The following is a 57671-nucleotide window of genomic DNA, read 5'->3' as shown; positions in this document are numbered from 1 at the left end:
TGGATGGAGAGACCTATGAATATATAAAAAAATCTCAAAGTCTTAGTGGGGCTGAAAGTTCTAACTTTGCCAAAATCTTTGACAGACTTTTAGCTAAAAATAGTTATGCTCAAAATCAAATAGATTATGACAAGGTAGAGGCCCTAAACATGACCTTGCCAAGTCCTAAGCTAGTATCTTTAGAGGCTGATGCAGACAAGCTTGCCTTTGGGCTTATAGCTTCTTATTTTCTATCATTTGTTGTATACTTTATAATAATTACTTTCGGCTCTATTGCGGCAACCAATATAGCTAAAGAAAAGGTCAATAGAGCTATGGAATTATTAGTAGTAACAGTTAAGCCATTAGTATTAATAACAGGAAAAGTTTTTGCCGTGGTAGCTGTAGCTTTTCTTCAAGTTACTATGACTATAGGGGCTATACTTCTAGGTTTAGCTGTCAATAAGTCATCTTATGTGGATATGTATAAGAGCTTATTTGATAATATAGATTATTCAATATTTGCTGTTTGGATATTATTTACCGTAACAGCTGTTGTAATGTTTATGTTCCTATTTTCAGCCTTCGCTTCTCTAGTTAGTAAGCTAGAAGAAGTAAATACGGTAATAACTTTACCTATGATGATCTTTATTGCAGCCTTTCTTGTTAATTTCTATACGATGGGAGGAAAGTTTAGTAAGCTTACTGATTTCCTTGCCTATTTCCCACTGACATCCTACTTTAGCATGTTTACTAGATATGCTCAAGGAGGAGCAAGTTTTGGGCAAGTAGCCATATCTTATGGCCTACTATTAGTTACAACTATTATTATAGCTTTAATCTGTGTTAAGGTTTACAGAAGAGCTACACTAAGTTATGGAAAAAAATTGAATTTCTTTAAACTATTATTAGGAAAATAAGTAGATTAGACTGGGGATTTATTCCCTGGTCTTTTTTATGTTATAATAGGATATTGAGGTGAATTTTATGGAAAAGAAAAGAATGGTTGCTAGTCTTTATGCTTCGAGGATGACTTACCAAATAGAGGCTATGAGATTGCTAAAAAATAACAAAAAAGTGATTAGAGACTATGTAAATGGAAATAAACAATTAGGCTTATTTCCAGCAGAATTAGAATATGTAAGTTCCTTTTATGACTCAAATACAGGTTCATCAGGAAGTCTGTTTAAAAATATAGAAGAAGATAATTATATATTAGCTTATACAGGAACAAATCCAGTTACAGACCTAAGAAAAGATATAGAAACTGATATTTATAGTGTATGTATGGGGCTGGGTTACCACTATAAATCTTGCTTTAATTTTTACAAAAAGGTTAGAGAAAAATATGGAGATAATATAATCCTGACAGGACATTCTCTAGGAGGAAATATAGCTCAGAGGGTAGCTATAGAATTTAATGTTGCCAAGACTATTATTTATAATTCAGCTTTTTTATATATAGAAAATGGTGTAGATTTGTTTATGACGGTCACGGAAACTAATAGAGAATTATATACTAAAAGACTGAGAAGATATAATAGACAAGTAAAACTTATTAAGGAAAGACTTTCTAACTTTACAGGTGAAATCATACATTTTTCATCGGAGGGAGATTTTATTGGAAGACTCTCTGCGCTTGCTAAGGAAGAAGTTTTTATCCTAGGTAAAAATTATATAGTAAAAAATGGTGGCGGCCATTCTCTAAGTTCCTTAGAACAAAGTGCTGGTCAGGAGATAGACCAGATTATAAAAGGGAAAATAAGTTATAGTGATAAATTCACGCTAAATTACCGTCCTATAAGTAAAATTGAAGCTTTATTTTTAGAGAATTTATCAAATAGTTCAAAGTCTACTTATGAAACTATAGTAAGAATGTTTGTAGGTAATGAACTGTCTATAAATGTAGATGATCATAATTTACAGGAAGTAGATGTAAATAAATTTATAAGATATATTGTAGCTAAAGTTCATTAATTGAGGCTGACTTTTTTAGAAAAATAATAGTCAAATGGCTATCAATGAAAACGCTGGCTGATATATAATATTATTATTAAAAAAAAGAGAGGTTATATTATGACAAGTGTAAAGATTTATTCAACAGACCCGTGCGCTAACTGTCAAGCGACAAAAGAAATGATGCAATTTCATGATATAGAATTTGAAGAGCTGGCAACACATAAACTACCAGCTACTGAACAAGAAGAAGTATTAAATATGCTACGTGAAAAAGGCTTTACGCAATTTCCGGTGATTAATATAAATGATTGGGAAGATTCATGGTCTGGCTTCCACCCGGATAAGGTAGAAAAATATTCTGAGAAATATTAGTAAAATAAAAAACAGGGTAACCTGTTTTTTATTTTACTAAGTAAAGCTAAGAAATTAGCTCAGCATATCTTATTAAAAAGCATTCCAAAACAATGAAAACGTTCGACAAAGGTCGAAGAGAATGTTATAATTAAATTGAAAATAAGTTAATAGTTGGTATGGTAATTGCTGCTTCCGCATTGTTGATGGGAAATTTATCTGAAGTTAAAGCCTAAGAAAGAGGGATACAAGATCGTTCAGCATATTATTTCCATAATTATTATAAAAATCATCCAAATGCATCCAAACCTATAAGGTATACGCCGGCATCTATTTATAACCAAATAGAATATATAGGAGGATGGTTGGTAGGTAATAGCGGTACCTATTATAATTTAATAGTTGGAAGGTATGGTTGGGTCAATAGATCTAAGGTATACACATTTAAATTTGACAGTATATGGTATCCACTAACAAATAATGTAAATTATCAAAAAAAGATTAATATAAGGCTGGTAGCTTAAGTATATTTTTAACATATAAAAATGGAGAATATAGGGAGGATAATTTTATGTGGAAATTAATTGAAATAGTCTGGCCATTTATTGCTCTTGTGCTTGTTATCAAATACTGGAGCCAAATAAAAGAAACTTCTGATAAGCTAGATGAAGAATTTATTAATAAGAATAAAATAAATACTAATAAGATAAAAGATAAGAGCCATTCTAAAGATATACCTATATATGCAAGTTACTGGGATTGGTTGGATTTATGGCTAGACTATAGAAGTATAGATGACAAGGAAGACGAAGAAAATAAAGAAAATTAATTTTTAATCAAAGAAAGGAGCTTGAATTAACAAGCTCCTTTTTAGTTGTCTCTTTTTTTGATTTGGGATACTAGGATTCCTATAAAGAGTATTAACATACCTGTAATTTCTCTAATAGACAAGCTTTCTCCTAGAATAAATATAGCTCCTAGGGTGGCGAATACAGCTTCTAGACTTAGTATTAGGGAGGCTGTGTTTGCGGGCACATTTCTCTGGGCAATTATTTGTAAGGTGTAGGCTATCCCACTTGATAGAAGTCCTAAGGCTAGTAATTCCTTAAGTATGGATACAATATCAGACAATACAAAGCCCTCAGTGAAAAAAGCAAAAGTTAGGGAGAAAATAGCTACTGTGATCAATTGTCCTATTGATAAATACATGGAATTTACTCTAGTTGCAGAGTAGCCTATTATTAATATATGGGCAGCGAATAGGAATGTTGATAGCAAAATTAGGAAATCTCCGTATTCTAGAGTAAAATCTTCTTTTATTGATAATAAATATAGACCTATAATTGATAAGATTAGTCCCCAAAGAAAATTTCTATCTATCTTATGACCTAGAAAAAGTCCGATAATAGGAACTATGCAGATATACATAACGGAGATAAAACCTGCTTTACTTGCACTAGTGTAGGCCACTCCTGCTTGTTGGATATACATTCCTAAGAAGAGTGTTAGGCCACAGACAAAGGATAAGACTATATTTTGATTTTTAAAAGTCTGGATTTTAATTTTTGCTTCTTGTGACTTATATAAAGTTGGAAAAAGTTTTACTATTACTAATAGTAGAATGGAGGCGATGAGTGCTCTAAAACCCACCACGCTAAATGAACCTAGTAATTTGCTGGCTAAGTTTTGCCAAACAAAGGACAGGCCCCAAATTAGAGTTGTGATTACTAATAATATTTCGGATATAAATTTTCTCATATTAACTCCTAAAATTTTTATCAATTCATTATAGCATTAAGTCAAGAAATTATCTATAAGACGAAAAACCAAGTATAATTCGTGAAAGATAGATAAAAACTATTTTTATCTTTGTAAATGTATGATTTATATGTTAAAATATTTATTAGTTAGTATTTTAATTGTATATTTAGTAATAAAATGCAAATTATTTATGAAATTAGGAGATTTTTTTATGACAAAAAGACGTGCTTTACTTAGTGTTTCTGATAAAAGAGGATTAATCGAATTTACTAAAGGATTGGTGGATAGAAACTTTGAGCTTATTTCTACAGGGGGAACATACTCTACTCTTAAGAATGCAGGAATTGAAGTTAAACAAGTTTCTGAAATTACTGGTTTTCCAGAGATTATGGATGGTCGTGTGAAGACACTGCACCCAGCTGTACATGGTGGTATTTTGGCTAATCGTTCTATTCCTGCTCACTTAGAGGCTCTAGAGGAGCACAAGATTAAGCCTATAGACTTAGTCTGTGTAAATCTTTACCCTTTTAAAGAGACTATTGCTAAACCTGATTGTACGGAAGCTTTAGCTATTGAAAATATCGATATTGGTGGACCAACAATGCTACGTTCATCTGCTAAAAACTTTAAGGATGTTATTGTAACTGTTGATCCAGCAGACTATCCGGCAATCTTAGAAAAACTTTCTGAGGGGACTGATGATTATGAATACCGTAAAGAATTAGCAGTTAAGGTATTTGACCATACAGCTACTTATGATAGACAAATCGTAAACTACTTTGTAGATGAAAATATTGAGCTATCGTATACATCAAAAGAAACTTTACGTTATGGAGAGAATCCTCAACAAAAAGCTTACTTTTATAAAGAATTAAATCCGGCTGATAACACAATCGCAGGAGCAAAACAATTACATGGGAAAGAATTATCTTACAATAATATACGTGACGCAGATGCAGCTTTGGAAGTTGTTAAAGAATTTACAGAGCCAGCAGTAGTTGCTGTTAAGCACATGAACCCTTGTGGAGTTGGGATTGGTCAAGATGTATTTGAGGCATATAGTAATGCCTATGAAGCGGACCCAGTTTCAATTTTTGGTGGAATTATAGCCTTAAACCGTGAAGTAACTAAGCAGGTAGCGGAAGAAATGTCTAAAATTTTCTTAGAAGTAATTATAGCTCCATCTTTTACAGAAGAGGCATTAGAAGTACTTACTAAGAAAGCTAACTTAAGATTATTAACTTGCCGACCAGAAAAATCAGAAGAAGAAACTATGCAATATGTATCAGTATCAGGTGGACTATTGGCACAGACGGTAGATTCACTAGGTTTAGGAGATGCTGATCTAAAAGTAGTAACAGAAAAGCAAGCTAGTGCAGAAGAAGAGAAAGCATTTGCTTTAGGTTGGAAAGTAGTTAAGCACGTTAAATCAAATGCAATCGTCTTAGCGACGGCAACAAGAACAATTGGAATTGGTGCTGGCCAAATGAACCGTGTAGGTTCGGCTAAGATTGCCTTAGAAAAATTAGAAGGTCAAGAAGGAGTTATTCTAGCTTCTGATGGATTCTTCCCTATGGGAGATACGGTAGAATTGGCTGCTAAATATGGAATAAAAGCAATTATTCAACCAGGTGGTTCTATCAAGGATCAAGAGTCAATTGATGAGGCTAATAAAGCGGGAATTGCAATGGTCTTAACAGGAATTAGACACTTTAAACATTAGGTCTTAGTAGATTTATAGCTAGTGAGAATTTCTATTATATAAATAGTAGTCAAAAATTGGGATTTCCCGGGAAATATTCGAAGGAGATAAGATGAAAGTATTAGTAGTAGGTCGTGGTGGAAGGGAACACGCCTTATGTAAAAAAATCAGTCAGAGTAAAAAAGTTAGTCAGGTATTCGTAGCACCTGGTAATGATGGAATGAAGAATGTAGCAAACTTAGTAAATATAAACGAATTAGATTTTGCTGCTTTAAAAGAATTTGTATTAAAAGAAAATATTGAATGGCTAATAGTAGGGCCAGAAGAACCACTTGTAAAAGGAATTTATGACGAATTAGCAGATGTGGTAAAAGTCTTTGGACCAGACAAGTATACTGCCCAAATGGAGGGTTCAAAAGCCTTTGCTAAGGAGGTTATGGCACGTTTTAATGTTCCTACGGCTGCCTATGAAGAATTTACATCATTTGATAAGGCACATGAATATGTGAAAAAATCAGCCTACCCTCTAGTTCTAAAAAAAGATGGTTTAGCTGCTGGTAAAGGGGTAGTTATACCAGAAACTTATGAGGAAGCAGTGGAATTTTTAAAAGAATTTTATGAAGAAGATGCTACTTGCAAGTTAGTAATTGAAGATTTCTTAGAAGGAGAAGAATTCTCTCTAATGTCATTCGTTAATGGTTCAACAGTAATTCCATTTGATGAAATTGCCCAAGATCATAAGAGAGCTTATGACAATGATGAGGGTGCCAATACTGGAGGAATGGGTGCATATACACCTGTACTTCAAATTTCTAAAGAGGCGCGTAGACAAGCGGTTGAAGAAGTTCTTATTCCGGTCTGTGAAGGACTTGCTAAAGAAGGAACTCCTTACCACGGTTTTCTATATGCAGGTCTTATCTCAACTAGAGATGGAGTAAAGGTTATTGAATTTAACGCCCGTCTTGGAGACCCAGAAACTCAAGTTTTATTAGAGAAAATGGACTCAGATATTATGGAAGTAATAGAGGCCGTTTACAATAATGAAAAGATTGAACTGGCTTGGTCTAAAGATAGTGTCTTAGGTGTAGTTTTAGCGGCGGAAGGTTACCCAGCAGACTATGTAAAAAATGCTCAAGTAGATAATTTTAATTTAGATGGAAATTACTATGTAGCAGCTCTTAAAGAAGATGAAGGAAAATGGTATTCAAATGGAGGAAGAGTTTTACTAGCCTACGGTCGTGGCCAAGATTTGGCTAAAGCTAAAGAGAATGCCTATAAAGAAGTAGAAAAATTAAAAGCAGATCAATTATTCTATCGCAAGGATATAGGGAATAAGGGATTAAAATAAATAGATTTTAAAAGAAGTTGATTGTTATCAACTTCTTTTTGATTATCAAAGACTTAAACAAAAGAGATAGATAGGTATTCTTGGAAATTATGTTGACCAATTCTTTTAGTAATTGCTAGTAGAGTCTAGTTTGAAAACTGCACTTTTTTTATTTCATTAAAAACAAGAGCACAAGAAAACTCTTGTGCTTAATTTGTCTTATCCTTTTAATTTTGAATATTGTGAGAAGTCCCAAACATCAGTTACTAAACCGTCATAAAATTCAGGTTCATGACATACCATTAAGATGGAACCCTTATATTCTTTAAGAGCACGTTTCAATTCATCTTTTGCATCTACATCAAGGTGGTTGGTAGGTTCGTCAAGGATTAGGATATTAGACTCAGCATTTTGTAATTTACATAGTCTAACCTTAGCTTGCTCTCCTCCGGAAAGAACCTTAATTTGACTTTCGATGTGCTTAGTAGTTAATCCACACTTAGCAAGAGCTGCACGAGCCTCTGCTTGGTTTAGATAAGGGAATGTATCCCAAATTTCGTTAAGGCAGGTCTTAGACATATCTCCGCTCATTTCTTGTTCAAAGTAGCCAATCTCCAAGAAGTCTCCTTTTTCAACACTTCCGGAAATTGCTGGAATTAGACCTAGTAGAGATTTTAGAAGAGTTGTTTTACCAATACCATTAGAACCGGTAATAACAATTTTTTGACCACGTTCCATACTCAAGTTAAGGGGTTTAGTAAGTGCTGAATCATAACCAATCTCTAAGTTTTCTGCTTGGAAGATATATCTTGATGGAGTTCTAGCTGTTTTGAAATCAAATTCTGGCTTTGGTTTTTCTTGGGCTAGTTCAATCATATCCATCTTATCAAGTTTCTTCTGTCTAGACATGGCCATATTTCTTGTAGAAACACGGGCCTTATTTCTAGCTACGAAGTCTTTTAGGTCAGCAATTTCTTTTTGTTGCTTGTTGTAAGCAGCCTCAAGTTGTGATTTTTTCATTTCATAAACTTCTTTAAATTTGTAGTAATCACCGACATATCTAGTTAATTGTTGATTATCCATGTGGTAGATTAGGTTAATTACAGAGTTTAAGAATGGAATATCGTGGGAGATTAGGATAAAGGCATTCTCGTATTCTTGTAAATAACGTTTTAGCCATTCAATGTGTTCAACATCAAGATAGTTAGTAGGTTCATCTAATAATAGGATATCTGGTTTTTCTAATAGCAGCTTAGCTAATAAAATCTTAGTTCTCTGCCCTCCAGAAAGTTCGGTAACATCAGAATCTAAACCAAAGGCAGTGATACCTAAGGCACGAGCAACTTCCTCTACTTTAGAGTCAATGATATAGAAGTCACGGCTATCTAAAATTTCTTGTAATTCTCCAAGTTCTTCCATCAGACTGTCCATATCAGCATTTTCATCAGACATTTCCATATAAATATCGTTAATTCTTGCTTCAATTTCGTATAAATGTTCAAAAGCAGCTTGTAAAACCTGACGAATAGTCATTCCTTTTTCAAGCACAGTGTGCTGGTCTAGGTAACCAACACGAACACGGTTACTCCATTCAATCTTTCCTTCGTCTGGCTGAAGTTTACCAGTAATAATGTTCATGAAGGTAGATTTCCCCTCACCATTAGCACCGATTAATCCAATATGTTCTCCTTTTAAAAGTCGGAAGGACACATTGTCAAAAATTGCACGTTCACCAAAACCGTGCGTAAGTTTTTCTACGTTTAATATACTCATTCATATCTCCTTACTTAAATTAATAAAAAGTCTTTTATATTATACTATAAATAATCATTTATGGCGAAGAAAGTTGATAAAAGATCTATATTAAGTTAAAATAAATTGTAGTGAAAAAAGTAGGGGAATTAAAGATGGATTTTCAAAAATTAAAAAAATTTCCAGTTAAGATATATGAAGATTGGATAGAAGATCTTAGGGATCTTAAAAGACCCTTTGTTTTAACGGAATTATTCTTACGCAATGCTAATGAAAATAAAGAAGATATGGTCTTGCATATTTGGCCTATGACCAAGTGTGTAATTTTAGGTATGCTTGATAGGGAGTTGCCAGAGATTGAAAAAGCCAAGGATTATTTAAGAAGTCAAGGTTATGAAGTAGTAGTTAGAAATCAAGGTGGCTTGGCAGTAGTTGCTGATGAAGGAGTTCTTAATTTTTCTTTTATAGTAGCCAATGCTTTAGAAGAAAATATTTCTATGCCTCATGCCTACTTGATGATGGTGGATTTGGTAAGAGAGATGTTTTCGGATTTTTTTGGAAGAATAGATTATTTTGAAATGGAGGAATCTTATTGTCCGGGTGCTTATGACCTAAGTATAGCTGGTAAGAAATTTGCAGGAATTGCCCAAAGAAGAATTAAGGATGGGATAGCAGTATCTATCTATATAAGTGTCAATGGAAATCAGCAAACTAGGTCTAATCTTTTAAAAGAATTTTATAAGATTGGTAAGAATGGGCAGGAAACTATTATAAAATATCCAAATATAGATCCGGATTGCATGGAATCTTTAGATATTCTTTTAGGGGAAGAACTTACCATGGAAAAGATGATAGAGATTATTTATAATAAGTTAGAATTGTTAGGCTTTAAGGTCGATAAAATGTCCTTTGATGGAAGTTTACAGGAAAAATATGATATACTATATAAAAAATATAAATAGTTAGGAAGAAAAGATGGAAAAAATAATTAATGATATTTTAGTAAGTGAAGAAAATGGTGTTTATACTTTATCGATGACTGCTAAATTGCAAGACGATATGGGAGAGTTAGCATTTGTAGCTTTCACTAAAGAAGAAGTTGTAGAGAAAGATGATATTTTAGTAGATGTAGAAGCATCTAAAACAACAATGCCAATTTTAAGTCCGGTTTCTGGTAAGGTTTTAGAAGTAAACAAGGCTGCTGAAACTAATCCAAAGTTATTAGATTCAACAAACCCAGCAGATAACTGGTTGGCTAAATTAAGCGATGTAGAATTTTAAGTGAATAAAATCTCCAAAAGCTTGCATGCTTTTGGGGAGTATTTTTTATTTTATTCACTAAATGAGAAGAATAGTTACTTATTATAAAAATTTTCTATCTTGTAAATTTTAATTAAAATTGTAAAGATAGCTCAATTTTTGACGGCAGAGAGCTGTAAATGTTAAATATCATAAAAAAGACTTCTGGAAAATTTCCAAAAGTCTTTTTATATTTGCTTTCTTTTTGGATTGGTTAGGTAGTAGTAGGCAATTATTAGAGCTATACCTGTTACTATCCAAGTTAGTAAATCTGCCAGTGCTATAGTAAAGAATCCTAGTGAAGATGTTAGGCTTACTACAACTAAAACACGCATAGTAAGTTCGATAATTCCTGCAAACATAGCAGATATTGGGAAGCCGAAACCTTGAAGGGCTGAACGGTAAACAATTAGTAAGGCTAGGATTGGATAGCCCCAAATGACAGTATCAAAGTAGATATTTGCTACTTGGATAATTAAAGGATCTGGACTTTTTGTAAAAATTCCTACCATGGATGGGGCAAATAATTTTATGATAATAGCACAAAGAATGCTTAAAACAATAGCAAGAGATGAAACTATCCTAACCCCTCGATCAATTCTTTGTCTATTTTTTGCACCGTAGTTCTGGCCTATAAATGTAGCGATAGAGCTTGCTAGGGCTACAAATACAAAAATAAATATGTTTTGTATTCGGATAGCAATAGAAAAACCTGCTATATGCTCTGTTGAGAAGTCATTAAGAAAAGTTTGAAGAACTATAACTCCGATTCCTGTAAATGAGAATTGTAATCCCATAGGAATAGCTTGAGTTATAAGTCTTTTCATAAGTTTTTTATCGGCTACTTTTTCCTCTTTTTTTATTCTAAGGTCGGGATATTTTTTATTTATATAAATATAGGAAGCTATTGAAGCTATACTTTGACTGATTATGGTAGCCAAAGATGCTGACCAAATTCCTCCAGACAGTATGACAACGAATATATAAACCAATATAATGTTAATGACAACTGAAAGCGCTAGGAAAAGGATAGGGGAAAAACTGTTACCTACACTTCTAAGCACAGCTGAAAATAGGTTATAAAATAGTAATGCCAAAATTCCTGAATATAGTACGATTAAGAAAATATTTGCCATATGGAAAAGATGATCAGGAGTATTCATTAGCTTTAAAACATATCCATTGATAAGGCTTAAAAGTAGGCTGATTATAAGTCCTAGTCCTATAGATAAGAGAATAGAATTGTAGTAATACTTTCTAAATTTAAGCATATCCCTAGCTCCGTAAGCCTGGGAAAGGCTAATAGAAAAACCCTGAGTCATCCCCTGTATGAATCCTATAACTACAAAATTTATTGTCATAGCAATACCCATTGCTGCTATGGATTCTTTTCCTAGGTATTGACCTAGGATAATTGAGTTTACGATTAGGTATAAGTTTTGCAAAAGACCGGCTATAAAAATGAAAACTGCAAATTTTAATATATGTGGGAGTATGGCCCCCTTGGTCATATCGTTCATAAATTCCTCCTCTCATTAATATTCTATTTAAATATTATACACTAAAAACAGGAGAAAACAATGTTTACATGAAAATAAACTAAAATTAATTAAATAATTATTTAATTATCTAGGGGATTTAATTTTAGATGGATTGCTTGACAGTAAAAGTAGCAACTCGTCCGAATTATGACAATAAAAAAGAAGATTTTTCAATCTTCTTTTTGAGGGAATTATGAAATTTTATATAATTTAATTTACTAGTTAAATACTAGCTAGAATTATAGAAATATAATAATAGTTCATAGCTTGCATCATTAATTCTAAATCCCTTTAGACTCTAATTTCTTATTAATCAGACTTCTTACCACTTCTAACTGCTATATATACCACAGTTACTATATAATTTAGAATTTGTAAGTTGTTAGCTATCTTAGAACTGTCTGGATTATCAGAAATATAGGCATATAGATGCAGGATTATAGCTACAAAAATAATCCAGGCTAAAGGTAGAAATTTTTTCATAATGAGAGCCTCCTATGAAATACTATAAATAATAAGAATTATATATGAACGTATGTAGAAAGAATGGCAAGAAAAATATTTTCTTTATTCTTCTTGTTACTCATAATATAACATAAAAAATATAAAATAAACAGTCTTAAATTTTTAAAAAATATATGATATAATAAAAAGATAAGGGCTTTCAAATAACTGGATAGTCTAATAGTAATTTAGATAAGGCAAAAGTACGGAATTTTATATATTTAAAAGTTTGTTTCTTATTAGGATATTTATAAAATTTTTTATTTAATATAATTAGGAATTTACTTAAAAGTTTTTATCTTATAATAGCCTAGAAAAAATGTGAATAAGGGAGAGAAACCGAATCTTTAATAAGATATTGAAGAAGATTCAAAACAAGGATTTGCCATTAAAAAATATAGCTTTGGTTTAGCCTCAGTTTTAGTAGGATTATTCTTCTTAGTAGGAGTTTCAGCTTAGGCAGAAGAACTTGTTAATAAAAAAGTGAGTCAGTAAGTAGCTATTAATATAGTTATAGCTAAAATTATTAATCCGGGCCTCCCAGCAGGGCTAGCCATAGTTCTAGAAGGTGCAGGCTTACTATCTACAAGAAGAAAAGATAATAAATAATTATAAATACATCTCTAAAACTATTTTTGAGATGTATTTATATTTTTATAAAAATTTTTTTCTTGCTATAATAGAAAGTAATTAAAATTTAAGGAGAAAATTAATGAAACTTATATCATGGAATATTGATTCACTAAATGCAGCCCTAACAGCTGAATCTGCACGTGCTGTATTATCTAGAGATGTAATTGATGCACTAGTAAAAGAAGATGCTGATATTATCGCAATTCAAGAAACAAAACTGTCAGCAAAGGGACCAAGCAAAAAGCATTTGGAAATTTTAGCAGATTATTTCCCGAATCATAAAATAGTATGGCGTTCATCTATAGAACCAGCACGTAAGGGATATGCAGGGACTATGTTTTTATATAGAGATAGTCTAGCAGAGCCTGAAGTAACTTATCCAGAAATTGAAGCACCCTCAACTATGGATTCAGAAGGGCGTATAATTACTCTTGAGTTTGCTGATTTTTATGTAACTCAGGTTTATACTCCAAATGCTGGAGATGGACTTAAACGTCTAGCAGAGCGTGAAGAATGGGATAAGAAGTATGCTGAATATCTAGCAGAGCTAGACAGCAAGAAAGCAGTATTGGCGACAGGTGACTACAATGTTGCTCATAAGGAAATTGATCTTGCCAATCCAGCATCAAATCGTCGTTCAGCAGGTTTTACTGATGAAGAGAGAAGTGGTTTCACTAATTTATTGGCAAAAGGATTTACTGATACATTCCGTTATGTACATGGAGATGTGGAAGGAGTTTACACTTGGTGGGGACAAAGGGTTAAGACCAGCAAGATTAACAATACAGGTTGGAGAATTGATTACTGGTTAGTATCTAATCGACTAGCTGACAAGGTTACAAAATCAGAAATGATTGATTCAGGAGCAAGACAAGATCATACACCAATAGTCCTTGAAATTGAAATGTAAGTTATTGTAAAAAAATCGACTTTTCATTTTTATAGAAAATGTTATAATTGAACTATAAAAAATTAGGAGGAATAACTATGAACAGAACATGGGAGAAAGTATTGGCTTGGATTGCCAATGTAATATTAATTTTTGCGACAGGAGCTTTATCTCTTGTGGCATTTAGGAGCTCAACTAAAGAATTCTTAGTTAGGATGGGAGTTAAGGAAGAACTTGAATTAATTATGAAAGAAAATCCAAAATTAGTAGAGAGTGCAGCTATAACAGATTCTGATGTCTTCTTTGATCTTGTTGTTGGAGGTATTAGAGTATATTCCACAATTGCTATTTTAGTATTAGTCCTTGCTATAATTGCAAGTTTCTTGATGAAAAGAAGAATTTTATCAGGAATTTTATTCCTATTAGTAGCTTTATTAGTGACTTTAGGCTCATTTACAATCTTATATTATGTAGGATTCATCTATCTAGTCGTAGCTATTATGTTACTTGTTAGAAAAGAACCTAAAAATCAAGATCCTTTCGATCCAAATAATCCAGAAAACAAGCTGGATGGAATCAAATATGTTTAAAAATGAACTCGGGTAGAATCCGAGTTTATTTTTTATCATAAATATGATAGTATATAGTAAGAAATTAAATAATAGGAGGTATTTATTATGAAAAAATTTTCAAGAAAATGGGAAAAAATTATTGCCTGGACGGCAAATATATTAATGGCTATATTAGCTTTATTAGTGTGGGGATTATATACAATAGGAATTGATAGTTTAAAAAATGATAGAGCATTTAAAGAAAGTTTAGATGCTACTATCAGACAGGGTTCTTTTGATAGCCAAGGAATGAGAATGCTTTTGAGAACAGATAATGTAACAGCTGATTCATTTATATTCGCTATGGAATTTCTTCTTAAAGGATCTTTAGGATTTATGGTTGCAGCTTTAGTTATTGCCTTGATAGCAAGTTTAGTTATGAAGGCAAGAATATTCTCAGCAGTATTATTTATCTTAGCGGGAGTTTTATCGTTACCTACGTTCGGTTTCTTTTTAGCGGTATTATACTGGATAGTAGCTATAATCTTGTTTATCAGAAAAGAAAAAACAGTTCAAGCTACAAGTGAGCCAATAGATCAACCTTTAAATTAAGCAGTTTGAAAATAAGGGATTTTTTATTATGAGTGTGTTATCATAGTAAAGAGAGGATTTAAGGAGTGGTATTGTGAGAAAATTTTCTAGAAAATGGGAGAAGATGATAGCATATTTTGCTAATGCTATCTTGACTTTATTAACATCTATAGCTCTTTTCTTTGGATATTTTGGAGATACTAAAGTTTTAGTAGATTTACCGGGAGTGCAGGATGGAGTATCCAATATTTCAAGATACTTCTATCAAGTAAAACCAGACTTAGTTGATATTAGCTTTAATATAGATCAAGTAGCAGAATTACTACAATTATTTTTAAAGTTTTATAGTGTATTTTTATTGCTTATGTTATTATTAGCAGTAGTTGCATCTGTAACAATAGAGACAAGGGTGTCCTCGATTACTTTATTTATAAGTGTAGCAATAAGCATATCTGCCATATCATTGGGGAAACTATGGTTTATATCTCTAGCTTATCTAGTTGTAGCATTTTTACTTATAGTTAGAAAAAATAAGAGAAGAGTAATTAGAAATTTGTATGTAAAGCAGACGTCAAGTAGAACTCAGGCATAGGCCTGAGTTCTTTTTTTAGGCTCATAGTTATAGAAGTAAAAGCTTGATTCATAATAAATTAATTTGTGAAATTAGGGAAGATTTAGATTTATTTTAATAAAAAATCCTTAGGAAAGTCCTAAGGATTTTGTTTTTTAAACTTAACTAATAGAGAATTAGGTAGGTTTTGATATACTTTTTTACTTATGAAGAATAGTAGAATTAAGAAGGCTCCCTTGATTAAATTGAAAGGAATAATTCCATAGGCTACTATGGTTTTTACATTGTTGACTATATCTGCAAGGTTAACTATATAACCATACATTGGAAGAAGAACAAAGTAATTCATAAGTGACATTACTAAAGTTATTGCTAAAGTTCCAATAAGACCACCGATAAGGAATTTTTTAGTGGAAGCCTTGTAAACTTTTACTATACATGTAATAAATACAAACTCAACTATAAGTAAAGCTAGTGAGCCAGTTGGTTCATGAGATATTAATGCAAAGTGTAGCAGGTTCTTTAATAAGGCTACTACTAAAGTATGTTTATAACCCATTATTAGCAGTGCTAAAAATAGGGGAATAAATCCTAAATCTAAAGTTAAAAATGGTGGTAAACCTGGTACTGCCATTTTTACTTGTGATAGGATTAGAGAGAGCACAGCCATAAGTGCTGTTAATACTGTTGTGTGAACAGAATTGTTTTTCATAGAAACCTCTTTCCTATCTTCAGAGATAAAAAAATCGTATTCTGAAAATGAATACGAGGCAAAATAAAGATGATAAATAAACAGACAGAGTTTGCCCGTAGATTATCGCACTATCTTCTACCATCCAGACTATACTGTCGGTTTTGGAATTTCACCAAATCAGCATTCGCTCGCAGACTATAACTGCCGGTAGGGAATTACGCCCTGCCCCGAAGATAATAAAATTTTATAAATACAGTTTAACTCAAATTTTTTAACTTGTAAAGCATTTGATTTTATATAGAATATATGCTTGTCTTATGATATAATCTTGATATTATACTTAAAAAGGAGGAAGATTATGGATAATGCATTATCTCTTTTCAAGAGAGTTTGGAATATAATTTATATTCATAAGTATGCTTACTTTTTTAATTTTTTCATTGCTCAGTTATTGCTTATCCTAATGTCTGGAATTACATTTCCTAATTTTCTAAAATTAATCTTGTATATATCTGGAGAAGATAATTTAAATCAGGTTAATTTTTGGCAAATTGTAAGTAATCCTTGGAATATCTTGTTAATATTGTTGATGTTTTTAACTTTAGCATTTTTTATGTTTTTAGAGTATTCGATGCTTACGCTTTTTGTTTATAGCAAGATAAGAGAAACACATTTTTCTTTTAGGACAGTTGTTCGCCACAGTTTAAAAAAAGTAGGGAAACTTATTAATGCTAACTATGTAATTTTCATATTTTACTGTATTTTTCTTATGCCTTTTACCAGTTTAGGAATATCTTCGGTTCTTCTAGATGGAATATATATACCAAGATTTATTACGGGGGAAATAGTAAAAACAAGTTTTGGTTTTTATATGTATATCTTGGCTTTAATTGTACTGGGTTATATAAATTTAAGATTAATTTTTGTAATGCCTATTAGTGTAGTTAGTGGAAAAACTTTAATGCAATCTATTAGAAGAAGCTTTGTTTTGACTGAATTTAGAAGATTGAGTTGGCTTGTGGTAATTTTTCTATTTGTATTTATTTTATTCATAGTTTCAATTATATTTTTTGCTTTATTAGTAGTAATTATGACTTTCTTGGATCCAAGTGGAGATAGTTTAATCTATCAAACTATATTCTATACACTTGTTTTAGCTGGAATATTTGTATCCACTATTACTTTTAAGATGTTTTTTATCACTACTTTAGTAAAGGTTATTGCTGATAATAGTTATATTTCATCAGAATTATTAGAGCACCAAAAAGAAGAAGAAAAGAAATCTAAGATCTTGTCAGTTTTTATGGTTGTCAGCCTAATTGCCACAATGATTTACAATGCTAACAGTGTATATGTTAATGGAGTTATTAATGATAATATTAAAGTTGTAGGGCATAGAGGTTATGTTTCTGAGGCTGTTGAAAATACTTTAGAATCACTAGAAGCTGCTGCTAAAGCAGAAGTTGACTATGTGGAAATTGATGTTATGCAAACTAAGGATAACAAGTTTGTAGTTATTCATGATGACAAACTTAAGAGACTTGCTGGTCTTGATAAAAGAGTAAGAGAATCTAATTTTGATGAACTTATTGGTTTGGAAGTAAGTCAGTCAGAATTTAAAGGGAAAATATCTTCACTGGAAGACTTTATCGACAAGGCCAAGGAATTAGATGTCAAACTTTTAATAGAGTTAAAACTTTATGGGGCTGATAGTAAGTTATTCGCAGAAGAATTACTCAAAATTTTAGAAACTAAATCTAAAGTGGAAGATTATAGAATTATTTCTTTAGATTTAGGAGTTTTAGAAAAAATTGATGCTTTAAAACCAGAGATTAAAGTAGGTTATATAATACCACTTTTATTTGGTTCTATGTGGAACTACAAGGTTGATTTCTATGTAGTAGAAGATTTTTCTTATAACTTTACAATAGCTGGAAATGCTAGAGAGAACGATAAGGAAATTTATGTATGGACTTTAAATGACAAAGATAGGATAGAAAAATATTTAAGACAACCTATTGATGGAATAATTACAGATGAGCCTTATATAGTTAAGGAGACAAAAAAAGAAATTAAAGAGTCTAATACTTACTTTGATAAGTTGATCAGAATGATCTCCAACGAATTGTAGTAAATAGGATTTACTTAAAAAGTACTGATAAAATTGGTCAGTATTTTTAGGTAAATCCTTTATTTATTTAAAAAGTACTTGATTTTTTTTTTTTTTTTTTATGGTATAAATAGCATTATAACAAGGATAGAGAGGGCTAGCATAATGAAAATAATTAAATTATTAGGTGTTTTATTAGCAGGTGGACTTATATTAAATGCTTGTGCAAGTTCTAAAGATAATGTAGAAGTTAAAACATCTGGAGAAAATAAGTCGGAAGAAGCAAGCAAAACAAAGAAACCAGATTATGAGATTAAAGAAGTAAAGGTGGAAAATGATGGCTTTGCTATATATGTAACAGGTGTTTTAACTAACAATACTGATAGTGAGAAATCATATGTACAAGTTAGTATTCCGGCTTATGATGAAAGTGGGAATAAAGTAAGCGATGCATTTGCTAATGTAAATAATCTAAAAGCAAAAAGGACATGGAAATTTAGAGCAATGTATTTAGGTAAGGATAAAAATGTAACTTTTAAAGCCGAGGAAGCCGTAGTGAGTGGATTTTAATTAGGAGGATAAAGATAAGAAAATGAAAAATATATAATTGTTAGGTACTTTATTAATGACTTTATTTTTTGTCTTGGGCTGCTCTAATCAACAAACAAGTAGTGGGACTACAGGACAAGAAGGAGTAAGTGAAACTACAAAGAAAGTAACAACAGAATCTAATAAAAATAATCTAAGTGCTCCAGCAAAAAAATCAAATGTTACAGTGGAAGTAGCTACTACTGTTGAAAGTAAAGCGGAATATTTAGTTAAAGAAGTAAGACTGGAAGAAGACGCTAGTGGACAATATGTGACAGGGGTAGTTACTAATGATTCTAGTATTAGTAAAAAATCGGTCTATATAAAAGTTCCTGCTTATGATGCGGACGGAAATAAAATTGGAGATGCTAGTGATTATGTTAGTAATTTGAATTCTAAGGCTAGTTGGAAGTTCAAAGCACGTTATTATGGAAAAGATAAGAATGTAACCTTTAAAGCAGATGAAATTAAGGTAGAAGGATTCAACGAATAATTCTCTCAAAGACTCACATTGTGGGTCTTTTTTATATTAACAAGCCTTGCTGGAAAAAAAAATCAAAAAATGATATAGTAAAATAGTAAAAAACTATATTATGGAGCTTCCGTAATAATAAAGGAGGATAAGAGAATGAATAATTATAAGATTCTTGTTGTTGACGATGAGGAACCAATTGCTAAAATATTAGAATTTAACTTAGTAAAAGAAGGATATCAAGTTATAAAGGCCCATGATGGTGAGAAAGCTGTAGAACTAGCTTTTAATGAAAAACCAGATCTTATCCTATTAGATCTTATGTTACCAAAAAAAGATGGAATGGAAGTTTGTCGTGAAGTTCGTACAAAAATGAATGTTCCTATCATTATGCTAACCGCAAAAAACAGTGAAATTGATAAGGTCTTAGGGCTTGAGTTTGGAGCAGATGATTATGTTACTAAACCATTCTCGACTAGGGAACTTATGGCTAGAGTTAAGGTAAACTTACGTAGATCTACTCAAGTTGTAGAGGATAAAGATGATAAGGAAGAAGAATTGAAGATTAGGGATATAATAATTAATCCAGAAGCTTATTCAATTAAAAAAAATGGGGAGGAAATTGAATTAACTCGCCGTGAATTTGAATTATTTTATTATCTCTTCCAACATCAAGGGCAGGTTATGACTAGGGAAAACTTACTTCAAACTGTTTGGGGATATGATTACTTTGGTGATTTAAGAACGGTTGATGTAACCATAAGGCGTTTACGTGAAAAGATTGAAGATGATTCTTCTAATCCTAAATATATTGTCACTAGACGTGGAGTAGGTTATTATATAGGGGAAGAGGAATAATGAAATTCCCTTTTAAAAAAACTAGGAGATGGTTTTCTTCTATACGGTTTAAATTCGTTATAGTCTATGTATTGGTAAATATTATATCCTTACAGCTTATTGGTTTGTACTTCACAACTCAATTTAAGGCTAAGAATATAAGCAAGTTTCAGACTACAATAATAGAGCAAGAGAAAAAACTTAATTATAATATTATGGAGGAAATGGTTAAATTATCTTCCGATATGGAGAATAATAAGGCTATAGAATCTAATATAAATAAAACAGTATCTGAATTTTCATCTAATGATTTAGTACTTTTAAATGTAATTGATTCCAGTATGCAGATTATAGCATCGGCTAATACTAATTCATCAGAATCATATGTAGGAAAAAGGTCGGTAGATCCAATAGTGGAGGAAGCTATGAGAAGTGGGCAGTCTATTGGTAAAAACCAAACTGATGAATCTGGTAGGATTTACTGGACTTATGCTAATCCAATAAAAGCTGATAACAGGATAATTGGAGTCATCTACATAATGTCCGATATGGCAAACGTTTATTCAGATTCTAATGAAGTAACTAAGATATTTATATATGCTACAAGTTTATCTATATTGATAGTAACCTTTATAGGTTTATTTGCAGCCAAAACAATTACCAAGTCAATAGAGAGAATGTCTAACCAAGTAAGGAAGATGTCAGAAGGTAACTATGAGGAAATTCAAGGAGTCACTAGTAAAGATGAGATAGGTGATCTTGCAGTAGCCTTTAACCAAATGTCTAATAAAATCAAGGAAGAACAACTTATTACAGAGTCTGAAAGAAGAAAATTATCTACCATAATTAATTCTATGAAAGATGGTATTATATCTACAGATTCAAGTGGAAGAATTATTCTTATTAATGATTCAGCTAAAGAAATGCTTAATAAGGAAGAAGACTTTATCTATATTGGTGAACACGCTTTAGACATTCTTAATATAAATGAGTATCGTTCTATTAGGTCTATTTTAGAAGCAGAAGATAGTATGGTAATTTCGATAGGACAAGATGAAGAGGAATTATTGTATAGACTTGAATTTACAGAGGTTATCAGTGATGGATTAGATGACTATTATGGAGTTACTAAACTTGATGGCTATATCATAGTGATTTATGATGTAACTGAGAATGAAAGACAAGAAAAAGAAAGACGTGAGTTTGTATCTACGGTATCTCATGAATTAAGAACTCCTTTGACAACTATGAATTCATATGTTGAAGCTTTAGAGGAAGGAGTATTGGATGATAAAGAATTAGCACCAGTCTTTATAAATACTATCCATAAAGAAACTAATCGTATGATTAGGATGGTTAATGAATTATTGCAACTTGGTAAAATTGATATAAAAGAAGAACATTTTGATAAGGATTTGTTCGATATTAATAAACTTATGGAAAGAATTGTGGAGAGATTTCAACTTACACATACAGATAAGAACTTTATCTTGCACTTGCCAAATGAGGCTATCTTTGTTGATGGAGATCATGATAAAATAACTCAGGTATTTGATAACATTATTAATAATGCCGTTAAATACTCTCCTTATGGTAAGAATATAACAGTGAGGGTAAGGCAAAACTATAATCACAATAGGGTGTCTATTTCTATAAAGGATGAGGGAATAGGAATTCCAATTACCCATATTGATAAAATCTTTAACAGATTCTATAGAGTAGACAAATCTAGACAAAGGACTATGGGAGGAACTGGTCTTGGATTAGCTCTAGCTAAATCTATTGTAGAGGGACATAAAGGTAAGATATGGGCTCAAAGTAGAGAAGGATATGGAACGATAATTTTTGTAATGCTACCATCTGAAAAGCTTTATGATGAGTGGGAGTAGGTAATAACTATGAATAGAAAAGAATTAACAAAAAGTATAATATTATTTTCCCTAGTCGCATCGAGTATTTTCTTATCATATCTCATCACAGCTTACAAACCTGACTATGAAATACTCTCTACAGTAGTAAATAAAAAGGTAGAAGGGGATTTAGACAAGCAAAAACGCAATTCTCTTAACATATTAGCACCTCATATAGTTGTTGGGCACAAATCTTATTCAGCTGAGCAAACAGGCACTCCTGCAATTATAAAGGCTGCAGATACACCTGTGGTTAAGGATAGACAAATAATAAAAGAAATGTTGGAGTCTATATCTACTAAAGAAATAGATTATTCGAGGATTAGAAATCAATCTATAAGTGAAGTCTTATCTCAATCTAAGGACTATTACACATTAGAATACCAGGAAGCTATAGATTCGGGGTCGGCTAAATTATTATATTTTGCTAATACTAGTAATCAAAATTCGAATATAGTTTTTGATAGAGTCCTAATTTCGGACTTTAGTAAGAATTCTTTATATTTATATAAGTCGGGTTCTGATTCATATATGCAAGTTTTCTTCAAGGAAGATATCTATCCTATAGTAGAAAGTATATTTAAGCAAAATTCTAAAGAAGTTTCTAAGTATATAGTAGGAAGTAAGGAAATATACATAGACAAAGATTTATCTACTTACAGAATAGATGAATATGATGTCAAATCTATAGATATTACAGAAGTAGCTAATAATATATTTGATGAAAAAAGTGGTATTAAGATAAATAATATAGGTGAAAACTTTAAAGAGGTGACAGATGGATATGCTATTTTAAGAGAAAATGATGATAGTATAACCTATATAAATCCATCTAATTCTAATGAAAATGATCCTTTAAAAAATAATGAAGTTCAAGCTCTAGCGACTAATGAACTGATTAAAGGTTATTTGCCAGATATGCCTTATTCTATATCAGAAATACAGAAAAATGAAATTAAATTTAGAGAGAATTATAACTCATCTAATGTATACGAGAGTGATTATCCAGCACAAATAAGTTTTTTAGTTACTAAAACGGGTGTTCATAAGCAGATAATTCCTAAAATTGAGAGAAATCAATTAATCTCTTCTAAAGAATTACCAGTATTTTATATGGAAAATATAGATGCTATAATGAATTATTTATATAGGAATTTAAATATTTCTGAAATAAGTGCTATAGAATTAGCCTATCAAAAAAAGTATGATAGTGAGGGAGGAAAAATAACTTACAGTCCTACTTGGTATGTAAAATATCAAGATAAAAACTATACATATGAAGAAATTAAAGATAAGTTTAAAAAGGAGTAAGATATATGGAGTGGGGAAAGATAAAAACAATGTTTATATATCTCTTTGCTATACTTAATAGTGTTTTACTAGGATTTTATATTTATCTAGATTTTCAAAATAAGATTGAGAAGTATGAAGAAAAACAAGCTATAATAAATTCTATGAAAAATGATAATATTACAGTAGAAGAATATAAGCAAAGTAAAGAAAAGTTAACCAAGCTTTTAGCTACAGTAAAAAAAATCTCCTTAGATTCCGTAAGTAATAAACAAGATACTTACTTTTTAGAAAGTACAGGAGATTCAGAAAAATTAAATATCAAGTTTAGTAATCCTTTAACAAACGTTAATAGTAATTATAAAGAAAGTATAACTAACTTTATTGACAAGGAAGAAGGAATAAGGGAGGATTATTTATTTGAAGAATACTCTATAAGTGATAGAAAAATAAAGTATAGGCAAGCATTTGCCGGTCTTCCTATATATAATAATGATAAGGCACTTTTAAGTTTCGAGGTTGATTTAAAAGGGGATATTATTTCTGCAACTAAGACAGCCTTTGTTCTTAATAAATTAGGAGAAGAGCACACTATAGTCCCATATTCACAAGTTGTACAGAAACTTTATCATGAAAACTTAATTGGAAAGAATAGTAAGGTTAATGTAGATCTTGGCTACTATGTATATGTATCTCAGGTTGAAAATCAGGTACTGGTTCCCACTTGGGAAATCAGGGTATTGATGGATGAGAAAGAAAAGATTTATTATGTAGATGCCTTTAATATGAAAATAATTAATAATTAGACTGATAGTATACTACTATCAGTCTTTTATTAAATATCTGTTTAAATAATTACTATTTTAAGATTAAAAGTGGTATAATAACAAAATGTAAAAATGAAAGGAGTAAATATATGTATCTATTTAAAAAGCTGAGATGGTTTTTAAAGGAAGAAAAGAAAGAATATATTATAGCTATTGCCTCTCTTATTATAGTTAGTATTCTTAATCTTGTTCCACCTATAATAATAGGTAATGTTATTGATGCAGTTAATGATAAAAATTTGAGCAAAGAAGACTTGCTCTGGAATGTGGGCTTATTATTATTATCAGCTTTATCCATGTATTATCTAAGATATATTTGGAGACTTAATCTTTTTGGGGCGGCCTCTAGATTGGGACAAAAATTACGTTTTAAATTATATAGGCATTTTACAAAAATGTCGCCGTCATTTTATCAGAAATATAGGACTGGAGATTTAATGGCTCATGCTACCAATGATATTAATGCTGTTACTCAAACTGCAGGGGCAGGAGTTATGTCAGCTGTTGATGCCAGCATTACGGCTTTGGTAACATTAATTACTATGTTTTTTATGATTTCATGGAAACTTACTTTATTAGTGATAATTCCGCTTCCTTTACTTGCTTTTGCAACTAATAGAATTGGAAAAAAAATTCATGATGCTTTCAAGCAATCTCAGGCATCTTTTTCTGATTTAAATAATAATGTTCAAGAAGCCGTTACTGGGATGAAAGTAACTAAATCATTTGTTTATGGACAAGATGAAATTGAAAAATTTAATATAAATAATGATTATAACTATATGAGAAACATTAAAACTATGAAGTATGATGTATTGTTTGCCCCAGTTATTGTAGCTTTTGTTGGTCTATGTTACTTGATTTCTCTGGCTATTGGGGGATATTTTGTGTCTAAATCTGAGATGACAGTAGGTAATTTGGTAACCTTTATTACTTACTTGGACATGCTTATTTGGCCATTGCTGGCTATGGGATTCTTATTCAATGTAATTCAAAGAGGTAATGCATCTTATGAGCGTATTGAAAAACTTCTTGAAGAAGTATCTGATGTTGATCCTAATGAAAATTCTAAGTTAGAAGTATTTAATGGTAAGTTAACTTATAATATTGAAAATTTTTCTTATCAAGATGATAATACAGTTTTAAGTAATGTAAACTTTTCTATTGAAAAAGGACAAACTCTGGGTATAGTTGGACCTACGGGTTCTGGAAAGACTAGTCTTCTTAGACTTTTACTTAGAGAAAGAGATGTAAATAAGGGTTATATTAGATTAAATAATAAGAATATAGAAGATTATAAGTTATCAAAGTTAAGAAGTTTAATTGCTTATGTTCCCCAAGATCAAATATTATTCTCAACATCTATTATGGATAATATTAAATTCGCTAACACTTCTATTAGTGAAGAGGAGGTTTTTGAAGCTGCTAAATTAAGTGGAATTTATAAGGATATTCTTGATATGCCAGAATCTTTTGGAACTTTAGTAGGGGAGAGAGGGGTTTCCTTATCTGGTGGTCAAAAACAACGTATAGCTATAGCTAGGGCTTTAGTTATGAATCCAGAAATTCTTATTTTAGATGATTCTCTATCTGCAGTAGATGCTAAGACAGAGGACTTGATTTTAAATAATCTTGCTAAGTTGCGTGCGGGGAAAACAAATATTATCACAGCTCATAGACTATCGTCTGTCGTTAATGCTGATTTAATCATTGTTATGTCTAATGGTAGGATTTTAGAAAAGGGTAGGCATGAAGATTTACTTGCTAATAAATCATGGTACTATGAAACCTACAATAAACAACAAATAGAAAATATACTGGAAGGAGGAAATGATAATGACTAAGGAAGTGAAGAATGTAGCTTCAGCTAAAAGACAATGGCAAGTTTTTAAAAGACTAGTTGGCTATGGAGACAAGTATAAATTTCTATTAGTTCTAGCTCTCTTATTCTTATTTGTAACGACTATTATACAGGCTATTATCCCAAGAATAGCTAAGTATTTCATTGACACTTATATACACCCTGATAGCTATAATGTAAGTTCTACAGTGATTTATATCTTGCTAGCTTACTATGGACTTTATCTTCTTCAAGCAATATTTACCTATCTTGGTAAAATCACTTTTTCCAAAGTATCTTTTGGAATAGTTAGGGATCTTAGAAATGAGGCTTTTTCTAAAATTCAAAAATTGTCCATGTCTTATTTTGACAAGACAGCAGCGGGATCTATTGTATCTAGGTTAACTAATGATACAGAAGCTATTGCCAATATGTTCGGAGTTATATTTTCTAGTTTTATTTCTGGAACGTTCTTGATTTTTGTATCTCTATACTCAGTATTTTCTCTAAATTATAATTTAGGATTATTTTTATCAGCCCTTATGCCATTAGTTTTTGCTTGTATGTATTATTATAGAAAATTGTCAGTAGGTGCTATGTCTGCCACTAGGTCAAAGTTATCGGAGATAAATTCTAAATTAGCAGAGTCTATTGATGGAATGAGAATTATTCAATCCTTTAATCAGGAGAAACGATTAACTGAAGACTTTGAAAAAATTAATAGTGATCATACTAATTATTATATTAAGTATCTAAAGGTAGATTCTCTACTTCTTAGACCAGCTTTAGCACTTTTAAAAATGATAGCCTATGCCATCTTATTACTGTATTTTGGTTTCCAAGGAGAATACTTAGGACTTACAGCAGGTACCATGTATGCTTTTATTCAATATACTAACAGATTATTTGACCCTATGATAGAGCTTACCCAATCATTTTCAGCTATGCAGACCTCTGTTGTATCGGCAGAGAGGGTATTTGAACTTATTGATGAGAACTCTTATGAACCTAAGCAAAATAATAAGGATATTAAGATTAATGAAGGGAATATTGAATTTAAAAATGTATCTTTTTCTTATGATGGTAAGAGAGATATTCTTAAGGATATTTCATTTAAGGTTAATAAGGGAGAAACTATTGCTTTTGTAGGGCATACGGGTTCGGGTAAATCTTCCATTATAAATTTATTTATGAGATTTTATGATTTTGATAGAGGACAAATATTAATTGATGGTCAAGATATTAAAGATTATAAGAGAGAAGAACTTTTATCAAAAATAGGTTTAGTTCTGCAAGATCCATTCTTATATCATGGGGACATTGAGTCTAATATTAGACTATTCTCTAAGAATATTTCTGATGAAGATATTGTTGAAGCGGCAAAATTTGTTGATGCTCATGACTTTATTTCTAGGTTAGATGGAGCTTATAAGGCCAAAGTTACAGAAAGAGGTTCTACTTATTCAACAGGTCAAAGGCAGCTTATTACTTTCGCTAGAACAATTGCCCACAATCCAAAAATCTTGATATTGGATGAGGCAACAGCCAATATTGATTCTGAAACTGAAGATTTAATTCAAGCATCCTTATCTAAGATGAGAAAGGGTAGGACAACTATTGCAATAGCCCATCGTTTATCTACAATTCAAGATGCAAATTGTATTTATGTGTTAGATAAGGGTAGAATTATAGAGTCTGGTAGTCATGAAGACTTGCTAGCCTTAGAAGGAACTTATTATAAGATGTATTTATTGCAAACAGGAAATAAATAAAATAAAAAGTGATTTAGAATTAATTTTCTAAATCACTTTTTTTGAATATCTTTTCAAGCTGCTCATCATTTGATAAGCTAAGCAATTGAATAGAGTGTTCCATAGTACCTTTAAAAGTTGTATTATCTTTAATTGCAGCAGAACAGATAGCGCCTTGAAGAGTTATACAGAACCATCTAGCAATATTAAGGCTATATGCTAGATGAACACCAACTTTTTCAAGTTCTTCAGCAAGAGAGCTTTTCCAATTTCTAAGCATTTCAGAAGCCTTGTCAGCCACAGTCTTTGCTTGACCAACTGTCTCTAGTGCTAAAAGAGTTATTCTAAAAGACGGTGTACCGTATTTTTCTTCTTTATTTACAAATAAGTCCACTAGTAATCTTAAAACTGCTTCAGGGTCCTTACATTTTTTTGATTTTTTAGCAAATGTTTTGCTAAATTCATCAGAAATTTTATCTAAAGCAGCACAAATAATTTCATCTTTTCCTTTGGGGAAGTAGTAGTAAATAGATCCTTGTGGAGCTTTAGATTGTTTTACTATTTCTTGAATGCTTGTTTCAGAATATCCTTTTTTTTGGACAAGCTGGACGGCAGATTTGATAATGTTGTCTTTTGTTTTATTATTTAAAGTCATAAAAACATATTCCTATTTATTCTTCATTACATTTAAGTTAGATTATAACACTATAAGAAAAAACTTTCAATATCTTCCGTTTACATTTTATTATAAAGTTAATTAAGGAGTGAGATTTAATCTAATATAGTGAATTTAGTACAAAATAAAATCCCACTAGAAATTTTCTAGTAGGCTTTTATATTAGTTTTTGTTTTTTAAAATTGAGTAGCAAAGAATGTTAATTAACATGAATGCTGACGTCATGTAGAATGGAGTAGTGAATATGTCTAGTCCATATTTTTGTGGTAATTTAGTTAGAATGATAGGTGTTAAAACTCCACCTAGTTGTCCAAAAATTAGTGCAAAACTTGTTACGAAGTTAATTTGTTCCTTCTTGAATGTTCTTGAGATGTAGTAGAATACACCAGACATGTTACCTGTGAAGGCAGTTGCTACCAAGAATGCTGAAATGTAGAAAACAGGAACAGAATTTGATAATGTAAATCCAAGTAATGAGATACCCATTAATGTTGACATTATTAAAATTGCTTTGAAACCAAACTTATTAGTGAACTTTCCGAATAGGGCACCGATAACAATACCAGATAAACCTAAGAATGATAGTAGATTAGAAGAGAATGCTTTAGAGTATCCCCATTTGTTTTCTAATAAGAATGGAATCGTGTTTGTTGCACCGATATAAGCGATCCCTATTAGTAAGGTAATAAGTGCTAGTGCAATAACATCTTTGTTAATTATAACAACAGATTTTGCAGGTGCTACTTTAGTAACGTCTTCAGTGTTATCAACCCAGAAGTAAAACATTACCATAATAGGTAGCACTAATAAGTAAACTAAAAATGTATATTGAGCACCGATGTATAGGGTATAACCAGCTATAAGAGTAGTTATAAATTTACCAATGTTTAGGAAAACCATTCTATAACCAATCATTTTGGCTCTATCAACACCTTCGTAGTAATCACTGATGATTGAAATAGATATTGAGTTGAACAGTCCAAGTCCAATACCTAGAATCAATCTAGAGTAGAATACTATGCGATAGTTATCGTAATTAGTGAATGAAATAACACCAGATATAAAGATAAATGAAAGACCTAAAAGTACAGTGTTTTTCTTTCCAATTTTCGCAATAAACAAGTTACTTAGTAAGAGACCGATTGCTATAGTTGATCCTGTTACAGCGATAAGTTGTTGCACATCAGCGATTCCGATATTGGGGTTAATACCCTTATATAGCTTAAGTAAAGATGGTAATGCCGGAGCAATTGATGTGTGTGACATTAAGAATAATGCTATTGATAAAATAGCAAATTTCATAGTTGTTTTATTTTGCATAAAAAACTCCTTTTTAAATTGTTGTATAGCAATTATATTTGTTTATCAATTCTATGTCAAGTTATATGCTAGAAGTAACTATAAGTCTATATAATTAGTTGAATAAAAAACTATAAGGAGTATTCCTTATAGTTTTAAAAAATTATATTATTTTAATTTGTTTTTTGTGAATGCAAGAGGTAGGACTTCTTGGAAGAAATCATATACCTGATATTCACATTTGTCATTACCTAGGATTACTTGGAAACCTTCTTCGGCAAATTCAGCAATAACTTGCCTGCAAACACCACAAGGTGGACAATAATTTTCTAGATTCCCATTAGGTCCACCAACTATAGCAATTTTAATAAATTCTTTCTGGCCTTCACTTACTGCTTTGAATATAGCTGTTCTTTCAGCACAGTTTGAAGGTGTATAACTTGCATTCTCTATATTACAACCTGTGAAGACTTGACCATTTTTAGTCAAAATTGCTGCTCCCACATTAAAATTAGAGTAGGGAACATAGGAATTTTTTGTAGCTTCTATGGCAGCTTGAACTAGTTCTTCATTACTTATCATAGTGAATTTTCTCCTTTCAGCAGTTTGAATATCATTTCTCCAACTCCATTTTTATCGTTGTCGAAATCAGAAATATAACTTGCTTTCTTTATTAATTCTGGATTACCATTGTTAATAGCAACGCTATACTTAGCAAGTTCTATCATGGATAAATCGTTAAGATTATCTCCAAGAACCATAGTATTATCTAGGCTTATCCCTTTTTCTTTAGCTACATTTTTAACAGCTTGTCCCTTAGAGGCTTTAGCATTTGTTATTTCTATATTATTTACACCAGAAGAAGTGACACTTATATTTTTATTTATTTCTAATTCTTCTCGAACTTTTTTTAATAATTCCATATCCTTACTGACAGTCATTATTTTGACTACAGGGTTATTGGCATCATTTAGATAATCATCGATATTAGCAACTTCTACTAGATGACCTGATTGGACACGTTCTTTTGTTTCTTCTTTTATAGCCTCTATATTGACTTCATGTCCTTGAACAAGAACCAGATCAATGAAGGCCTGCATATTAGCCTCTATAGATTCTGTGTAAAGACATTTAGGTGTGTATAATTGGTAGTCTAGACCAAATTTCTTGAATGTCTCGCTTATAAATGAAATATCTTCTAAATCTAAATTTATTGAACTAATTAGATTTCCTTTTTCATCATAGGTCATAGCTCCATTAAGACAAATTAATTCTGTTTTTAGATTCGCTTGACTTATAGGTTGCATTGCTTCATAGTGGGCACGTCCTGTAGCTATTAAGAATTCAACCCCATTATCACGTGCAAATTTTATAGCTTCCATATTTCTTTCAGAAATTACATGATCACTGTTTAAAAGTGTTCCATCCATGTCGCTTACTATAAGTTTTATCATAATATCACCTCTATATTTCTTTTGGAATATCATTATAACACAAAAAATCTTGAAAATCTCTGAATAATATTATGATTTCATGATTAAATTTACACTAGTAAGTTATTGTAATGTAAAATTAATGACTTGCATTTCCTAATATGTTTATTATTAAGACACCTGCTATAATTAGGATTAGACCTAGTATAGTATAGAGATTGATATTTTCTTTATAAATAAGTATGGCTATAATATTTGTTAAAATAAGTCCTAGTCCTGTCCAAGTTGCATAGGCAATACCAAGTGGTAGTCGGGCTAGGGCTAGAGATAAGAAATAGAATGAAAATCCAAAACTTATCAAAGAGGCACTGGTAGGTACTATTTTTGTGAATCCTTCCGATAGTTTAAGTAGTGAAGAACCTAATACTTCTGTAACTATAGCTAAAAATAAAAATAAGTAATACATAAAAAAATCTCCTTTAATTAAAGTTATTATTGAGAAATAGCCTTGTTTAGTCTACAATATGTTATTATAACCTTCAAGTAACTTCAGGGTCAATAGGGTATAGAATTTTTAAGGTGGGATTTATAGAAATGAAAAAGATAAATATTAAATATGCAGCTGATATTTTAAACTTAAATAGCTCTACTTTAAGATATTGGGAGAAAGAAGGATTGATTAATTTTTCTAGAGGGGAAAGTAATAATTATAGGGAATTTTCTTCTAATGATTTGTTGGAACTACTGGATTTACAATTATGTAGAGATTTGGAAATCCCTCTAAAGGAGTTAAAGGGAAGAAAACAATGGAATCTAGAGAAGTGGGAGGAAGTAAGTGATACACAATTAAAGTATGTAGAAGAAAAGATAAAAAAATATAGAATTTTAAAAAATAAAATATTGCGAAAAAAGTTTTTAATTGAGGAAATTGAAAGGAATAAAGATTCTTTAATCTATGTAGAAGCATTAGATATAGCCTATAAATTTTTATTAGAAGATGATTCTATTTTTGATAAGACAATTATAATAGCTTATAGGGAAAATCCAGAAGTACATGGAATATTTATATCTTTGGATACTTCTAAAATGTCCTATGGGATATTTTCAAATTCTTCTGAGGAAAAGTTTATTTGGCAGAATAAAAAGGCAGAAGGATTTTTGTTTGGAATACTGAAAGTGGGGAGGGATGGTACTTTATCTAATCTTAATGAGTTACTTAACTTGGCCCAATTAGAGGGATGTGAGATAGATTATATAGTAGGTAAGTATCTTATATCGGCTAATGACGGAGAAGAATTTTGTGATTATTATGGTGCCTATTTGAAAATCAGATAATTTGGAATAATACCATGTTTTTCTAAGTTTTGTTATTTAGATTATCTACCTTATTTTATAGTGGAAGATTTTATCGGTCAGAAAAAAAGACAGGACCAAAGTCCTGTCTTTTTTATTTATTGTATTTCTCAGGAAATAACATTTCTAGTACATTTTCTGTAAGTCTGCGACTCTTACCTTGTGCTGGAAAGATATGCATCATCATCATTGGGTTGAAGTTTGCTTCTATGACTCCGTAGTTAGACTTATCTGCCGCCTGAGTCAAGTCTTCTATCATAAGGTCGACTCCACAGACTTTAGCCCCCATAGCTTGAGTAATCTTGACTGCTAGGTCTTTATATGATGGATGGACCTCGTCAGTTCTATCTATTGAATCTCCACCTGTTGAGATATTTGAATTTGCTCTTAGGTAGGCGATTTGTCCCTCTTCTAAGATACTATTAAAGTTAAAGCCTTGTTCTTTTAGTTGTAGTTCTTCTATATCTCCAAGTTTGATTTTTTTTAAGGGAGAGGATAGGCCGTCACCACGTAGAGGAGATTTATTTTTATTTTTAACTAGTTCCTTAATAGTTGATTTTCCATCTCCCATCACATTGGCAGGGACTCTTTCTAAAACAGCCAGTGTCTTATCTTTTAAGACGAAGAATCGGTATTCTGTTCCAGTTATATACTCTTCTATCATAATCTCTCTATCTTCTGCTAAGGCGATTGATACTGCTTTTTCATAGTCTTTAATGTCCTTAATACCTTGTGAGAAAATAGAAATTCCTAGTCCATAGTTTGTGGATTTAGGCTTCACTACTATTGCTTTATTCTGAATTTTTGAAAAATCTCTTAATGCATCTTCTATGTTAGTGTATTGATATGACTTAGGAACTCTAAGTTTAGCATCTTCTAATACTTTTTTAGTTACAAGTTTGTTTTCCATTATTAATGGTGAAATATAAGAATCATGTTTAGTCATGTTTCCGTTTTTTACATATTCGATATGATCTTTATAAGAAAGTTTTAGAAATTGGTCGTGTTCATCTAAGATTTCTATTTTAATACCTTGTGAGATAGCATCTGCCATTAGGGCTTGGGTAGATAGTTCCATAGACGAAAATTCTGTAAGTGAGTAGTACTTATCCAATGCATCTTTTTTGTATTTAATTGCCAGCTCCATCCCTAATTTTGCCATAGATCCTTTTTCTTTATAGTCATTCCATAGCCTAGCAGCTAGTGTTTTTTCTACATTGTCAATAGCTTGCATTTTTTCTTTTACAAGTTCTATGTCGCTTGTAGGATAGCCAGATAAGTCTAGGAAGTTAAGTAATTCTTGGAATAAGAAGTTTGCTTCTTCTTTGTATCTGATGGCTGAAAGTGGGCCGTCTAAGGAAGTGAGCTGGCTATAGTCTTTTCCTATTTCCACTGATTTACTTGGATTTTCTTCATCTAACCACAGCATAAGTAGGATGAATAAGTGAATGAAACGAATATCTTTTTCTTCTATTCCGTATTTAGCGTAAGGGTTGAGGTCAAATAATCTAAATTCGAGATATTGGACTCCCTCGTCGACAAGTTCTGAGACAGATTCTGAACCTCTAAATCTAACGCTTGAGTAGAATTCTTTTTCGGCAATCAACTGCTTTGAATCTACACAAGATCTAATATCTTTAGCATATTCTTCTATTGAATTGAATGATACTTTGATACTATTATCATTTACATAGCCATATTTGGAATATCTTAAACATCGCACTTCATTTTCTGTTTTAGCAAGTTTCTCAAAAAATTCATCTGGAGCTATAGGAGAGGCTCCATATAAGTAAATTAATAGCCACTGATACCTAATGAATTGCCTTGCTAATTTTATATAAAGTTGATTCCTTACTTCATTTTCTTTTAGCTTACTTTCTTCTAATAATGAATTGATAAAGTCTTGACTAAAGCCAAAGTTGTAATGGATTCCTGATAGGATTTGTTTACATTTACCATAAGTTTTGACTAGATAGTTTCTATACTCGACATCTTTAGGGTTATCGAATTGGGCTACTCTAATATCTTCTAGTTTTGGCATTATTCCTGGAACGGACATTGGCCAAATATATTCATCTCTAGGAATTTTTCTAAGAACTACTTCATGTATAGCGGACAGGTATCTATATACTTGTCTTTCACTTTTTTCTGCTGATGTAATTAATTCCAATTGTGATTCTGCAAAATCAGTTTGAATATAGGGATGGCCGAGTCTATTTCCTATATTCCTAGGATGATCGCTTTTAGAGATCTGTCCATCAGCTAGCACTCTATGTCCTTCTTTTTCTATTCCTATAGTTGCTTCATTATATAGAGAAAATAAATTTTTCTTTATTATTATTTTTCTGAAATTCATAATTAAAATCTTTCTTTGATATAAATTTGTATAATATATGCTTTAATTTTATCATAAGACAAGGGATTTGTAATTAAATCGGCTTATAAAAATCTCGGGTAAAAAACTTTGTAAAATAGTCTTATATGTGGTATTATTTAGTAGAATATATACATAAGTTGATGTGTAAAATATTGGAGGAATTATTTTGAGTAAAATATTAGTTAAGGGTGGAACAGCCTTAAAAGGAGAGGTACAGATAGATGGAGCAAAGAATGCTGTATTACCCATAGTAACAGCTGCAGCTCTAGCCACGGAAGGAGTTAGTAAGCTAACCAATGTACCTAATTTATCAGATGTTAAGATTATAAGTAATTTACTTACATCATTAGGGGTTAAAGTAGATTATAATCAACAAGAAAAAACTTTGGAAATTGATGCAAGAGAAAAATTAAAAACAGAAGCTGAATTTGAATTTGTCTCTAAAATGAGGGCTTCATTTTTAGTAGCAGCACCAATTTTAGCAAGAGAAGGATATGCCCATGTAGCTATGCCAGGAGGATGTGCAATCGGTGGACGTCCAATTGGATTACACTTGAAAGGATTTGAACACCTAGGAGCAAAAGTTGTTCAAGATGCTGGATATGTGGAACTTAAAGCAGAGGAGGGTCTTAAAGGAACAACTATCTTTTTTGACTTTCCATCAGTGGGGGCAACGCAAAATGTAGTAATGGCTGCTTGCTTAGCAGAAGGAACAACTATTTTAGAAAATGCTGCACAGGAACCAGAGATCGGAGATATGATAGATTTCTTAACTAAGATGGGTGCTAAAATTTCTGGTAAAAACACAGCTACTTTGGTGATTGAAGGGGTAGAGAAACTTACTGGAGCAGAGTATGCAATCATGCCTGATCGTGTAGAAGCAGCTACTTATATGATAGCAGCGGCAGCTACTAAGGGAGATGTTTTAGTAAAAGGTGCTAGATATCGTGATAATGTAGCCTTAGTTGCTAAGATGCGTGAAATGGGAGTTACTATTGAAGTTTTAGATGAGAATTCTATGCGTGTTACAAATACAAGAGAATTTTTGAATCCAACAGATGTTAAAACCTTACCACATCCAGGATTTTTAACTGATATGCAATCACAAATGATGGTATTAATGTTACTTGCTAAGGGAACTTCAACAATAACTGAGACTGTATTTGAAAATAGGTTTATGAATGTTGAGGAACTTCGTCGTATGAATGCTAAGATTAGAATTGAAGGGCGTACAGCTTTAATCGAAGGTGGAGTTCAGTTAGAGGGGGCAAATGTTAAGGCAACTGACTTACGTGCGGGTGCTTCTCTAATCATATCTGGACTTATTGCTCATGGAGAGACAATTATTCGTCATATTGAGCATATCGATCGTGGTTATGTAGATGTTGAAAGTAAGTTTAGAAAATTAGGTGCAGATATTGTTCGTATAGTTGAGTAATAAAAATCTGTAGGAGATTAAAAGTTATGAAATTCTTATGGAAACTTTTAAAATTTTATATTATCTTCTTTTTGCTATTATACGTTGGCCTAATAATAGGATATAGTGTAATAGGTGATGGAGATCTTATAGACGCTGTTAGTTTATCAGCGGTTAAGCACATGGTTAATTTATTGAGAATGTAGTTATTAAAAAATTTAGGAGTGATCAAAATGGCGTTAAATACAGGATTATTTAAAGAGTTATTAGGAAAAGTAGAAGGGAAAAATATACCTATTGTATTTCCAGAAGGGAAAGATAAGAGAATTTTACATGCTGCAGTAAGATTGAGTGCTACATCAGCAGTGAAACCAGTAGTTATCGGAAAAAGAGAAGAGTTAGAAGCTTTAGCTAATGAAGAGTTTTTACAAATAGGTGGATTGGAAATTGTTGATCATTTAAGTTATGATGGAATTGAAGAAATGGTTGCTACTTTAGTTGAGCGTCGTGCTGGAAAAGTAACTGAGGAGCAAGCTCGTGAATTATTAAAAGATGTTAACTATTTTGGAACAATGCTTGTCTACATGAATAAAGTTGCCGGTTTAGTATCAGGTGCAATGCATTCAACTGGGGATACGGTAAGACCAGCATTACAAATTATTAAAACAAAAGCAGATGTTAAGCGTACAAGTGGTGCTTTCATCATGAGTCGTGGGGAAGAGCGTTATGTCTTTGCTGATTGTGCAATCAATCCAACTTTAGATGCGGAAGGATTATCAGAAGTGGCAATCACAAGTGCTGAAACTGCTAAAAGTTTTAATATAGATCCTAAAGTAGCTATGTTATCATTCTCAACATATGGATCGGCTAAGACTCCGGACACAGAAAAAGTAGCAGAAGCTACAAAACTTGTAAAAGAAAAGGCTCCTGAGTTATCTGTTACTGGAGAAATTCAGTTTGATGCAGCAATAGTACCAGCGGTAGCTAAATTAAAATGTCCAGATTCAGAAATACAAGGTGACTCTAATGTGTTTGTATTCCCGTCACTAGAAGCAGGTAACATTGGATATAAAATTGCTGAACGTTTAGGTGGATTCGATGCTATAGGACCAATTTTACAAGGTTTAAACGCACCTGTTAATGATTTATCACGTGGATGTAATGAACTTGATGTACTTAAATTAGCTTTAATTACAGCTGTTCAATCACTTGAAAAATAACTTTGACAAATATAGAAAAATTATTATATAATTAGACAATATACAAAAAAGAAATAAGATACTTATCAAGAGTGAGTGAGGGATAAGGCCCAGTGAACTCCAGCAACCTAAAGCATAGCTTTAAGGTGCTTTCCTAAGCAGAGTAAGATTACTTTGAGCGATGAGAAATATAAAAAACTCTCTCGCTATGCGTGAGAGTTTTCTTTTGATTGGTATAAAATTAGGGAGATATAATGGCAAAAACATATTTATTTACATCGGAATCAGTAACAGAAGGACACCCAGATAAGATAGCAGACCAAATTTCGGATGCAATTTTAGATGAAATTTTAAAGCAAGATCCATATGGTCGAGTTGCATGTGAGACAGCAGTTAATACAGGTATTGCAGTATTAATTGGAGAGGTTACTACAAGTGCAAATGTGGATTTCCAAAAAATTGTTAGGGATACAATTAATAAAATTGGATACAATGATGCAGCTCTAGGATATTCGGGTGACGCTATTTCAGTATTGGTAGCTTTAGATAAACAATCACCAGATATTGCTCAAGGGGTTGATAAAGCAATAGAAAGTCGTACTAGATCTTTTGATAATGAAGTGGGGGCAGGAGATCAAGGTTTAATGTTTGGTTTTGCGACTAATGAAACAGAAACATATATGCCCCTGCCGATTTATCTAAGTCACAAATTATCAAAAAGATTAGCTACAGTTAGAAAAGATGGAACTTTAGATTATTTAGGACCAGATGGAAAGGTGCAAGTTACAGTTGAATATGATCTAAACAACCTTGCTCAAAGAATTGATACAGTGGTTGTATCAACTCAGCATGCAGAAGAAATAAGCCAGGAACAAATCCATGTTGATATTAAAGAGCATGTTATTAAACCATGTCTTGATGAAAAATTACTTGATGAAAATACTAAGTACTTTATTAATCCGACAGGACGTTTTGTAATTGGTGGACCGGTTGGGGATGCTGGACTTACAGGACGTAAAATTATTGTTGATACTTACGGTGGTTATGCTCGTCATGGAGGAGGAGCTTTTTCTGGTAAAGATGCGACAAAAGTTGACCGTTCGGCAGCCTATATGGCAAGATATATAGCTAAAAATATTGTTGCAGCAGGTTTATGTGATAAGGTAGAGGTTCAATTGGCATACGCTATTGGTGTTGCTAACCCGGTTTCTATTTTTATTGATGCTTTTGGAACAGCTAAAGTTGATGAAGGAGATATAGTCAAAGTTATTAAAGAAAATTTCACTTTAACACCAAATGGAATTATTGAAACCTTAGATTTAAGAAAGCCAGTTTTTTCAAAAACAGCAGCCTATGGACATTTTGGACGTGATGATGTTGATTTTACATGGGAAAGACTTGATAAGGTAGAAGTATTCAAACAATTATTAAAATAATTATGATGAAATAGTTAGTAAATGCTTTAACAATTGACTTTTCAAAGTATTTACTATATAATGAAACAAGAATTTTGGCTGTTTTTTAGCCTAAAAATAATGATATATTCGGAGGACCAGTAAAATGGCAGAAATCTTAAAAAAAGAAGATGGACTAGTTGTAATTAGTTTTTCAGCTTCAGGTGAAGAATTTGTAAAAGCTTTAGATGTAGCTTTCAAAAAAGTTGTAAAAAAAGTTAATGCACCAGGTTTCAGACGTGGGAAATTACCAAGAAACGTATTTAACAAAATGTATGGTGAAGAATCTTTATACCAAGATGCAATAGATCACATTTTACCAGCTGCATATCGTACAGCTATTGATGCATTAGAAATCGATCCATTAGCAATGCCTGATATCGATGTAAAAGATTTAAGCAAAGAAAATGGTGTTGTATTTGAAGCAAGTGTACCAGTTCGTCCAGATGTTAAACTTGGAGAATATAAAAATCTAGGTCTTGCTAAAGAAGAAGTGCTTGTAACAGATGCTGATGTAGATGCTAGAATTGATCAAGTTTTATCTAGACAAGCAGAGTGGGCTATTAAAGAGGGTGCTTCAGCTAAAGGAGATATAGTAGTAATCGACTTTAAAGGATTTGTTGATGGTGTAGCCTTTGATGGTGGAGAAGCTAATGGATATGAATTAGAGTTAGGATCTAACTCATTCATTCCTGGTTTTGAGGACCAATTAGTAGGGAAAACTGCTGGAAGTAAAACAGAAGTTGAGGTTCAATTCCCAGAAAACTATCAAGTTGTAGATTTAGCTGGAAAAGACGCTAAATTTGAAGTAACAGTTCATGATGTTAAAGAAAAACAACTACCAGAATTAACTGATGAATTCGTAAAAGACTTTACTAAAGAAGAAGTTACTAATGTAGCAGATTACAAGGCTAAGGTTAAGGAAGACTTAACTAGAGAAAAAAGAGATCTAGCAGAAAGAACACACATGGATGCTGTCTTAGCTAAAATTGTAGAAAATGCAAGTATTAATGTTCCTACTAAATTAGTAGATCAAGAAGTAGAAGGAATGTATTCTAACTTCAAAGCTAATTTAGAACGTCAAGGTTTATCAGTGGACCTATACGAGCAATTTACAGGTAAAACTTCAGCGGATATTAAGGCTGAGATGAGACAAGAAGCTGAAAATAAAATTAAAACATCATTCGTATTAGATCAAGTAGCAACAGAAGAAAAAATTGAAGTTACTGATGCGGATGTTGAGGCAGAAATCAAACAATTAGCAGAGAATTACTCTATGACGGAAGAAGATGTTAAGAGGAATCTAGGGGCTAATGCGGATCTTAAAGCTGAATTAGTAATTAAGAAAACTGTTGATTTCTTAAAAGAAAGCAATAAATAATTAACGATGAAAAGAAGTTGCAATTGCAACTTCTTTTCATGTAAGAAATAATAAAAAAGACTTGAATTAAACAATTCAAGTCTTTTTTATTTTTATTTATCGAGTTACAAAAAAGTTTGCGATACATACTAGAGCTAGTATAACAATACTTATTTTAACTGTTTTAGCAAAAATTTTGCTGTCTTGGTTTACTAATCCTACGGCTGCAGCAGCAACAACTATAGATTGTGGAGAAATCATCTTAGCTATAGCTCCACCCATAACGTTAGCAGCTACTAGTAGTGAAGGATCAATTCCTAATTGACTTGCTGTTACTGATTGTAGTCCTGCGAATAGTGAACCTGCATTAACAACAGATCCTGTTAGGAAAACTCCTATCCAACCTAATATAGGTGATAGTAATGGGAAAACTGCCCCAGTATTTGCGAATGCTAGCCCTAATGTAGATGACATTCCTGAGTAAGTAGCGATTTTAGCTAGGGCTAATACTGAACAGATTGTTAATATAGGTGCGTATAACTCTTTAAATGTTTCTGAAACGACTTCTTTAACAATAGAAGATTTTACTCTAAATAATAAAATTGTAACAATTGCAGCTAATAAAATAGCTGAAGTTGTATGAGTGAATGGTGCGAAAGTAAAGATTGCCTTAATAGGTGTAGTTTTTTCTACTACTGGCGCAACACTTGCTATTGCTTCATGCATATTAAAGTACTCAAATTTATAAATTAAAGAGTTTAGAGGCCCTGCTGCTCCTTTTAAGGCTGGAGCAAGAGATGATTCGACTGCATATACAGATATTAAGAAAGGATCTCTAGCTATTAAGAATGTAGCAGATCTATACTTATACGATAATGTGGCAGCTATTATTAAATTAACAGGTGCACAGCTTAAAGAATGGTTAGAAATGTCTGCGGGACAATTCAATACTATTGATCCAAATAATAAAGAAGAGCAAGAATTAGTTAACACTGCATATAGAACATATAATTTTGATGTTATTGACGGAGTGGACTATGATCTTGATGTTACTCAAAAAAATAAATATGATATAAGCGGAAACTTGGTTAATGAAAATTCTGAAAGAGTTAAAAATCTAACTTACAAGGGTCAAGTAGTAGATCCTAAACAGGAATTTATTGTTGTTACAAATAACTATCGTATGAGTGGTAAATTTCTGGGAGTAAAAGATGCGGGCTTTAAACAATTATTAAGTTTAGAAAACCGTCAAGCTATCATTAATTATATTGTAAGTGAGAAAAATATTAATCCTACGGCAGACTTTAACTGGAATTTTGTGGATACTATCAAAGGTTTGAATTTGACATTTAAAACGGCGCAAATCGCTAAAGGTCTATTAGAAAGGTATCCGAATATTAGCTATCTTGCTGATGTTGAAAATGGATTTACTAAGTATAAGTATGATTATAAGGATAGAGTTTTTAAAGTGGAAAATCCTATAGAAGAAAATCAAAGTCAAGTAGAAAAAACAAATCCTGTAATCAAGGATCAAAAAGACGACTTAAATTCTAAAAATCAAGAAGATTTGAAAGAGTTTGAAAAAGAAATAGAAAATACTAAAGTAGCAGATATAATAGAAAGAATTTCCAGTAAAGAAAAAGCTATAAATACTTGGATTGAAAAAGTAGTTGTGGAAGATAGTTTGAGTAAGGATTCTTTTAGGAAAACTTCAAATCTAGCTACCAAACAAAGCGAATTGAAAATTTCAAGTGATACTAATAAAAGTTCACTTTTACCTAAGACAAACATAAGTACAGATTCTGATGTAAAACTTCCTGCGGCATTGGCGACGATATTAATCGCAGCTGGATTAATGGTAAGAAGGAAAGAAAATAGGATAAAATAGGCCCAGTCTATACTTATCCAAACTAGAGCAGGAATTTGCTCTAGTTTTTACCTGTTTTAGTATAAGAGTTGAGATTTGTTTTGAAATGTAAACGACGACTCTTTATAGATATTGGTATGCTTTTAAATTGTACTAGTGGCGGAATTTGAAGAGTTTTAGTTATGAAAGCGTAACTAAATTTTAGAGGAATGTAAGCGAATATTATTGACATTTAATCATTTTCATTGTATATTTAATGAATAATACAAAATAAATTTTTATACATATAATTTGGAGGTTATGTATGGTAAAAACACATAAAGATTTAACAAAACAAGAGCATTTAGAAATGTATGAATTAATGCTTCTTATCAGAGATTTCGATATGGAGTTAAGTAAGCTATACTCTCGTGGTTTAGTTCACGGAATGACTCACTACTCTGTAGGAGAAGAAGCAGCTAACGTAGGTGCTATCTATCCACTGAAAAAAGAAGATTTAATGTTTTCTAACCACCGTGGACATGGGCAAACAATTGCTAAAGGTGTAGAAATTGACAGAATGATGGCTGAAATTTTAGGTAAAGCTACTGGTCAATGTAAAGGTCGTGGTGGATCAATGCACATTTATGACTTAGAAAATGGAAATATGGGATGTAACGGTATCGTTGGTGGTGGACACGGTATGTCAACTGGTGCTGCCTTAACTCAAAAAATGAAAAAAACAGGAAATGTAGTTATCTGTTGTATGGGGGATGGAGCTACAAATGAAGGTTCATTCCACGAATGTTTAAACATGGCATCGAACTGGGATTTACCATTAATCTTCTATGTAATCAACAATAAATACGGAATCTCAATGGCGCAAGAAAGATGTATGCGTGTTGAGAAAATTACAGAACGTGCTGCATCATACAGAATTAAATCTGTTCACATCGAAGATGGAAATGATGTATTAGCAGTTTATGATGGAATGCAAGAAGCAATCGAGCACGCTCGTTCTGGAAAAGGTCCTGTTTTAGTAGAGGCAGTATCGTACAGATGGTTCGGTCACTCTGCATCTGATGCTGGTAAATACCGTAGCCGTGAAGAAGTAGCTGAATGGAAATTAAAAGATCCAAATGCAAAATATAGAAACTATCTATTGGAAAATGGAATTGCTACTGAAGAAGAACTAGTTAAATTAGAAGAAGGTTCAAGAGCTATTATTGATGACGCAGTAGAATTTGCTAAGGAATCTCCATTAGCTGATGGAGCGATTGCTTTCCAAGACAACTACGCAGACTAATAAGTTAATTTAAAAAATTATTCATAAATAATAATTCGGGAGATATAGACATGACAAACAAAATTATGACTGTACGTGAAGCAATTAAGGAAGCAATGACTGCTGAAATGCGTGCTGATGAAAATGTATTTTTAATGGGAGAAGATGTAGGGATCTTTGGTGGTGACTTTGGAACTACTGTAGGTATGTTAGAAGAATTTGGAGAAGAAAGAGTTATTGATACTCCTATCTCAGAATCTGCTATCGCAGGAGCGGCAGCAGGAGCAGCAGCAACAGGAATGCGTCCAATAGTAGATATTACATTTATGGACTTCGTAACAATTGCTATGGATGCGATCGTTAACCAAGCAGCACCAATGCGTTACATGTTAGGAGGAGAAGTAGCGGTACCTGTAGTTTATCGTTGTGCATCTGGAGCAGGAACAGGGGCAGCCGCTCAACATTGTAAAGCTCTTGAAGCTTGGTTCTGCCACATTCCAGGATTAAAAGTAGTGGCTCCAGGAACTCCTCAAGATATTTATTCAGTATTGAGAGCATCAGTTCGTGATAACAACCCAGTTATCTACATTGAGCCTAAAGCTTTATTTGGACGTAAAGGTGAAGTTGATGAAACTAAAGTTTATCAAATCGGTAAAGGTGAGGTTAAGCATGCAGGGGAAGATATTACTTTAGTATCTTGGGGACGTATGTTAGAGAGATCTTTACAAGCAGCTGAAGAATTAAAAGAAGAAGGTATTGAAGTAGAAGTAATTGACCCAATTACATTAGTACCGCTAGACACAGAGCTTATTGTAGAATCAGTTAAGAAAACTGGGAAATTAGCAATTTGCCACGATTCATTTAAAACTGGAGGATTTGGTGGAGAAATCGCTGCTCGTATCGCTGAAAGTGATGCATTTGATTTCTTAGATTCACCAATTTATCGTATTGCTGGAGCTGATACACACATTCCATCGGCTAAAAACTTAGAGGTGTTAGTAGTTCCTGACGTTGAAGCTATTAAAGAAACTTTAAGAAAAGCAGTAAATAAAAAATAATAAAATTTGAAACCAAAGGAAGTGAAATCAATGGCAGTAGAAGTAATTATGCCCAAAGCCGGAAGTGAAATGGAAGAGGGAGAAATCGTACAATGGTTTAAAAACGAAGGTGACGAAGTAAAAGAGGGAGAAGTACTTTTAGAAATCGTAACTGACAAAGTAAATATGGAAGTAGAAGCAGAGGCAAGCGGAACTTTATTAAAAATTGTACACCCAGCAGGAGCAGTAGTACCTGTAGTAGAAACAATCGCATGGATAGGACAAGCAGGAGAAACTGTACCAGGAGCTTCAGCAGCAGCTGAAACAGTAGCGGTACCTGAAAAGGAAGAAGTAAGTGCAGCAGCTGCAAAAGAGGAAGTGAAAGAAGTTGTAGAAGTGGATAATTCTGGACTTCGCGCTACTCCAGCAGCAAGAGCTTATGCTCGTGAAAAGGGAATTGATCTGACATTAGTAAATGGTACAGGAGCAAAAGGACGTGTGCACCTAGATGATGTACAAAACTTCAAAGTGAATGATCAAGTAAGAATTTCACCTTTAGCATCTCATATTGCTGAAACAGAAGGTATAGATATTTCTGGAATTACAGGAAGTGGGCCACGCGGTAAAATTATGAAAGATGATGTTCTAGGATCTATGAATGTTACTGCAACAGCAACTACATCAGTTACGGAGTCAACTGGATTTGCTGCAAGTTCGGCATCAGCGGAACTTAAAGCAGCTAATGAAAATCAATGGGGAACTATTGATACAGTACCAATGTCGCCAATGCGTAAGGTTATTTCTAAACGTATGAGTGAATCTTACTTCTCAGCACCAACATTTGTTGTTAATGTAGAAGTGGATATGACAGAATTACTTGCGTTGCGTAAGAAAACTATGGATGCAATCATGGCAGAAACAGGTAAAAAAGTAACTGTTACTGACTTCGTATCTATGGCTGTAATTAAATCATTAATGAAACACCCATACGTAAATGCATCTTTATCTAAAGATGAGAAAGAAATGTACTTACATAATTATGTAAACTTATCTATAGCGGTAGGTATGGAGAGTGGATTAGTAGTACCAGTTATTAAGGGTGCAGATAAGATGAGTCTGAAAGAGTTAGTAGTAGCTTCTAAAGAAATCACTACTAAAGCTCTTGAAGGTAAGTTAAAACCAGATGAAATGGCAGATTCAACATTCACTATTTCTAACTTAGGTATGTACGGGGTACACAGTTTTGTACCAATTATTAACCAGCCTAACACAGCTATCTTGGGAGTAGCAGGAACTAAGGAAACTCCAGTTGTAAGAAATGGAGAAATAGTGGTAAGACCAATAATGATGTTAACATTAACAGCTGACCACCGTGTAGTTGATGGTCTAGAAGGGGCTAAATTCATGAAGACCCTTAAAGAATTCATTGAAAACCCATTATCATTATTAATATAATAAAATAGTATGCATTAAGGAGAAAATTAAACATGGCAATTGAAGTCATTATGCCCAAAGCCGGAAGTGAAATGGAAGAGGGAGAAATCGTACAATGGTTTAAAAACGAAGGTGACGAAGTAAAAGAGGGAGAAGTACTTTTAGAAATCGTAACTGACAAAGTAAATATGGAAGTAGAAGCAGAGGCAAGCGGAACTTTATTAAAAATTGTACACCCAGCAGGAGCAGTAGTACCTGTAGTAGAAACAATCGCATGGATAGGACAAGCAGGAGAAACTGTACCAGGTGGAGCGGATTCAACAACTGCTGCGGCTCAAGAAGTTGTTGCTCAAGTAGCGTCAGATGTTAAAGTTCCAACTACATCAGCAACTGAAGTAGCTCCAGCTAGAGAGCGTAAAGGTGAGTTTGATGTGGCAGTTATTGGTGGTGGACCAGCTGGATACGTGGCTGCTATTAAAGCAGCTCAATTAGGAGGTAAAGTAGCCCTAGTTGAGAGCCGTGAACTAGGTGGAACATGTTTAAACCGTGGATGTATTCCAACAAAAACATTCTTACACAATGCTGAAATCATTAATCACATTAAATCTGCAAAAGACCGTGGAATTAACTTAGTTAATGAAGCATTTTCAGTGGATATGAAGAAAACTGTAGAAGTTAAAAATAAAGTTGCTAAAACTTTATCTGGAGGAGTAGCAGGATTGCTACGTTCTTATGGAGTTAAAGTTTACAAGGGAATTGGACGTCTAACTGCAGACAAGAAAATATTAGTAGATGGAAAAGACTTAATAGATGCTGATAAGGTAATTTTAGCAGGGGGATCAAAAGTTTCAAGAATTAATATTCCTGGAATGGACAATGAAAAAGTTCTTACATCTGATGAAATTTTAGATATTACTGAATTACCAAAACACTTAGTAGTAATTGGTGGAGGAGTAATTGGTTCAGAATTAGGTCAAGCATTTGCCACATTTGGATCTAAAGTAACAATTATTGAGATGGCTGATCGTCTAATTGCTAATATGGATAAAGATGCATCTGCAATTTTAGAAAAAACACTTAAAAAACAAGGTGTTAATATATTAACTTCATCTAAATTATTAGAAATTCAAGACAAAGGACAAGATTTAGTAGTTAAAGTTGAAGGAAAAGAAGATATAGTAGCAGATAGAGTATTATTATCTATCGGACGTGTTCCGGACAATGAATCTCTTGGTGAATTAGCTGATAAATTTGAAATGGACCGTGGACGTGTTAAAGTTAACGACTTTATGGAAACATCAGTTGAAGGAATTTACGCACCAGGAGATATCAATGGAGTTAAAATGTTAGCTCATGCAGCATTTAAGATGGGGGAAATCGCAGCAGAAAATGCTATGGGTCATCGTAAAAAACTTGATCTTAAATCAACACCAGCAGCTATTTACACTCATCCAGAAATCGCTATGGTTGGTTTAACTGAAGAGCAAGCTAAAGAAAAATATGATATCAAGATTGGTAAATTCAACTTTGGAGCTAATGGTCGTTCTTTAGCATCTAACCAAGGTGAAGGATTTGTTAAGGTAATTATGGATACTAAATACCATGAAATTTTAGGTATTCACATAGCTGGACCGGTAGCAGCTGAATTAATTAACGAAGGTTCTATGTTAATTCAAACTGAATTAACAGTTGATGATGTTATGGATGTAATTCATGGACACCCAACTTATTCAGAAGCTTTATATGAAGCTATCGCTGACTGTATCGATATGTGTATCCATGCACCAAAGAAAAAATAATATAATTTTCGTAAGCTAGCCTCAGTGCTAGCTTATTTTATTACTAGAAATTGTGGATTATTTAATAAATATCTTGAAATCTCACTATATAAATGATATAATTACAAAAGTGCATTAGCATAAATTACGATGTTCCACTGTTTAACAGGAGTTATCCAAGAGCATTTTGTAAAATAAAGGAGAAAATATAATGAGTAAATTAATTGAATTAATTACACAAGCACAGTTAAAAACTGACATTCCTGAGTTTAAAGCTGGGGACACAGTACGCGTACACGTACGTATTACAGAAGGTGGGCGTGAGCGTATCCAGTTATTCGAAGGTGTAGTAATCAAACGCCGTGGAGGAGGAATCTCTGCTACTTATACAGTACGTAAAGTTTCTAATGGTGTAGGGGTAGAAAGAACATTCCCATTACACACTCCGAAAGTAGAAAAAATTGAAGTTGTACGTAAAGGACGCGTTAGACGTGCTAAACTTTACTACTTACGTAACTTACGTGGTAAAGCTGCTCGTATTAGAGAAGTACGCTAATAAGTCAATTAAAATGCTAGAAGATGAGAAATCATCTCTAGCTTTTTTATTTTATTCATATGTTAGAAAAGTCATATAATCAATTTAAAAAAAATTTAAAATATGGTAAAATAGAGTGATTGTATAAAGAATTTTAAAATAATTTTAAGGAGGAAGATATGACAATACAATGGTTTCCTGGTCATATGGCCAAAGCTACTAGAGAAGTAAAAGAAAATTTAAAATTAGTTGATATTGTTTTTGAGTTGGTTGATGCTAGATGTCCTTTATCTTCACATAATATGTATCTAGATGAAGTAGTCAAAGATAAGAAAAAAGTAATAATTTTTAATAAAATAGACTTATGTGATAAAAAAGAAACAGCTAAATGGAAAAAATATTTTGAAGAAAGAGGCTATAAAGTAGTTTATGCCGATGCAAAAAATTCCAATTCACTAAATGGCATTATAGGAGAAGCGAAAGAAGAACTATCAGAAAAATTTGAAAGAATGAAAGCAAAAGGTATTAAACCTAGAGCAATTCGTTCTATGGTGATTGGTGTTCCTAATGTTGGAAAATCAACCTTCATCAATAAGATGATTAAGAAAAATGTTGCTAATACGGCTAATAGACCAGGAGTTACTAAGAAACAGCAATGGCTAAAACTTAATAAGGATATAGATTTATTAGATACTCCGGGAATTTTAATGCCTAAGTTTGATAATCAAGAAATTGGTAAAAAACTTAGCCTGATAGCTTCTATTAAAGATGATATTACTCCGCTAGATGAAGTAGCCTTATATTTAATAGAATTTCTTAAGAAATATCATTTTGAAGATTTTAAGAGTTTCTATAAAATTGATATTTCTAAAGATAGTGAAAGCTTAGAAATTATGCAGGCAATTGCTAAAAAAAGATTTAAACTCATTGCAGGTGATTATGACTATGATGCAGCTATTAAACTTTTAATTCAAGATTTTAGGACTCAAAAATTTGGTCTAATTACTTTGGATAAGTATGAGGATATGCTTGCTCATGAAGATTAGTGAGATAAAAGAAAGATTGCAGTTTGATAATTTAAGTCAAGAAGAATTAGATAATTTTAGGGCTGATGAAAGAGTAGGAGTTCAAAAGTTAGTTAAAGCCTATGATAAAAAACAAAAGGCTATTTTAAAAGAAAAGCTAGATTATCGTGCTAGAAGTCTTTATGAGAAAAAATGTAGAGAACTAGGTTATAAGTTTATTGCAGGAATTGATGAAGTTGGGCGTGGACCATTAGCAGGGCCTGTAGTTGCCTCTGCTGTTATTTTAAAGGAAGACTCTTATTATCCGGGCCTTAATGACTCCAAGAAGTTGTCAAAAGGGAGAAGAGAAGCCTTATATGAAGAAATTATCAAAGATGCAGTAGCCTATGCAATAGTAGAAATGGATAATTATCAAATAGAAAAGTATAATATTTATCAAGCGACAAAGTTAGCTATGAAAAAAGCAATAAGTAATCTGGAAGTTAAACCAGATTTTCTACTTATTGACGCTATGCCCTTAGAAAATATTGCTATAGATAGCCATAGTATAATTAAGGGTGATACAAAGTCTATAAGTATTGCGGCTGCATCAATTTTAGCTAAGGTGCATAGAGATAGATTAATGGTAGAATATGCTAAAAAATATCCATATTATGATTTTGAAAATAATATGGGATATGGTACTAAAAAGCATTTAATAGGATTGGAAGAATATGGTATATGTCCAATTCATAGAAGGGATTTTGAACCGATAAAATCAATGATAAAAAAAGGAGAAAGAAATGAGTAATCAAATTAAGAAGAAGCGTTCTTCTGAAAAGATAAGAATCACTCCACTGGGAGGAGTAGAAGAAATTGCTAAGAATATGTATCTTGTCGAGATAAATGATGAGATGTTTTTATTAGACTCTGGACTCATGTTTCCTGAGGTGGAGATGATAGGTATAGATGCTGTTATACCTGATATTTCTTATGTAGTAAAAAATAAGAATAAACTAAAAGGGATTTTCCTAACGAATGGTCATGTATCTTCTATGGGAGCAATTCCTTACATTATTAGTAAATTAAACTGTCCTATCTACGGTTCTAAATTAAGCTTAGAACTGTTGAAATCGAATTTACGTCAGTTAGGTGTCAAGAAGAGACTTAAGTTTAACTATGTTTCTAATAAATCAATTTTTGAATTTAAAAATACAAAAATATCATTTTTTAAAACAACATATTCTATGCCAGATTCATTAGGTATTAGCTTGTCAACAAGTCAAGGATCTATTATATATACTGGTGAATTTAAGTTTGATCAATCGGTGATGAAAGCATATAAGTCGGATATGTTTGAAATTGCAAGATTGGGACAAGAAGGAGTCTTAGCTTTGTTAAGTGATTCTGCTAATGCCAATACGGCTGGTCATAATTTACCAGAACAAGATGCTGCTTTACAAATCGATTCTGCTTTTTATAAAGCTAATAAAAGATTAATTGTTACATGCTATTCATCTAATTTTTTAACTATGTCCCACATTGTTAATGCAGCCTTAAATCAAAATAGAAAGATAGCTTTACTTGGATCATCTATCAAGAATGCCATAGCAATTGCAAGAAAATTGGCTTATATGAAAATTGAAGATGAGAAGCTTATTAATATTGAAGATTTAAAAAAATATCCTGCTAATGAAATATTGATTTTATCTTCTGGAGAGCAAGGGGAACCTATCGAAGCTATTAGGCAGATTGCTGATGGTAAAATTGCAGAAGTTAGAATTGAAAAAGGTGATACCGTAATGGTTGCAGCTACACCATCACCAACGATGGAAGTTATGCTTTATGAAACACTAAACCTATTAGTTAAGCTGGGAGCTAATGTAGTTGCGACATCTAAGAAGCTTCACGCATCAAGTCACGCTACTAAAGAAGAACTTAAGATGATGCTAAACTTGCTGTCACCAAAACATTTTATACCAGTTCAAGGGGAGTATAGAAATCTTAAAAAGCATGCTGATTTGGCTTTGGAAACTGGAGTAGCAGCAGATAAAGTACATTTATTGGAAAAAGGTTCTACTTTAGAACTGATTGCCAATAAGTTTAATGTCCTTAAGAAAAACATAGCAGTAGGAAACATTCTTGTAGATGGTAAGAGTGTAGGAAGTGTGGAAGAATTTGTCCTTAAAGATAGAAAAATTTTATCGAATGATGGAATTTTTGTAGCATCTTATGCCATTAGCAAAAAAACTAAGCAATTACTAGGAAGACCTTGTATTCAGACCAAAGGGTTTGTTTATGTAAAAAAATCTAAAGAACTTATAGATGAGGCGGAATCTAAAGTAGTAGAATACTTAGAAAATAATCCTATTAGGTCTATTCGTGAGTGCTCTACAATTAAGGCGGAGATTAGATCTATGTTATCGAGTTTACTATATGATAATACTAAGAGAAGACCAATTATAGTGGTTAATTTCTCATTGGTTTAATAATATAAATATATGGAGGATTGTATGTCTAAAATAATAGCTCATATTGATATGAATTGTTTTTATGCTAGTGTTGAAGAAAAATACAATCCTTCTTTACGTGATAAACCTCTGGCTATCTCTGGAGAAGTCAGTAAACGTCATGGAATAATAGTCACGGCCAATTATTCTGCTAGAGATAAAGGGATTCGTGCTACTATGAAAGTAGGAGATGCCAGAAGATTATGTCCTAATATCAAATTTATGAGGCCTAATTTTGAAAGATATCAAAAGGAATCTAAAAAAGTATTTGATTTGATAAGATCTTACACTGATAAAGTAGAAGTAGTTTCGATTGATGAGGCATATATTGATTTGACAAACCTTCCTAATCCTATAAAAACTATGGCTATAATTCAGAGAAGGATATTTTATGAATTAGATTTACCCTCTAGTGTAGGTTTATCTTTCACAAAATTTTTAGCAAAGATGGCATCTGATATGAAAAAACCTAAAGGATTTATAATTTTAAATAAGAAAAATTATAAAAAAATTTTATGGTCTAAAGATGTTGTTGAAATGCATGGTTGCGGGAAAGCCTCTGCTAAGAAGCTTAAAAATCAAGCTATAAATACAATAGGAGATTTAGCTCTTGCTAATGATGTTATTCTTAATAGTATATTAGGTGTTCAAGGTTTACGTTTAAAGCAGAAAGCATTGGGTATATCTAGTGATAAATTAAAATACAACTATGAAAGAAAATCTATTGGTAATTCTAAGACTTATCCTGTTGATTTAGAGGATCCTAGAGAAATTTCTAAACAAGTAAGGGAATTATCTAAAAAAGTTTCTCAAAGGGCAAGTAATAAAAATCATGTTGGAAATAATGTTTCGATTACTATAAAATTTGCTGATTTTAAAGTAATTACTAGAGCTAGTAAGCTAGGTGAATACATAAATGATGAGTATGAAATATATAGGGTTGCTATGGATTTACTAGAGGGAAACTATTCTTATGATAAAAGTATAAGATTGTTAGGTGTTTCTTTAAATAATATAAAAAGTAAAGATGGCATAGCAAAGCAATTAGATATATTTACTAATCACAAATCTGATAAAAATATAAAGCTTCACAATCTTATGAAAGTCTTGAATAAAAAATATGGAAAAGAAGTCGTTAAGGAAATTAAAGGATTAAAGACTGGTAAAGAAAATGTAATTACTACTAGCTTTAGTAAAGATTTTTTGGAAAATTAGGGGAAAAGATGATTTTAAATATAAATAATAGATTAAAAAAAGTGGCAACTTTTGTAAAAAATAGAAGGTTAGCAGATATAGGAAGTGATCATGCTTATTTACCTATATATTTGGCTAAGGAAGGGAAGATTGATTTTGCTATTGCAGGTGAAGTGGTAGAGGGTCCTTATAAATCTTCTATACAAAATGTTAAAGATAATAATTTAGTAGACCTTATTGAATGTAGGAAAGCATCTGGACTTGATGCTATTTCATTAGATGACGACATTGATGTTATTACTATTTGTGGAATGGGTGGAAAGCTTATAGCTGATATTTTAGAGTCAGGAAAAGATAAGCTAGCTAATAAGCCGCAATTAGTTCTTCAACCTAATGTAGCAGCAAATTTGTTAAGGATTAAATTAAGGGATTTAGGTTATAAAATAGTAGCTGAGGATATTATAGAAGAAGAGGGGCATATATATGAAATAATAGTCGCTGAATATGGACAAATGATTATGACTGAAGATGAAGTATTTTTTGGAAAATACCTCCTTGAAATTAAAAATAAGGCATTTGTTACTAAGTATAAACAAGAATTAGAAAAGATTAAGTATATAAAAAACGAACTTAAAAAATCTAGATCTGAATCTACTTATAAGTTAGAAGAATTGAATAAGCAAGAGAAAATGATAAGAAAAGTATTAGAGAAATATTAGGAGATGTAATATGTTATTAGAAAATGAAAAAGACGCAAAAGCCCTTCTTAATTTTTCTGTAAAAATGGCGAGGATGATGATGTCTTACGGTGCTGAGGTTTACAGGGTAGAGGATACGGTCTATAGGGTATTAGTCTCGCATAGGAATATTGATACTGTAAATGTGCTTGTCACTTACAGTTTTGTGATAATAACATTTATATATGAAGATTCTAATATGACGGCTATGCGTAGGATAAGTGCTGCTGATAATGATTTGGAAAAAATTTCTTTAATTAATGATCTTTCAAGGCAGATGGTTTCTGGTCAAATAGAGGATATACATAGTGCCTTTGAGAAATTAAATGAAATTAAAGCTATGAAACCTTATGGAGATTGGGTAAAGATCGCAGCTTTAACTATATCTGCACCTTTCTTTGCACTAATGTTCTATGGAACATTTAAAGATTCTTTATTTTCTTTTGCGATTATGGCTATAGAAGCATATTTTTTAATTTATGCAACTAAGCTTAAAGTTTTGGATCACTTAAGTAATTTTATTGGTGCTTTTATAGCTACTGTTTTACCTTCATTAGCAGCTCAATATTTTTTTATAGAAAATCCTGCTAGTATAACGATTGTAGGGCTTATCCCCTTGGTTCCCGGAGTTCAAATTACCAATTCAGTTAGAGATTTTATGGCTGGAGATTATATGTCGGGAATGATAGGTACTCTATCTGCAGTTTTTGTTGGAACGACCATTGCCTTAGGAGTTTTATTAGGGCTTAGATTAGTGTAGGAGGAAAAATGTTTTTAAATTTTACAGTTTTAGATTTATTTATTCAATTTTCTCTAGGATTTTTAATTACTTTCGCTTTTGCTATATATTTTAATGCACCTATGAAATCTTTGTTAATTTGTTCAACTATAGGTGCTTTAACATGGTGGGCCTTTATTTTTGTGAGGAATATAACAAATGGAGATAAGGTTATATCTGCCTTGGTAGGTTCTATAATAGTTGGTATTTTAGCTGACTATGCATCTAGGAGGTATAGGTTACCGGCTACAGTTTTTATATATACAGGGATAATCCCAATAATTCCGGGATACAGCCTATACTACACAATGCATCATTTAGTTATAAAAGAATATAGTATAGGTACTAAGATGGCTATTGACACTTTGTTACAAGCAGGTGCTATAGCTGCGGGGATATTTATAGCTTCAGTATTTTCTGGATCTATACAAAGAGTAAAATTGAGAAGAAAAAAATAGGAGTTTAAGAATATCAAGCTCCTATTTTTATTATAAAGGCAAAAATATATACATAGATATATAAATTATGGTAGAATTTAAGAAAATATAATTTGGAGAGAAAAGTAGACTAATATGGAAAAATATCAGGGACATGCCCTACATACAGATTTATATCAGATAAATATGGGTTATGTATATTTTAAAGATGGGATACACGAAAGAAAGTCATATTTTGATTTATATTTTAGAAAAGCACCTTTTGCTGGGGGTTATTCTGTATTTGCTGGATTAGAGAGAATAGTAGATTATATAAATAATTTTTCATTCACAAGTAATGATATAGAATATTTAAGAGATTTAGGCTATGATGAAGATTATTTAAGTTATTTAAAAGAGTTGAAATTTACAGGAAGTATTAAATCTGTTGTAGAGGGAGAAATTGTATTTGCTAATGAGCCTTTAGTAAGAGTTGAGGCTCCCTTAATTCAAGCACAACTAATTGAAACTGCTCTGCTTAACATAGTAAATTATCAAACATTAATTGCTACAAAGGCATCTAGAATTAAGAGTTTATGTGCAGATGAAAAATGTATGGAATTTGGTACAAGACGTGCTCATGAATTTGATGCAGCCATTTGGGGAACTAGAGCAGCTGTGATTGGTGGTTTTGACGGAACATCTAATGTAAAAGCTGCAAAAATATTTAATATTAAGCCAATTGGAACACATGCTCATTCTTTTGTGCAAACTTATCAAGATGAATATGTAGCATTTAAAAAATATGCAGAAGTACATAAAGATTGCTATTTTCTAGTGGATACATATGATACCCTGAGATCAGGAATTCCCAATGCAATACGAGTTGCTAAAAAAATGGGTAATAAGATCAATTTTAGAGGAATAAGATTGGATTCGGGAGATATAGCATATTTATCAAAAGAAGCTAGGAAAATGTTAGATGCAGAGGGATTTACAGAAGCGGAAATAGTAGTTTCAAATGATTTAGATGAAGCAACAATCACTCATTTGAAGCAACAGGGAGCTAAAGTAAATGTGTGGGGAGTAGGAACTAAATTAATAACAGCTTATGAAAATCCAGCATTGGGGGCAGTCTATAAATTGACTTGTCTTGAAGATGAAAATGGACAAATGATAGATAGACTTAAAATTTCTGAAAATCCGGCTAAATTAACAGTGCCTGGTAGAAAGAAATTATATAGAATTATCAATAGAGAGACAAAGATGGCGGCAGGGGACTATATTGCCTTAGAAAAGGAAGATGTGGAATCTTATGAGTCTATAAAATTATTCCACCCAACACATACATATTTATCGAAGGAAGTTAAGAACTTTGAAGCCATAAATTTACATAAAGATATATTTGTAGAAGGAAGACAAGTCTATACTCTACCACATGTAAATGAAAGCAAAGTTTATTTAAAAGAAGCTAAATCAAAATTCTGGACGGAATATACTAGATTGCTTAATCCAGAATTTTATCCTGTAGATTTATCCTATAAATGTTGGGAAAATAGAAATAATATTCTACAAAATATAAAGAATAAAATAAAATTCTAGGTGATACTATGACTTTACAAAAATTAATAATAGAAGAATTAAGATGTAAACCTAAGATAGATGTTAAAGAAGAGATATATAAAACAAAGACGTTTATTAAGGATTATTTAAAGAAAAATACTTTTATAAAAACTCTAGTATTAGGCATATCGGGAGGACAGGACTCCACTCTTTGCGGAAAATTATGCCAATTAGCAATTAATGAATTAAGGGAAGAAACTGGAAATAAAGATTATAAATTTATAGCTGTAAGATTGCCTTATGGTAAACAGTTTGATGAAGCAGATTGCCAAGATGCATTAAAATTCATAAATCCAGATCAAATATTCAGTGTAAATATTAAAGAAGCGGTGGATGCAAGCTTTGAATCTTTAAAAAGGGCAGGGATAGAAATTTCTGATTTTGCAAAAGGTAATGAAAAAGCTAGAGAGAGAATGAAAGTTCAATACTCTATTGCTACCATGAATTCAGGGATAGTAGTAGGAACAGATCATGCGGCAGAAGCAATAACTGGATTTTATACTAAGTATGGAGATGGAGGAGTAGACATAGTTCCTCTATTTAGATTAAATAAGAGACAAGGTAAACAAATCTTAAAAGAATTATCTTGTCCAGAACATCTATACCTAAAAACACCAACAGCAGATTTGGAAGAGAATAGACCAGCCCTAGCTGACGAAGTAGCCTTAGGTGTAACTTATGATAATATAGATGATTATCTAGAAGGAAAAATATTGGATAAAGAAATAATGGAAAAAATAGAAAATCACTTCAAAAAATCAGCACATAAAAGAGCTATGCCAGTTACTATATTTGATTTTTATAAATAAATAATTCCCGCTGAGGAGTGCTTTAATAAGTCACTCCTTTATATTTTTAAATTAAAAATATAAAAAAGTAATAAAAACTATTGACAGTGAAAGAGTAGTAGTATATAATAGAAAAAGTCTTGAGAGAGACGGATAATAAAATATCATCTAAACAGAGCTTTTAAGCAAGTGTTTAAGATTTTTTAAAATTTTTCAAGAAAATTTCAAAAAACAATTGACAGATAAAAATAAAGATGATATACTATCAAAGTTGCCGAAAGTAGCAAAGAGATTTGAACATTGAAAACTAAAAGAATTAAGTCAACGTTAATTCCAAAAGGACAGTCTTAAAAGAAAGACTATAAAGAACTTTAAGAGCTAATCAAGCTAACAAAAATAATTTTGGAGA

55 protein-coding genes and 2 riboswitches (1 of these 57 running past the window's edge) are annotated in these 57671 nt (G+C 32.0%); of the genes, 43 read left to right on the top strand and 12 right to left on the bottom strand.

The annotated features are described in order from the left end of the window. The 4 genes from HZY82_RS03795 to HZY82_RS03780 all read left to right on the top strand — a co-directional run. Nucleotides 1-899, top strand: partial view of an ABC transporter permease gene (locus HZY82_RS03795; RefSeq protein ID WP_179938703.1) — the 3' portion only. Its footprint begins 310 nt before the window's first position; the window shows 899 of its 1209 coding nt (coding positions 311-1209); its start codon lies beyond the left edge, outside the window; its stop codon occupies nt 897-899. A 67-nt stretch (nt 900-966) separates the two neighbouring features. Continuing rightward, complete coding sequence (locus tag HZY82_RS03790) at nt 967-1956, top strand: Tle-like phospholipase domain-containing protein (RefSeq protein WP_135156827.1); 990 nt, start codon at nt 967-969, stop codon at nt 1954-1956. A 99-nt stretch (nt 1957-2055) separates the two neighbouring features. Further along, entirely contained in the window at nt 2056-2310 is a 255-nt protein-coding gene (locus tag HZY82_RS03785; protein WP_179938701.1) for a glutaredoxin domain-containing protein, read from the top strand. Nucleotides 2311-2860: 550 nt separating this feature from the next. Next, entirely contained in the window at nt 2861-3118 is a 258-nt protein-coding gene (locus tag HZY82_RS03780) for a hypothetical protein (RefSeq protein WP_179938699.1), read from the top strand. 41 nt (nt 3119-3159) lie between these two features. On the opposite strand, the gene HZY82_RS03775 is transcribed toward HZY82_RS03780, so the two are convergent. Further along, entirely contained in the window at nt 3160-4047 is an 888-nt protein-coding gene (locus HZY82_RS03775) for a DMT family transporter (protein WP_135156819.1), read from the bottom strand. A gap of 214 nt (nt 4048-4261) precedes the next feature. Between HZY82_RS03775 and purH the strand changes: the two genes are divergently transcribed. Then, on the top strand, nt 4262-5773 hold the full coding sequence (gene purH, locus HZY82_RS03770; protein ID WP_179938697.1) for a bifunctional phosphoribosylaminoimidazolecarboxamide formyltransferase/IMP cyclohydrolase: 1512 nt from the start codon (nt 4262-4264) through the stop codon (nt 5771-5773). 91 nt (nt 5774-5864) lie between these two features. Beyond that, nucleotides 5865-7100 (top strand): phosphoribosylamine--glycine ligase, encoded by a 1236-nt coding sequence (gene purD / locus HZY82_RS03765; RefSeq protein WP_179938695.1) that lies wholly within the window; start codon nt 5865-5867, stop codon nt 7098-7100. Nucleotides 7101-7298: 198 nt separating this feature from the next. Here purD and HZY82_RS03760 read toward each other — a convergent pair whose 3' ends face one another. Continuing rightward, nucleotides 7299-8852, bottom strand: coding sequence for an ABC-F family ATP-binding cassette domain-containing protein (locus HZY82_RS03760; RefSeq protein ID WP_179938692.1), 1554 nt, complete (start codon nt 8850-8852; stop codon nt 7299-7301). 134 nt (nt 8853-8986) lie between these two features. Here HZY82_RS03760 and HZY82_RS03755 point away from each other — a divergent pair, with 134 nt between their 5' ends. Together HZY82_RS03755 and HZY82_RS03750 are read left to right on the top strand one after the other, a co-directional pair. After that, nucleotides 8987-9793, top strand: a complete 807-nt coding sequence (locus HZY82_RS03755) for a lipoate--protein ligase family protein (RefSeq protein WP_135156811.1) — start codon at nt 8987-8989, stop codon at nt 9791-9793. Between the two features lie 13 nt (nt 9794-9806). Beyond that, nucleotides 9807-10112, top strand: coding sequence for a glycine cleavage system H family protein (locus HZY82_RS03750; RefSeq protein ID WP_135156809.1), 306 nt, complete (start codon nt 9807-9809; stop codon nt 10110-10112). 206 nt (nt 10113-10318) lie between these two features. Here HZY82_RS03750 and HZY82_RS03745 read toward each other — a convergent pair whose 3' ends face one another. Both HZY82_RS03745 and HZY82_RS03740 read right to left on the bottom strand, forming a co-directional pair. Continuing rightward, nucleotides 10319-11650: an MATE family efflux transporter gene (locus HZY82_RS03745; protein WP_135156807.1), complete on the bottom strand. Its 1332-nt coding sequence runs from the start codon at nt 11648-11650 to the stop codon at nt 10319-10321. Between the two features lie 330 nt (nt 11651-11980). Continuing rightward, complete coding sequence (locus HZY82_RS03740) at nt 11981-12154, bottom strand: hypothetical protein (protein WP_167753233.1); 174 nt, start codon at nt 12152-12154, stop codon at nt 11981-11983. Nucleotides 12155-12532: 378 nt separating this feature from the next. Here HZY82_RS03740 and HZY82_RS06690 point away from each other — a divergent pair, with 378 nt between their 5' ends. From HZY82_RS06690 to HZY82_RS03715, 5 genes are all read left to right on the top strand, one after another. Beyond that, nucleotides 12533-12634 carry a YSIRK-type signal peptide-containing protein gene (locus HZY82_RS06690; protein ID WP_135156864.1) on the top strand — a complete coding sequence of 34 codons (102 nt, stop codon included), beginning with the start codon at nt 12533-12535 and terminating at the stop codon, nt 12632-12634. A 253-nt stretch (nt 12635-12887) separates the two neighbouring features. Next, nucleotides 12888-13718 (top strand): exodeoxyribonuclease III, encoded by an 831-nt coding sequence (locus tag HZY82_RS03730; protein WP_135156805.1) that lies wholly within the window; start codon nt 12888-12890, stop codon nt 13716-13718. Between the two features lie 77 nt (nt 13719-13795). Continuing rightward, nucleotides 13796-14287, top strand: a complete 492-nt coding sequence (locus tag HZY82_RS03725) for a DUF4064 domain-containing protein (RefSeq protein ID WP_135156803.1) — start codon at nt 13796-13798, stop codon at nt 14285-14287. Nucleotides 14288-14374: 87 nt separating this feature from the next. Continuing rightward, complete coding sequence (locus tag HZY82_RS03720; protein WP_135156801.1) at nt 14375-14860, top strand: DUF4064 domain-containing protein; 486 nt, start codon at nt 14375-14377, stop codon at nt 14858-14860. A gap of 73 nt (nt 14861-14933) precedes the next feature. Continuing rightward, entirely contained in the window at nt 14934-15431 is a 498-nt protein-coding gene (locus HZY82_RS03715; protein ID WP_135156799.1) for a hypothetical protein, read from the top strand. A 118-nt stretch (nt 15432-15549) separates the two neighbouring features. Here HZY82_RS03715 and HZY82_RS03710 read toward each other — a convergent pair whose 3' ends face one another. Further along, complete coding sequence (locus HZY82_RS03710) at nt 15550-16122, bottom strand: ECF transporter S component (RefSeq protein ID WP_135156797.1); 573 nt, start codon at nt 16120-16122, stop codon at nt 15550-15552. 108 nt (nt 16123-16230) lie between these two features. Continuing rightward, a riboswitch (FMN riboswitch) is annotated at nt 16231-16343 on the bottom strand. A gap of 119 nt (nt 16344-16462) precedes the next feature. Between HZY82_RS03710 and HZY82_RS03705 the strand changes: the two genes are divergently transcribed. The 9 genes from HZY82_RS03705 to HZY82_RS03665 all read left to right on the top strand — a co-directional run bounded on the left by HZY82_RS03705 (nt 16463) and on the right by HZY82_RS03665 (nt 27750). Next, on the top strand, nt 16463-18235 hold the full coding sequence (locus HZY82_RS03705; protein ID WP_135156795.1) for a glycerophosphoryl diester phosphodiesterase membrane domain-containing protein: 1773 nt from the start codon (nt 16463-16465) through the stop codon (nt 18233-18235). A gap of 144 nt (nt 18236-18379) precedes the next feature. Beyond that, nucleotides 18380-18784, top strand: coding sequence for an FxLYD domain-containing protein (locus tag HZY82_RS03700; protein WP_135156793.1), 405 nt, complete (start codon nt 18380-18382; stop codon nt 18782-18784). Nucleotides 18785-18839: 55 nt separating this feature from the next. Beyond that, nucleotides 18840-19295, top strand: coding sequence for an FxLYD domain-containing protein (locus HZY82_RS03695; protein WP_179938688.1), 456 nt, complete (start codon nt 18840-18842; stop codon nt 19293-19295). Nucleotides 19296-19430: 135 nt separating this feature from the next. Then, nucleotides 19431-20132: a response regulator YycF gene (gene yycF, locus HZY82_RS03690; protein WP_179938685.1), complete on the top strand. Its 702-nt coding sequence runs from the start codon at nt 19431-19433 to the stop codon at nt 20130-20132. Beyond that, nucleotides 20132-22000 carry an ATP-binding protein gene (locus HZY82_RS03685; RefSeq protein WP_179938682.1) on the top strand — a complete coding sequence of 623 codons (1869 nt, stop codon included), beginning with the start codon at nt 20132-20134 and terminating at the stop codon, nt 21998-22000. Before yycF ends, HZY82_RS03685 begins: the two co-directional genes overlap by 1 nt. Before the next feature lie 9 nt (nt 22001-22009). Further along, a complete protein-coding gene (gene yycH, locus HZY82_RS03680; RefSeq protein WP_179938679.1) occupies nt 22010-23332 on the top strand; it encodes a two-component system activity regulator YycH in 1323 nt (440 codons plus the stop codon). A 5-nt stretch (nt 23333-23337) separates the two neighbouring features. Further along, a complete protein-coding gene (gene yycI / locus HZY82_RS03675) occupies nt 23338-24117 on the top strand; it encodes a two-component system regulatory protein YycI (RefSeq protein ID WP_135156783.1) in 780 nt (259 codons plus the stop codon). A 110-nt stretch (nt 24118-24227) separates the two neighbouring features. Next, nucleotides 24228-25982, top strand: coding sequence for an ABC transporter ATP-binding protein (locus tag HZY82_RS03670; RefSeq protein ID WP_179938676.1), 1755 nt, complete (start codon nt 24228-24230; stop codon nt 25980-25982). After that, entirely contained in the window at nt 25975-27750 is a 1776-nt protein-coding gene (locus HZY82_RS03665) for an ABC transporter ATP-binding protein (protein ID WP_179938669.1), read from the top strand. Before HZY82_RS03670 ends, HZY82_RS03665 begins: the two co-directional genes overlap by 8 nt. 19 nt (nt 27751-27769) lie before the next feature. Here HZY82_RS03665 and HZY82_RS03660 read toward each other — a convergent pair whose 3' ends face one another. The 5 genes from HZY82_RS03660 to HZY82_RS03640 all read right to left on the bottom strand — a co-directional run bounded on the left by HZY82_RS03660 (nt 27770) and on the right by HZY82_RS03640 (nt 31603). Next, on the bottom strand, nt 27770-28384 hold the full coding sequence (locus HZY82_RS03660; RefSeq protein ID WP_179938667.1) for a TetR/AcrR family transcriptional regulator: 615 nt from the start codon (nt 28382-28384) through the stop codon (nt 27770-27772). 183 nt (nt 28385-28567) lie between these two features. Continuing rightward, a complete protein-coding gene (locus HZY82_RS03655) occupies nt 28568-29725 on the bottom strand; it encodes an MFS transporter (RefSeq protein WP_135156775.1) in 1158 nt (385 codons plus the stop codon). Between the two features lie 147 nt (nt 29726-29872). Then, nucleotides 29873-30283: a cytidine deaminase gene (locus tag HZY82_RS03650; protein WP_209304985.1), complete on the bottom strand. Its 411-nt coding sequence runs from the start codon at nt 30281-30283 to the stop codon at nt 29873-29875. Continuing rightward, entirely contained in the window at nt 30283-31158 is an 876-nt protein-coding gene (locus HZY82_RS03645) for a Cof-type HAD-IIB family hydrolase (RefSeq protein ID WP_167753232.1), read from the bottom strand. Before HZY82_RS03645 ends, HZY82_RS03650 begins: the two co-directional genes overlap by 1 nt. Before the next feature lie 118 nt (nt 31159-31276). After that, nucleotides 31277-31603: a DMT family transporter gene (locus tag HZY82_RS03640; protein WP_135156769.1), complete on the bottom strand. Its 327-nt coding sequence runs from the start codon at nt 31601-31603 to the stop codon at nt 31277-31279. Nucleotides 31604-31731: 128 nt separating this feature from the next. On the opposite strand from HZY82_RS03640, the gene HZY82_RS03635 reads away from it, so the two are divergent. Beyond that, the gene (locus HZY82_RS03635; RefSeq protein WP_179938665.1) at nt 31732-32472 is read left to right on the top strand and encodes a MerR family transcriptional regulator; all 741 of its coding nucleotides are present in this window, start codon (nt 31732-31734) and stop codon (nt 32470-32472) included. Nucleotides 32473-32584: 112 nt separating this feature from the next. Here HZY82_RS03635 and gshAB read toward each other — a convergent pair whose 3' ends face one another. Continuing rightward, nucleotides 32585-34846 (bottom strand): bifunctional glutamate--cysteine ligase GshA/glutathione synthetase GshB, encoded by a 2262-nt coding sequence (gene gshAB / locus HZY82_RS03630; protein WP_135156766.1) that lies wholly within the window; start codon nt 34844-34846, stop codon nt 32585-32587. A 187-nt stretch (nt 34847-35033) separates the two neighbouring features. Here gshAB and murA point away from each other — a divergent pair, with 187 nt between their 5' ends. The 5 genes from murA to tig all read left to right on the top strand — a co-directional run bounded on the left by murA (nt 35034) and on the right by tig (nt 40318). Continuing rightward, nucleotides 35034-36305 (top strand): UDP-N-acetylglucosamine 1-carboxyvinyltransferase, encoded by a 1272-nt coding sequence (gene murA, locus HZY82_RS03625; RefSeq protein WP_135156764.1) that lies wholly within the window; start codon nt 35034-35036, stop codon nt 36303-36305. Nucleotides 36306-36331: 26 nt separating this feature from the next. Continuing rightward, nucleotides 36332-36490 carry a DNA-directed RNA polymerase subunit beta gene (locus HZY82_RS03620; protein ID WP_179938663.1) on the top strand — a complete coding sequence of 53 codons (159 nt, stop codon included), beginning with the start codon at nt 36332-36334 and terminating at the stop codon, nt 36488-36490. Nucleotides 36491-36517: 27 nt separating this feature from the next. Further along, a complete protein-coding gene (pta, locus tag HZY82_RS03615; RefSeq protein WP_179938661.1) occupies nt 36518-37504 on the top strand; it encodes a phosphate acetyltransferase in 987 nt (328 codons plus the stop codon). Nucleotides 37505-37563: 59 nt separating this feature from the next. Continuing rightward, nucleotides 37564-37671, top strand: a riboswitch (SAM riboswitch). Nucleotides 37672-37737: 66 nt separating this feature from the next. Beyond that, nucleotides 37738-38919, top strand: coding sequence for a methionine adenosyltransferase (gene metK / locus HZY82_RS03610; protein WP_179938659.1), 1182 nt, complete (start codon nt 37738-37740; stop codon nt 38917-38919). 124 nt (nt 38920-39043) lie between these two features. Further along, on the top strand, nt 39044-40318 hold the full coding sequence (gene tig, locus HZY82_RS03605) for a trigger factor (RefSeq protein ID WP_179938657.1): 1275 nt from the start codon (nt 39044-39046) through the stop codon (nt 40316-40318). A gap of 96 nt (nt 40319-40414) precedes the next feature. Here the strand turns inward: tig and HZY82_RS03600 are convergent, their stop codons facing one another. Next, nucleotides 40415-41245: an L-lactate permease gene (locus HZY82_RS03600; protein WP_228098236.1), complete on the bottom strand. Its 831-nt coding sequence runs from the start codon at nt 41243-41245 to the stop codon at nt 40415-40417. Here HZY82_RS03600 and HZY82_RS03595 point away from each other — a divergent pair. From HZY82_RS03595 to nadE, 15 genes are all read left to right on the top strand, one after another. Then, on the top strand, nt 41139-42185 hold the full coding sequence (locus tag HZY82_RS03595; protein ID WP_368667356.1) for a 5'-nucleotidase C-terminal domain-containing protein: 1047 nt from the start codon (nt 41139-41141) through the stop codon (nt 42183-42185). The two genes, HZY82_RS03600 and HZY82_RS03595, sit on opposite strands and share 107 nt — an antisense overlap. 283 nt (nt 42186-42468) lie before the next feature. After that, nucleotides 42469-43449, top strand: a complete 981-nt coding sequence (locus HZY82_RS03590) for a thiamine pyrophosphate-dependent dehydrogenase E1 component subunit alpha (RefSeq protein ID WP_179938655.1) — start codon at nt 42469-42471, stop codon at nt 43447-43449. 50 nt (nt 43450-43499) lie between these two features. Then, nucleotides 43500-44486 carry an alpha-ketoacid dehydrogenase subunit beta gene (locus HZY82_RS03585; RefSeq protein WP_179938653.1) on the top strand — a complete coding sequence of 329 codons (987 nt, stop codon included), beginning with the start codon at nt 43500-43502 and terminating at the stop codon, nt 44484-44486. A gap of 30 nt (nt 44487-44516) precedes the next feature. Further along, nucleotides 44517-45920 (top strand): dihydrolipoamide acetyltransferase, encoded by a 1404-nt coding sequence (locus HZY82_RS03580; protein ID WP_179938651.1) that lies wholly within the window; start codon nt 44517-44519, stop codon nt 45918-45920. 32 nt (nt 45921-45952) lie between these two features. After that, the gene (lpdA, locus tag HZY82_RS03575) at nt 45953-47698 is read left to right on the top strand and encodes a dihydrolipoyl dehydrogenase (protein ID WP_179938649.1); all 1746 of its coding nucleotides are present in this window, start codon (nt 45953-45955) and stop codon (nt 47696-47698) included. Between the two features lie 190 nt (nt 47699-47888). Next, the gene (rplS, locus tag HZY82_RS03570) at nt 47889-48233 is read left to right on the top strand and encodes a 50S ribosomal protein L19 (protein ID WP_135156742.1); all 345 of its coding nucleotides are present in this window, start codon (nt 47889-47891) and stop codon (nt 48231-48233) included. 158 nt (nt 48234-48391) lie between these two features. Then, the gene (gene ylqF, locus HZY82_RS03565; protein WP_135156740.1) at nt 48392-49258 is read left to right on the top strand and encodes a ribosome biogenesis GTPase YlqF; all 867 of its coding nucleotides are present in this window, start codon (nt 48392-48394) and stop codon (nt 49256-49258) included. Further along, nucleotides 49248-50027 (top strand): ribonuclease HII, encoded by a 780-nt coding sequence (locus HZY82_RS03560; RefSeq protein WP_179938647.1) that lies wholly within the window; start codon nt 49248-49250, stop codon nt 50025-50027. The genes ylqF and HZY82_RS03560 overlap by 11 nt, the downstream gene beginning before the upstream one ends. Beyond that, nucleotides 50020-51705 carry a ribonuclease J gene (locus HZY82_RS03555; RefSeq protein WP_135156736.1) on the top strand — a complete coding sequence of 562 codons (1686 nt, stop codon included), beginning with the start codon at nt 50020-50022 and terminating at the stop codon, nt 51703-51705. Before HZY82_RS03560 ends, HZY82_RS03555 begins: the two co-directional genes overlap by 8 nt. A 24-nt stretch (nt 51706-51729) precedes the next feature. Beyond that, a complete protein-coding gene (locus tag HZY82_RS03550) occupies nt 51730-52941 on the top strand; it encodes a DNA polymerase IV (RefSeq protein WP_135156734.1) in 1212 nt (403 codons plus the stop codon). Nucleotides 52942-52949: 8 nt separating this feature from the next. Further along, nucleotides 52950-53639, top strand: coding sequence for a tRNA (adenine(22)-N(1))-methyltransferase (locus HZY82_RS03545; RefSeq protein ID WP_167753231.1), 690 nt, complete (start codon nt 52950-52952; stop codon nt 53637-53639). A 10-nt stretch (nt 53640-53649) separates the two neighbouring features. Next, nucleotides 53650-54417: a threonine/serine exporter family protein gene (locus tag HZY82_RS03540; protein ID WP_135156732.1), complete on the top strand. Its 768-nt coding sequence runs from the start codon at nt 53650-53652 to the stop codon at nt 54415-54417. A gap of 8 nt (nt 54418-54425) precedes the next feature. Then, a complete protein-coding gene (locus HZY82_RS03535) occupies nt 54426-54893 on the top strand; it encodes a threonine/serine exporter family protein (RefSeq protein ID WP_135156730.1) in 468 nt (155 codons plus the stop codon). 114 nt (nt 54894-55007) lie between these two features. Further along, entirely contained in the window at nt 55008-56453 is a 1446-nt protein-coding gene (locus tag HZY82_RS03530) for a nicotinate phosphoribosyltransferase (protein ID WP_135156728.1), read from the top strand. An 8-nt stretch (nt 56454-56461) separates the two neighbouring features. After that, nucleotides 56462-57283, top strand: a complete 822-nt coding sequence (gene nadE, locus HZY82_RS03525) for an ammonia-dependent NAD(+) synthetase (RefSeq protein ID WP_135156727.1) — start codon at nt 56462-56464, stop codon at nt 57281-57283. Nucleotides 57284-57671: the final 388 nt, after the last annotated feature.

The organism is Gemella sp. GL1 (assembly GCF_013415365.1).
Classification (GTDB): Bacteria; Bacillota; Bacilli; order Staphylococcales; family Gemellaceae; genus Gemelliphila.
Note: the sequence above shows the minus strand (reverse complement) of the source record. Positions and strands in the feature narration are given on the sequence as shown.

Bases quoted from the DNA above. Each gene is read 5' to 3' on its own strand.
- HZY82_RS03755 (WP_135156811.1), top strand. From the start codon at position 8,987: ATGGATTTTCAAAAATTAAAAAAATTTCCAGTTAAGATATATGAAGAT.
- HZY82_RS03660 (WP_179938667.1), bottom strand. From the start codon at position 28,384: ATGACTTTAAATAATAAAACAAAAGACAACATTATCAAATCTGCCGTC.
- HZY82_RS03590 (WP_179938655.1), top strand. From the start codon at position 42,469: ATGGTAAAAACACATAAAGATTTAACAAAACAAGAGCATTTAGAAATG.
- HZY82_RS03540 (WP_135156732.1), top strand. From the start codon at position 53,650: ATGTTATTAGAAAATGAAAAAGACGCAAAAGCCCTTCTTAATTTTTCT.
- pta (WP_179938661.1), top strand. From the start codon at position 36,518: ATGGCGTTAAATACAGGATTATTTAAAGAGTTATTAGGAAAAGTAGAA.
- tig (WP_179938657.1), top strand. From the start codon at position 39,044: ATGGCAGAAATCTTAAAAAAAGAAGATGGACTAGTTGTAATTAGTTTT.
- HZY82_RS03725 (WP_135156803.1), top strand. From the start codon at position 13,796: ATGAACAGAACATGGGAGAAAGTATTGGCTTGGATTGCCAATGTAATA.
- ylqF (WP_135156740.1), top strand. From the start codon at position 48,392: ATGACAATACAATGGTTTCCTGGTCATATGGCCAAAGCTACTAGAGAA.
- HZY82_RS03550 (WP_135156734.1), top strand. From the start codon at position 51,730: ATGTCTAAAATAATAGCTCATATTGATATGAATTGTTTTTATGCTAGT.
- HZY82_RS03545 (WP_167753231.1), top strand. From the start codon at position 52,950: ATGATTTTAAATATAAATAATAGATTAAAAAAAGTGGCAACTTTTGTA.
- HZY82_RS03685 (WP_179938682.1), top strand. From the start codon at position 20,132: ATGAAATTCCCTTTTAAAAAAACTAGGAGATGGTTTTCTTCTATACGG.
- HZY82_RS03785 (WP_179938701.1), top strand. From the start codon at position 2,056: ATGACAAGTGTAAAGATTTATTCAACAGACCCGTGCGCTAACTGTCAA.
- lpdA (WP_179938649.1), top strand. From the start codon at position 45,953: ATGGCAATTGAAGTCATTATGCCCAAAGCCGGAAGTGAAATGGAAGAG.
- rplS (WP_135156742.1), top strand. From the start codon at position 47,889: ATGAGTAAATTAATTGAATTAATTACACAAGCACAGTTAAAAACTGAC.
- HZY82_RS03710 (WP_135156797.1), bottom strand. From the start codon at position 16,122: ATGAAAAACAATTCTGTTCACACAACAGTATTAACAGCACTTATGGCT.
- HZY82_RS03740 (WP_167753233.1), bottom strand. From the start codon at position 12,154: ATGAAAAAATTTCTACCTTTAGCCTGGATTATTTTTGTAGCTATAATC.
- HZY82_RS03645 (WP_167753232.1), bottom strand. From the start codon at position 31,158: ATGATAAAACTTATAGTAAGCGACATGGATGGAACACTTTTAAACAGT.
- HZY82_RS03670 (WP_179938676.1), top strand. From the start codon at position 24,228: ATGTATCTATTTAAAAAGCTGAGATGGTTTTTAAAGGAAGAAAAGAAA.
- HZY82_RS03640 (WP_135156769.1), bottom strand. From the start codon at position 31,603: ATGTATTACTTATTTTTATTTTTAGCTATAGTTACAGAAGTATTAGGT.
- HZY82_RS03555 (WP_135156736.1), top strand. From the start codon at position 50,020: ATGAGTAATCAAATTAAGAAGAAGCGTTCTTCTGAAAAGATAAGAATC.
- purH (WP_179938697.1), top strand. From the start codon at position 4,262: ATGACAAAAAGACGTGCTTTACTTAGTGTTTCTGATAAAAGAGGATTA.
- HZY82_RS03530 (WP_135156728.1), top strand. From the start codon at position 55,008: ATGGAAAAATATCAGGGACATGCCCTACATACAGATTTATATCAGATA.
- HZY82_RS03700 (WP_135156793.1), top strand. From the start codon at position 18,380: ATGAAAATAATTAAATTATTAGGTGTTTTATTAGCAGGTGGACTTATA.
- HZY82_RS03655 (WP_135156775.1), bottom strand. From the start codon at position 29,725: ATGCAAAATAAAACAACTATGAAATTTGCTATTTTATCAATAGCATTA.
- HZY82_RS03780 (WP_179938699.1), top strand. From the start codon at position 2,861: ATGTGGAAATTAATTGAAATAGTCTGGCCATTTATTGCTCTTGTGCTT.
- HZY82_RS03585 (WP_179938653.1), top strand. From the start codon at position 43,500: ATGACAAACAAAATTATGACTGTACGTGAAGCAATTAAGGAAGCAATG.
- HZY82_RS03745 (WP_135156807.1), bottom strand. From the start codon at position 11,650: ATGAACGATATGACCAAGGGGGCCATACTCCCACATATATTAAAATTT.
- HZY82_RS03750 (WP_135156809.1), top strand. From the start codon at position 9,807: ATGGAAAAAATAATTAATGATATTTTAGTAAGTGAAGAAAATGGTGTT.
- HZY82_RS03620 (WP_179938663.1), top strand. From the start codon at position 36,332: ATGAAATTCTTATGGAAACTTTTAAAATTTTATATTATCTTCTTTTTG.
- HZY82_RS03720 (WP_135156801.1), top strand. From the start codon at position 14,375: ATGAAAAAATTTTCAAGAAAATGGGAAAAAATTATTGCCTGGACGGCA.
- yycF (WP_179938685.1), top strand. From the start codon at position 19,431: ATGAATAATTATAAGATTCTTGTTGTTGACGATGAGGAACCAATTGCT.
- HZY82_RS03730 (WP_135156805.1), top strand. From the start codon at position 12,888: ATGAAACTTATATCATGGAATATTGATTCACTAAATGCAGCCCTAACA.
- purD (WP_179938695.1), top strand. From the start codon at position 5,865: ATGAAAGTATTAGTAGTAGGTCGTGGTGGAAGGGAACACGCCTTATGT.
- HZY82_RS03760 (WP_179938692.1), bottom strand. From the start codon at position 8,852: ATGAGTATATTAAACGTAGAAAAACTTACGCACGGTTTTGGTGAACGT.
- metK (WP_179938659.1), top strand. From the start codon at position 37,738: ATGGCAAAAACATATTTATTTACATCGGAATCAGTAACAGAAGGACAC.
- HZY82_RS03580 (WP_179938651.1), top strand. From the start codon at position 44,517: ATGGCAGTAGAAGTAATTATGCCCAAAGCCGGAAGTGAAATGGAAGAG.
- HZY82_RS03535 (WP_135156730.1), top strand. From the start codon at position 54,426: ATGTTTTTAAATTTTACAGTTTTAGATTTATTTATTCAATTTTCTCTA.
- gshAB (WP_135156766.1), bottom strand. From the start codon at position 34,846: ATGAATTTCAGAAAAATAATAATAAAGAAAAATTTATTTTCTCTATAT.
- HZY82_RS03635 (WP_179938665.1), top strand. From the start codon at position 31,732: ATGAAAAAGATAAATATTAAATATGCAGCTGATATTTTAAACTTAAAT.
- yycI (WP_135156783.1), top strand. From the start codon at position 23,338: ATGGAGTGGGGAAAGATAAAAACAATGTTTATATATCTCTTTGCTATA.
- HZY82_RS03790 (WP_135156827.1), top strand. From the start codon at position 967: ATGGAAAAGAAAAGAATGGTTGCTAGTCTTTATGCTTCGAGGATGACT.
- HZY82_RS03775 (WP_135156819.1), bottom strand. From the start codon at position 4,047: ATGAGAAAATTTATATCCGAAATATTATTAGTAATCACAACTCTAATT.
- HZY82_RS03695 (WP_179938688.1), top strand. From the start codon at position 18,840: ATGACTTTATTTTTTGTCTTGGGCTGCTCTAATCAACAAACAAGTAGT.
- HZY82_RS03705 (WP_135156795.1), top strand. From the start codon at position 16,463: ATGGATAATGCATTATCTCTTTTCAAGAGAGTTTGGAATATAATTTAT.
- HZY82_RS03665 (WP_179938669.1), top strand. From the start codon at position 25,975: ATGACTAAGGAAGTGAAGAATGTAGCTTCAGCTAAAAGACAATGGCAA.
- yycH (WP_179938679.1), top strand. From the start codon at position 22,010: ATGAATAGAAAAGAATTAACAAAAAGTATAATATTATTTTCCCTAGTC.
- HZY82_RS03560 (WP_179938647.1), top strand. From the start codon at position 49,248: ATGAAGATTAGTGAGATAAAAGAAAGATTGCAGTTTGATAATTTAAGT.
- nadE (WP_135156727.1), top strand. From the start codon at position 56,462: ATGACTTTACAAAAATTAATAATAGAAGAATTAAGATGTAAACCTAAG.